Source organism: Carnobacterium inhibens subsp. inhibens DSM 13024 (genome assembly GCF_000746825.1).
In the GTDB taxonomy this organism is placed as follows: Bacteria; Bacillota; Bacilli; order Lactobacillales; family Carnobacteriaceae; genus Carnobacterium_B; species Carnobacterium_B inhibens.
Genome location: NZ_JQIV01000006.1, coordinates 1,614,799 through 1,671,153, shown reverse-complemented (window position 1 = coordinate 1,671,153; position 56,355 = coordinate 1,614,799). Strand labels below are relative to the sequence as shown.

Below are 56,355 nucleotides of genomic sequence, written 5' to 3'. Positions count from 1 at the left end.
TCACTAGAAAAAAAGGCTGTCCATAATCCAGCGACTAAAGAAGAGTTGATTAAAGTCTCTCAAGGTGGAGAAGAAGAAACACAGCATGCCATCCAAGCAGCTAAAGAAGCTTTTCCTAAATGGTCAGGTATGGAATTAGCTGAACGAGTCAAATTGATCCATGCTATTGCAGATAAAATTGAAGAAAAAACAGAACAATTGGCATTAATTATGACATTAGAACAAGGGAAACCATTAAAAGAATCAAGGGCAGAAATCCTTACTGATAGTCAAAACTTACATTGGAGTGCGGAAGAAGCAAGACGTATTTATGGAGAAACGATCCCTGCTCCTAATAATCATAAATACGAAGTGAAGAAACAACCCGTCGGAGTAGTTGGAGCAATCACTCCTTGGAACTTTCCTTCTAATATGATCGTTCGGAAAATTGCTCCGGCTATCGCAGCAGGCTGTACGGTGATTTTAAAACCTGCAAGCAGTACACCCTTGTCAGCAATTGCGATTTTTGAGATCTTCCATGAAGTGGGACTTCCGGCTGGAGTCGCCAATCTTATTGTGGGACCATCAAGTAAAATTGGGAAGACGTTAACAGACAGCAACGATGTTCGAAAATTAACATTTACAGGCTCTACTGAAGTTGGAAAAATGTTGTATGAACAATCTGCCCAAACAATGAAAAAGATTTCTTTTGAATTAGGTGGGCATGCTCCATTTATCGTATTTGAAGATGCAGATATTGAAGATGCGGTTGAAACGCTTGTGGCGATGAAATTTAGAAATAATGGACAAGCTTGTACTTCACCTAATCGTATTTTTGTCAGCAAAGCTATCAAACAAGAATTTGTTGAACAGTTGTCAGCGGCTGTTGAAAAAGTAACGGTTGGAAATGGCCTAGACGATGTAATGGCAGGACCGCTAATTAATGGCGAAGCCGTTGAAACGGTCCAAGCACAAGTAGATGATGCGAAAGCTAAAGGGGCTAAGGTGCTCGCTGGCGGAGGTCCTTTAACTGAAGGAGATTATGCTAACGGATATTTTTATGCACCCACTATTTTAGATGCCGTCACTACAGAGATGGATATCTTTTATGAAGAAACGTTTGGTCCAGTCATTCCATTAATTGATTTCGAAGAGGAAGACGAAGTCATTAAAATGGCAAATGATACACATTTCGGTTTAGCATCTTATTTCTTTACAAAAGATCTAAGACGCGCTGAAGTAGTTAGTGATGCATTAGAGTACGGCCTTGTAGGCATCAATAATACAGCTATTTCTACTTCTGAAGCACCATTTGGCGGCGTAAAACACTCAGGTGTTGGACGTGAGAACGGCAGTTACGGAATAGAAGAGTATCTAGAAATTAAATTTGTTCATACAAAATATCCTGAATAGTACAAGGAAATGAGGAGCTTGGAAACCAAGCTTCTCATTTTTTTAGGTAGTGTATGTAAGAAGTCACACGGTTATAATCTATTAAGAAAGAAATAACCACCAATCGGAAAGGATTTCTTGCAAGAAATAAGCAGAAAAGGTACCGAAAAAGATAAAAGGAGCAAATGGTATGTGATGCTTAGAAGTGATTTTCTTGCTGAGTACTAAAGGTAAATGAATCAGTAATGCCGAAAAACATGCGATCATAATTGCCGTCAAGGTTAAAGGATATCCAAGAAGCAAGCCGATAATACCTAATAACTTAACATCGCCACCGCCTATAGGATAGAATTGATAAAGTAGATAAAAGAAGATGAAAAATCCCAATCCGCATAGCAAATAGGTATAAAATTGCTGAGAATGAAGAAAGAATTGCCCTGCAATTACCCATAATAAGAAAAGATTCATTAAGTAATTAGGTAAAAGTTGGTAGTAAATGTCTGAAATAGTAAATACCAGACTAAAAGAAGCTAATCCTATAAGGAACAATCCTTCAATTGGATTTAAATAATAAGTATAAAAGATAAAAAGGAACATAAACCCCATTAATGATTCTGTTAATAGATGAAGGATAGAAATGGGTTGGTGACAATTGCGGCAGCGCCCTTTTTGAAAAAGATAAGAAACTACAGGCAGCAACTCAAAAAAATGAAGTGTTTGGTGACAATTTGGGCAGTAAGAACGTGGCAAAACAATGGATTGATGAATAGGAACTCTTAATCCAACCACCATCAAAAATGAACCTAGACAACAGCCTGTAAGCCAAATCAACAATATAAATACACTAGTTAGCAACTTCATTCACCTCATAAAAACGACTTACTAATAAATATCTGCTATTTAGTCCAGAATGCTTTAAAAAATTAAAGAGATGGAGTATACTAGTAAAAGTGCAAAAGTATAAAAGACTTTTAGCATTTTTTTCAACGCAACTTGTTGACAATAATATTAGACCATGTTATGATTCAAAAGGTGCTTTTGTACGCAGATTCCTGTCTATCAGTCGTGCTGACTGGTACATTGGCCTTAAAACTATACTGAACGGTTGGTTGCAATTTTGCAGCACTTATTTTTTTGCTGAAAAAAGAACCGCCTGGATGTGTGGACTAGAATAATAACATAGGGAAGGAGGAAACAATCGATGCCTACTATTAATCAATTAGTACGTAAACCTCGTAAATCAAAAATAGAAAAATCTGAATCTCCAGCTTTAAACAGAGGTTACAACAGTAAAAGAAAAAAACAAACAACAGTAAACTCACCTCAAAAACGTGGTGTTTGTACTCGTGTGGGAACTATGACTCCTAAAAAACCTAACTCAGCGTTACGTAAATATGCACGTGTTCGTTTGTCTAACTTAATTGAAGTAACTGCTTATATCCCAGGTGAAGGTCACAACTTGCAAGAACATAGTGTGGTTCTTTTACGTGGAGGACGAGTGAAGGATCTACCCGGAGTTCGTTACCACATCGTTCGTGGAGCGCTTGATACTGCCGGTGTTGCAGATCGTAAACAAAGCCGTTCTAAATACGGTACTAAAAAACCTAAATAAGCTTAGCGCTTAATTAAAACAAAAAAATTAGTCTAAAAGATAACTATTATCGAAAGGAGGAATTTGGATGCCTCGTAAAGGTCCTATTACTAAACGTGATGTTTTACCTGATCCACTTTATAATTCTAAACTTGTTACTCGTTTGATCAACCGTATTATGGTTGACGGAAAACGTGGGAAAGCTGCTACAATTCTTTATAATGCATTTGACATGATTAAAGAACAAACTGGCAACGAACCTATTGAAGTATTTGAACAAGCAATGAAAAATATCATGCCTGTTCTTGAAGTTAAAGCTCGCCGTGTTGGGGGTTCTAACTACCAAGTTCCGATCGAAGTTCGTCCAGAACGTCGCACGGCTCTTGCTCTTCGTTGGTTAGTAAGCTACTCTCGTTTACGCGGAGAAGATACTATGGAACAACGTCTTGCTAAAGAAATCATGGATGCTGCTAACAATACTGGAGCAGCAGTTAAAAAACGTGAAGACACTCATAAAATGGCTGAAGCGAATAAAGCTTTCGCTCATTACCGTTGGTAAGATTTTTTCTAGAGGAGGCTTTGGTGCACATGTGCAACTTAGCCTTTAAAGGAAGAATTGAAGTTTCTTAGTTCAAATTAAATTAAGAGAGGTGTTATTGCAAGATGGCAGAAAGAGAATTTTCTCTACACAATACCCGTAATATTGGAATCATGGCTCATATTGATGCTGGTAAAACAACAACAACTGAACGTGTTCTGTATTATACTGGTAAAATCCATAAAATTGGTGAAACCCATGAGGGTGCTTCACAAATGGACTGGATGGAACAAGAACAAGAACGTGGTATTACAATTACATCAGCTGCAACAACAGCTGCTTGGAATAATCACCGTGTAAACATTATCGATACTCCTGGTCACGTTGACTTCACTGTTGAAGTTGAACGTTCTCTACGTGTATTAGATGGTGCTGTTGCTTTACTTGATGCACAATCAGGTGTTGAGCCTCAAACTGAAACGGTTTGGCGTCAAGCAACAACTTACGGTGTGCCCCGTATTGTATTCGTAAACAAAATGGACAAAACTGGTGCAGATTTCTTATACTCTGTAGGTACTATTCATGATCGTTTACAAGCAAACGCTCATCCGATTCAATTGCCAATTGGTGCTGAAGATAACTTCACAGGTATCATTGACTTGATCAAGATGAAAGCTGAAATGTATACAAATGACTTAGGAACAGATATCCGTGAGGAAGACATTCCTGAAGAATACGTAGAATTAGCAGAAGAATGGCGTACAAAATTAGTTGAAGCAGTAGCAGATACAGATGAAGCTTTGATGGAGAAATATCTTGAAGGTGAAGAAATTTCTGAAGCTGAATTGAAAAAAGCTATCCGTACTGCAACAGTTAACGTTGAATTCTACCCAGTTCTATGTGGTTCAGCATTTAAAAACAAAGGTGTTCAATTAATGCTTGATGCAGTCGTTGACTACCTACCGTCACCACTTGATGTACCTGCAATCCAAGGAATCTTACCAGATTCTGAAGAAACTGTAGAACGTCATGCTGATGACAACGAACCATTCTCAGCATTGGCATTTAAAGTTATGACTGACCCGTATGTAGGTCGTTTAACTTTCTTCCGTGTTTATTCTGGTACGTTACAAGCTGGATCTTATGTCCAAAACTCTACTAAAGGTAAACGTGAACGTGTAGGACGTATCTTACAAATGCATGCGAACTCTCGTAGCGAAATTCCTGAAGTATTTGCTGGAGATATTGCAGCAGCTGTTGGATTGAAAAATACAACTACTGGTGATACTTTGTGTGATGAAAAAGTACAAGTGATCTTAGAATCAATGGACTTTCCAGAACCAGTTATCCAAGTAGCTATTGAACCAAAATCAAAAGCTGACCAAGATAAAATGGGTGTTGCGTTACAAAAACTTGCTGAAGAAGATCCAACTTTCCGTGCTGAAACTGACCACGAAACTGGCGAAACAATTATCGCTGGTATGGGTGAGTTGCACTTGGACATCATTGTTGATCGTATGAGACGTGAATTCAATGTTGAAGCTAGTGTTGGTGCTCCACAAGTTTCTTATCGTGAAACATTCCGTGGTTCTACTCAAGCCGAAGGTAAATTCGTTCGTCAATCAGGTGGTAAAGGTCAATACGGTCACGTATGGATCGAATTCTCTCCTAATGAAGAAGGAAAAGGTTTTGATTTTGAAGATGCAATCGTTGGTGGTACTGTTCCTCGTGAATATATCCCAGCAGTTAAAGCTGGTTTGGAAGCTTCATTAGACAACGGAGTTCTTGCTGGATATCCATTAGTTGATATTAAAGCAAAACTTTATGATGGTTCATACCATGATGTCGATTCAAATGAAACTGCCTTTAAAGTTGCTGCTTCAATGGCATTGAAAAATGCTGCTAAAAAAGCAAATCCAGTTATCTTAGAGCCTATGATGGGTGTTGAAATTACAATTCCTGAAGATTATTTAGGAGACGTAATGGGACACATCTCAGCTCGTCGTGGACGTATCGAAGGTTCTGAAGCTCGTGGAAATACTACTATCGTTAAAGGTATGATTCCATTGGCTGAAATGTTCGGTTATGCAACTGCATTACGTTCAGCAACACAAGGTCGCGGTACCTTCTCAATGACATTTGATCATTATGAAGATGTTCCAAAATCTATCTCTGAAGAAATTATCAAGAAAAATGGCGGATCAGCTGACTAATCTTAGTTTGTTGTCCGATCGTTAAGTATTGATTTTCTAACAGATAATCGTTATAATTTTTACAAATGATGAGGATGGAGCAAAATGCTCTATTCTTATCAATAAAAAAAGAACTCACTATGAGGAGGATATTAATAAAATGGCAAAAGAAAAATACGATCGCTCAAAAACGCACGTTAACATTGGTACTATTGGACACGTTGACCATGGTAAAACAACATTAACTGCTGCAATCACTACTGTATTAGCTAAAAGAGGTTTCAAAAGTACTGCAACTGACTACGCTTCAATCGATGGAGCTCCTGAAGAACGCGAACGTGGAATCACGATCAACACTTCTCACGTTGAATACGAAACTGAAACTCGTCACTACGCTCACGTAGACTGCCCAGGCCATGCTGACTATGTTAAAAACATGATCACTGGTGCTGCACAAATGGATGGAGCTATCTTAGTAGTATCTGCTGCTGATGGTCCAATGCCACAAACTCGTGAACACATTCTATTGTCTCGCCAAGTTGGTGTTCCATACATCGTTGTTTTCTTAAACAAAGTTGACCAAGTTGATGATGAAGAATTACTAGAATTAGTTGAAATGGAAGTTCGTGATTTATTATCTGAATATGACTTCCCAGGAGACGACACTCCAGTTATCGCTGGTTCTGCTCTTAAAGCTCTTGAAGGCGTTGAAGAATTCGAAGATAAAATCATGGAATTGATGGATGCTGTAGATTCTTACATTCCAACTCCAGAACGTGATACTGACAAACCATTCATGATGCCAGTTGAGGATGTATTCTCAATTACTGGACGTGGAACAGTTGCTACAGGACGTGTAGAAACTGGACAAATTAAAGTCGGTGAAGAAGTAGAAATCATCGGAATTCATGAAGCTACTACTAAATCAACTGTTACTGGTGTTGAAATGTTCCGTAAATTGTTAGACTTTGCTCAAGCAGGGGACAACATTGGTGCATTATTACGTGGGGTTGCTCGTGAAGACATCCAACGTGGACAAGTTTTAGCTAAACCAGGTTCAATTACTCCACATACAAAATTCTCAGGTGAAGTTTATATCTTATCTAAAGAAGAAGGTGGACGTCATACTCCATTCTTCGCTAACTACCGCCCACAATTTTACTTCCGTACTACTGACGTAACTGGTGTTGTTGAGTTACCAGAAGGTACTGAAATGGTTATGCCAGGAGACAACGTTACAATTAACGTTGAATTGATCGCACCTATCGCTATCGATGCAGGTACTAAATTCACTATCCGTGAAGGTGGACGTACTGTTGGAGCCGGCGTTGTTGCTTCAATCGAAGCTTAATCAACTCTTAAAATAAAACGTTAAAAATTGACTCTATCTGGTATAGAGCGTGATCATCCGAGAAAAAAACCCTGTCATTGCGACAGGGTTTTTTTATTTGGTCTTTTTGTTAAATAGCGTACTTTATAAATAATTGCCCCCACAAAGAAGGACTTAAAACAAAGGTTAACGTAAAAGTGAAATGATCTCTTTCGTGAATAAATCGAAAACACCTTAAGAAGAAATGTTTTGGCTATTTGATAAATAGTATGATGTGATGAATTAAAAGTTCTTTAAAAAAGGTTTTAAATTTCTATAGATATGTATCTATTAATAAAGAAAGATTGCTTCATATATATAGTATAATAGGTACGAATAGTAGAACAGTCAAAACGAACTAGGAGTTGTAAATATGGATTCAAAACTAATTATTTTACGAGGCAACTCTGGAAGTGGCAAAACAACAACTGCTTTAAAGCTGCAAGAAATGTTAGGAGAAGCTACTTTAGTTGTGTCTCAAGATGTGGTTAGGCGGGACATGCTTAAAGTCAACGACAGGGAAGGAAATCTATCTATAGCATTGATCAAACAAATTGCTGAGTTTGGGTTAGGGAAATGTCCTTTTATAATTGTAGAGGGAATTTTGATCAATAAAAGATATAAAAATATGTTGTTAGATTTAATCAATACTTTTGAACAAAACGTTTATACTTACTATTTTGACGTACCTTTTGAAGAAACGCTCAACAGACATAAAAAAAGAGGAAAAGTAAACGAATTCGGAGAAAGTGAAATGCGAAGTTGGTGGAATGAAAAAGATTATTTAGGAGTTCCAAATGAAAAAATTATTACGAAAGACACTTTGCAAGAAGAAGTTGTGAGGAATATATTGAATGATATAGGAGTAGAAAAAACTAGGCTACACTTTAATGAATAATCCTACTTTAGAAAATGTTACTCTGTGCTATATAAAAAAGAAAAGTTTGAATAGCAATAGCGATAGGAATTATAAAAGTAAACAGAAATTATTTACATAAAAGTAAGAAACTTCTCATAATTTTATCATTGTTGTGTTACACTAAATAGCACTAGTGATAAGGAGTGATGGAATGACAAAGACAGTAGATATAGAATGGAATAACTTAGGTTTTAGCTACATAAAAACCGATTACCGTTATATTTCTTATTGGAAAGATGGACAATGGGATGATGGAACTTTATCAGAAGATAATAAAGTTCATATCAGTGAAGGATCAACAGCCTTACACTATGGACAAACTGTTTTTGAAGGAATGAAAGCTTACCGAACAAAAGATGGGTCAATCAATCTTTTTCGGCCAGATCAAAACGCTGAACGGATGCAACGCAGCTGCAGACGTCTAATGATGCCTGCTGTACCGACAGATGTATTTATTGAAGCCGTTAAAAAAGTAGTAAAAGCAAATGAACACTATATTCCGCCATATGGTACAGGAGGATCTTTATATCTTCGTCCGTATATGATCGGTGTTGGAGATAATATTGGTGTAAAACCAGCTGAAGAGTATTTATTCTCTATTTTTTGTATGCCAGTAGGAGCTTACTTTAAAGGCGGATTGACCCCAACGAACTTTATTGTTTCGGATTATGATAGAGCTGCTGGTAATGGAACGGGAGCAGCGAAAGTTGGAGGAAATTATGGTGGTAGTTTACTTCCAGGAGTAGAAGCCCATAAACGTAATTTTAGTGATGCCATTTATTTAGATCCAACAACCCATACTAAAATAGAAGAAGTAGGATCAGCGAATTTCTTTGGCATCACGAAAGACAATAAATTTGTGACACCAGTTTCACCATCTATCTTACCAAGTATCACAAAATATTCTTTGCTTTACCTTGCAAAAGAACGTTTGGGACTTGAAGTGGTGGAAGGCGACGTCTTTATTGAACAGTTGGATGAATTTGAAGAAGCGGGAGCATGCGGAACGGCAGCCGTGATTTCGCCTATTGGAGGAATCCAATACAAAGATGATTTCCATGTCTTCTATAGTGAAACAGAAACGGGACCAGTAACTAAAAAGTTATATGAGGAATTGACGGGCATTCAGTATGGTGATGTAGAAGCGCCTGAAGGATGGATCGAAAAAGTTTAGGAGCAATATAGTTATAGAAGAATCAAGAAATAAAAGAAATAAAAATAGTCAAACAAATAAATAGACAAACAATATAAAATAAGCTAAGATGGGAAACGTTGATGTATTCCTAACTTAGCTTTTTTAAGTTATTAGATAAAAAATAAATCGAAAATAGTTTTAGCAGGAATAAATTAATTCAATAAACAATTAAAAAAAGCTTGATTAATAAAGTCATTTTTTATATAATTGAAAAGGTGCTGATTTCATAAGTGAAATCGTACTGGGGTATTCGAAAGAAACCCAACGGCTATGAAACGAGAGGTCGCGACACACCCGGCCGCTTTGTCACGGCGCGTGTGACGGAAATTTTCGTGGAGCAATGTCTAATTTATAAAAATAGGCGAAGGAGGGAAAATAATGGCAAAACAAAAGATTCGTATCCGCTTAAAAGCATATGAACATCGTATCTTAGATCAATCAGCGGAAAAAATTGTAGAAACAGCAAAAAGAACTGGTGCTAGTGTATCTGGTCCAATTCCATTGCCAACAGAAAGAACTCTTTACACTGTGATTCGTGCGACTCACAAATATAAAGATTCTCGTGAACAATTTGAAATGCTTACACACAAACGTGTGATTGATATTGTTAATCCAACATCTAAAACTGTTGATGCTTTAACAAAATTAGATCTACCATCTGGCGTAGATATCGAAATCAAGCTTTAATTTTTAATTAAAAAAAATAATATAATGGAGGTGTACTCATGACCAAAGGAATCTTAGGAAAAAAAGTAGGAATGACACAAGTCTTCACTGAATCTGGTGAATTAATTCCAGTAACTGTAATCGAAGCAACTCCAAACGTTGTTTTACAAGTTAAAACAGTCGAAACGGATGGTTACGAAGCAGTTCAATTGGGTTACCAAGAACAACGTGAAGTATTGTCAAATAAACCTGCAATGGGTCATGTAGCAAAAGCAAATGCTACTCCTAAGCGCTTCATCCGTGAATTTGACGATGTTGAGCTTGGAGAATACGAAGTAGGACAAGAAGTGAAAGTTGATACTTTCAAAGCTGGAGACATCGTTAATGTAACGGGGACTACCAAAGGTAAAGGATTCCAAGGTGTTATTAAACGCCACGGACAAAGTCGTGGACCAATGTCCCACGGATCCCGTCACCACCGTCGTCCAGGGTCAATGGGTCCTGTAGATCCTAACCGTGTATTCAAACGCAAATTATTACCAGGTCGTATGGGCGGAAATCGCGTAACTATCAAAAACCTTGAAGTTGTTCGCGTTGACGTTGAAAAAAATGTACTTCTTATCAAAGGGAATGTACCTGGGTCTAAAAAATCCTTAATCCAAATTAAATCAGCTTTTCAACAAGCTAAATAAAAATTAAGAGAGGAGGAACAAAGGAATGCCAAACGTAGCCTTATATAAACAAGATGGTACTCAAAATGGTGAAGTTACATTAAACGACGCTATTTTCGGTATCGAACCAAACGAAAATGTTGTATTTGATGCAATCATCATGCAACGTGCTTCATTAAGACAAGGAAATCACTCAGTAAAAAACCGCAGTGCAGTACGCGGTGGTGGACGTAAACCGTGGGCTCAAAAAGGAACTGGTCGTGCTCGTCAAGGGTCAATCAGATCTCCACAATGGCGCGGTGGTGGAATCGTCTTCGGACCAACTCCACGTTCATACAGCTACAAACTTCCTAAAAAAGTTCGTCGCTTAGCAATCAAATCTGTTCTTTCTACTAAAGTAATAAGCGGAGATTTAATTGTTGTTGACGCATTGAACTTTGATGCACCAAAAACTAAAGAATTTGCACAAGTGTTAAAAAATCTAAATGTTGATTCTAAAGCGTTTATCGTAGTAGAAAACGACAATGATTTCGCAACATTATCTGCTCGTAACCTTCCAGGAGTTAAAGTTGTAGCTTTTGATAATGTTACTGTGTTAGATGTTGTAGCGCATGAAAAATTGATTTTGACACAAACTGCTCTAACTAAGCTAGAGGAGGTTCTTCAATAATGGATGTACGTGACGTAATCTTGCGCCCGGTTATCACTGAAGCAGCAATGGCTGCTCAAGATAACAAAAAATACACTTTCGAAGTGGATGTACGCGCAAATAAAACTCAAGTAAAACAAGCGATTGAAGAAATTTTTGACGTAAAAGTTTCTAATGTTAACATCATGAACGTACGTGGAAAATTAAAACGTATGGGTAAACATGCTGGATACACTAAAAAACGTCGTAAAGCAATCGTAACTTTAACAACTGAATCAAAAGAAATTGAATTGTTCGAAGCTTAATTAAAGCTTTGAAAATAAACATCGGGAGGGAAAACACGTGGGTATTAAAAAGTACAAACCTACCACAAACGGCCGTCGTAATATGACTGGTTCTGATTTCGCAGAAATCACTTCAACAACGCCTGAAAAGACATTGTTAGAACCAAACAAAAGAAAAGCCGGTCGTAACAATGCTGGTAAAATCATGGTACGTCACCGTGGTGGCGGACATAAACGTAATTACCGCGTAATCGACTTTAAACGTAATAAAGACGGTATCGTTGGAATTATCAAAACTGTTGAATACGATCCAAATCGTTCAGCAAACATTGCATTAGTACAATACACTGATGGTGTTAAAACATACATCATCGCACCTAAAGGAATTCAAGTAGGACAACAAATCATTTCAGGAGAAACAGTTGATATCAAGACAGGTAATGCTCTTCTATTAGAAAACATTCCTGCTGGTACTGTAATCCACAACATCGAAATGAAACCAGGTAAAGGTGGACAATTAGTTCGTTCAGCTGGAACTAGCGCGCAAGTGTTAGGTAAAGAAGGCAAATACGTAATGATCCGCTTAAACTCAGGTGAAGTTCGTTTGATTTTAGGAACTTGTCGTGCAACAATCGGTTCAGTTGGTAATGAACAACATGAATTGATTAACATTGGTAAAGCCGGACGTTCTCGTTGGTTAGGCAAACGCCCAACTGTTCGTGGATCTGTAATGAACCCTAACGATCACCCACACGGTGGTGGTGAAGGTAAAGCTCCAATCGGACATGCTGGTCCAATGACTCCATGGGGTAAACCTGCTCTTGGATTGAAAACACGTAATAAAAAAGCTCAATCTAATAAATTTATCACACGTCGTCGTAAAACAAAATAAATCTAGGATAGTTGGTTTTTCCAACTTTCCTAAAGAATGGAAGGAGGTTCACCCATGGGTCGTAGTCTTAAAAAAGGACCTTTTGTCGATGAACACTTAATGAAAAAAATGAATGCAATGGCTGAAAGCGAAAAGAAATCTGTCGTTAAAACTTGGTCTCGTCGTTCAACAATTTTCCCGAGTTTCATTGGTTACACAATCGCAGTCTATGATGGACGCAAGCATGTACCAGTTTATATTCAAGAAGACATGGTCGGACACAAATTAGGTGAATTTGCACCAACAAGAACATACCGCGGTCACACTGCGGATGATAAAAAAACTAAACGTTAATTTTGAGAGGAGGATAACTCGATATGGCAGAACAAATTACAGAAGCTAAAGCAACTGCTAAAACTGTTCGTATTGCAGCTCGTAAAGTTCGTTTAGTTGTCGATCTTATTAGAGGGAAAAGCATCGGAGAAGCAATTTCAATTTTGAAATTCACTCCACGTGGTGCTTCACCAGCAATCGAAAAAGTTTTGATGTCAGCAATTGCTAATGCAGAACATAACTACGATTTAGACGTAGAAAACTTGGTAGTAAGCGAAGCTTATGTTAACGAAGGACCAACGATGAAACGTTTCCGTCCACGTGCAAAAGGATCAGCTGCACCAATCTTGAAACGCACAAGCCACATTACAATAGTGGTATCTGAAAAGAAGGAGGGATAATCTGTGGGTCAAAAAATTAATCCAACAGGCTTACGTGTAGGTATCATCCGCGATTGGGATTCTAAATGGTATGCAGAAAAAGATTTCGCAAACTATTTACACGAAGATATCGCTATCCGCGAATATATTGCTAAAAAATTAAGTGAAGCTTCTGTTTCTAAAGTAGAAATTGAACGCGCTGCTAACCGTGTTAACGTTTCAGTTCATACTGCTAAACCAGGAATGGTTATTGGTAAAGGTGGGTCTGAAGTTGACGCATTACGTAAAAAATTAAATGAATTAACAGGCAAAAGAGTTCACATCAACATCGTGGAAATCAAACGCCCTGATCTAGATGCTAAATTAGTCGGCGAAGGAATTGCTCGTCAACTAGAAAGCCGTGTTGCTTTCCGTCGTGCTCAAAAACAAGCTATCCAACGCACAATGCGTGCTGGAGCTAAAGGTATTAAAACAATGGTTTCTGGCCGTTTAAATGGTGCAGATATCGCTCGTAGCGAAACACATTCAGAAGGAACTGTTCCTCTTCATACATTGCGTGCCGATATCGACTACGCATGGGAAGAAGCAGCTACAACTTACGGTAAACTAGGCGTAAAAGTTTGGATCTATCGTGGAGAAGTTCTTCCTGCAAAAAAGAACATTGAGAAAGGAGGGAAATAATCATGTTAGTACCTAAACGTGTAAAATTCCGTCGTGAATTTAGAGGTAAAATGCGCGGTGAAGCTAAAGGTGGGAAAGAAGTAACTTTTGGTGAATGGGGTTTACAAGCCGTAGAATCAAAATGGATCACAAACCGTCAAATTGAAGCAGCTCGTATTGCAATGACACGTTACATGAAACGTGGTGGGAAAGTATGGATTAAAATCTTCCCTCATAAATCATATACGTCTAAAGCAATTGGAGTTCGTATGGGTTCTGGTAAAGGAGCACCCGAAGGTTGGGTTGCACCAGTAAAACGTGGCAAAATCATGTTTGAAGTTGATGGAGTTTCAGAAGAAGTAGCTCGTGAAGCACTTCGTTTAGCTTCTCATAAACTACCTGTTAAAACTAAGATTGTAAAACGTAAAGAAATTGGTGGTGAATCGAATGAAAGCTAATGAACTTAAAGAGTTAACCACTGCTGAAATGGTTGAAAAAGAAAAAGCATTTAAAGAAGAGTTATTCAATCTAAGATTCCAGTTAGCTACTGGCCAACTAGAAAATACTGCTCGCTTAAGTGAAGTTCGCAAATCGATTGCACGCATTAAAACTGCGTTACGTCAAGCTGAATTACAAAAATAGTTGATTGGCAAAGGAGGTCACCAAACAATGAGTGAAGAACGTAATCAACGTAAAGTCTACCAAGGCCGAGTTGTTTCAGACAAAATGGATAAAACGATTGTTGTCGTAATCGAAACACAAAAGAAACACAGCCGTTATGGTAAACGTATTAAATACTCTAAAAAATATAAAGCACATGATGAAAACAATGTTGCCAAAATTGGCGATATCGTAAAAATTATGGAAACTCGTCCATTATCATCTACAAAACATTTCCGTTTAGTAGAAGTTGTTGAAGAATCTGTTACTATTTAAGGTTTACAACAAATAACTTAGTTTCCAAATCTGGAAGGAGGATACCACAGTGATCCAAACAGAAAGTCGTTTGAGAGTTGCAGATAACTCAGGAGCTCGTGAAGTCTTAACTATTAAAGTATTAGGCGGATCTGGCCGTAAAACTGCTAACATTGGTGATGTAATTGTTTGTACTGTAAAACAAGCAACACCAGGTGGCGTTGTCAAAAAAGGTGAAGTCGTTCGTGCAGTTATCGTTCGTACTAAATCAGGAGCTCGCCGTTCAGATGGTTCATACATTAAATTTGATGAAAATGCATGTGTAATTATCCGTGACGATAAGAGTCCACGTGGAACTCGTATCTTTGGACCAGTTGCTCGCGAATTGCGTGACAACAACTTCATGAAGATCGTTTCACTTGCTCCAGAAGTTCTTTAATAATCAACCATCCACAAAGGAGGTGCGTGAAAGACATGTACATTAAAACAGGTGATAAAGTAAAAGTTATTACTGGCAAAGACAAAGGAACTGAAGCTGTTGTATTAAAAGCTTTTCCTAAAAAAGATCGTGTAATCGTAGAAGGCGTTAATGTTATGAAAAAACATCAAAAACCTAACTCAGCGAATCCACAAGGTGGAATCATTGAAATGGAAGCCCCTATACACGTTTCAAATGTTATGCTAATAGACGCTTCAACTGGCGAACCAACTCGTGTTGGCTTTAAAGTAGAAGATGGTAAGAAAGTACGTATTTCTAAAAAAACCGGTGAAGTTTTAGATAAATAATAGATAAGGAAGGAGGTATGAACTTCATGAACCGCCTTAAAGAAAAATATATCCAAGAAGTAACACCCTCAATGGTAGAAAAATTTGGTTACAAATCAATTATGCAAACTCCTAAAGTAGATAAAATCGTTATCAACATGGGTGTGGGTGATGCTGTATCAAATGCTAAAAATTTAGATAAAGCTGTTGACGAATTAACAGTGATTTCTGGTCAAAAACCATTAATTACTAAAGCTAAAAAATCAATTGCTGGCTTCCGTTTACGTGAAGGTATGCCAATTGGTACTAAAGTTACATTACGTGGAGACAGAATGTACGATTTCTTAGATAAATTGGTTTCTGTTTCACTTCCTCGTGTACGTGACTTCCATGGTATAAGCAACAAGTCATTTGACGGACGTGGAAACTACACTTTAGGAGTTAAAGAACAATTAATCTTCCCAGAAGTTGACTACGATAAAGTAGACAAAGTCCGCGGAATGGATATTGTTATTGTAACTACTGCAAACACAGATGAAGAATCTCGTGAACTTTTGACACAACTTGGAATGCCATTCCAAAAATAAGAATAGGAGGCGAACTACGTGGCTAAAAAATCACAAATTGCTAAAAACAAACGCCCTGCTAAATTCTCAACTCAAGCATACACTCGTTGTGAACGCTGTGGACGTCCACACTCAGTTTACCGCAAATTTAAACTTTGCCGTATTTGCGTCCGTGAACTTGCCTATAAAGGACAAATTCCTGGCATGAAAAAAGCAAGCTGGTAATACGATACTCGCATAAAGGAGGCTAAATTCAATGGTCATGACAGATCCAATTGCAGATTTTCTAACTCGTGTACGTAACGCTAACCAAGCACGTCACGAACAATTAGAAGCACCTGCATCAAAAATTAAAAAAGACATTGCTAACATTTTGAAACGTGAAGGTTTCATTAAAGATGTTGAATACATGGAAGATGACAAACAAGGCGTTATCCGCGTTTTCTTAAAATACGGAAAAAACAACGAACGTGTTATCACAGGATTGAAACGTATCTCTAAACCAGGTTTGCGTGTTTACGCTAAAGCTGGCGAAGTACCTAAAGTTCTTAACGGACTTGGTATTGCGATCGTATCAACTTCTGAAGGTGTCATCACAGATAAAGAAGCAAGAGCAAAAAATATCGGTGGCGAAATAATCGCTTACGTTTGGTAATAAGTAAGAATAATCAAGGAGGTGCATTGCTGTGAGCCGTATAGGTAATAAAACAATCACTATCCCTGAAGGCGTAACGGTTACTCGTAATGAGGACATCGTTACTGTTAAAGGGCCAAAAGGTGAATTGAGTCGTTCTTTCAGCCCAGTTATCACAATGAATGTAGAAGGCAACGAAATTAACTTTTCTCGTCCAAACGACTTGAAAACAAATCGTGCACTACATGGCACAATGCGTGCTAATTTAAACAACATGATTGTTGGTGTAACTGTTGGTTTTGAAAAAACATTAGAATTAGTTGGTGTTGGGTACCGTGCTCAATTACAAGGTGAAAAACTTGTATTGAACGTTGGATACTCTCATCCTGTAGAATTTGTTCCAGAAGATGGAATTAACGTTGAAGTTCCTGCAAACACTAAAGTAGTTGTTAAAGGAATGAACAAAGAGAAAGTTGGCGCTTTAGCTGCTAACATTCGTAGCGTACGTCCACCTGAACCTTATAAAGGTAAAGGAATTCGTTATTCTGACGAAGTTGTACGTCGTAAAGAAGGTAAAACAGGTAAATAATAGCCTGGCTGCCTAATTTTCAACCATAAAATTAAAGAGGTGACAATTGTGATTACAAAACCAGACAAAAACAAACTACGTCTGAAAAGACATGGTCGTGTACGTTCTAAAATTTCTGGTACTGCAGAGTGCCCACGCTTAAACGTGTTCCGTTCTAATAAAAACATCTACGCTCAAGTAATTGATGACGTAGCGGGTGTAACGCTAGCAAGTGCATCTTCATTAGACAAAGAAGTTTCAGGAGAAACAAAAGTAGCACAAGCTTCAGCTGTTGGTTCAGCTATCGCTAAAAGTGCTGTAGAAAAAGGTATCAAACAAGTAGTCTTTGACCGTGGTGGATACCTTTACCATGGCCGTGTGCAAGCTTTAGCTGAAGCTGCTCGCGAAAATGGACTAGAATTTTAAAAAAAGGAGGAATACCACACATGGTTTACATCGATCCAACACATTTGGAATTAGAAGATCGTGTCGTTTCAATCAATCGCGTAACTAAAGTTGTTAAAGGTGGACGTCGTCTACGTTTTGCTGCTATCGTTGTTGTCGGAGATAAAAACGGACACGTAGGTTTCGGTACTGGTAAAGCTCAAGAAGTACCAGAAGCTATCCGCAAAGCAATTGAAGATGCTAAGAAGAATCTTATTGAAGTACCTATGGTAGATACTACGATTCCTCACGAAGTTATTGGTCGCTACAGCGGCGGTAACATCTTAATCAAACCTGCTGTTGCCGGTTCTGGGGTTTCTGCTGGTGGTCCAGTACGTGCCATCTTGGAATTAGCTGGAGTTGCTGACGTAACAAGTAAATCTTTAGGTTCAAGTACACCAATCAATATGATTCGTGCTACTGTTGAAGGTTTATTACAGTTGAAACGCGTTGAAGATGTTGCAAAACTTCGCGGTAAAACTGTAGAAGAAATTATAGGATAAGGAGGACATTAAGAAATGGCTAATTTAGAAATTACTTTAAAACGTAGCGTTATCGGACGTCCTCAAAACCAAAAAGATACAGTTAAAGCTCTTGGATTAAGAAAAATCAACAGCACTGTAGTGAAGCCTGCTAATGAAGCAATCACTGGTATGGTTAACACAATCTCACATTTAGTGGACGTTAAAGAAGTATAGTAACAAGTAAGTAGACTTTTAATTGAAGGAGGTGCCTAATCTATATGAAACTTCATGAATTACAACCCGCAGAAGGATCTCGTAAAGTGCGTAACCGCGTTGGACGTGGGACTTCATCAGGTAACGGTAAAACATCAGGTCGAGGCCAAAAAGGACAAAACTCACGTTCAGGTGGTGGCGTACGTTTAGGATTTGAAGGTGGTCAAACACCATTATTCCGTCGTGTACCAAAACGTGGATTTACAAACATCAACCGCAAAGAATTCGCTATTGTAAATCTTGATACTTTAAACCGTTTCGAAGATGGTACAGTAGTAACACCAGCATTGTTGGTGGAAACAAAAGTCATCAAATCTGAAAAATCAGGGATTAAAGTTTTGGGTAATGGTCAAGTTGAACGTAAACTTACTGTTCAAGCAAGCAAATTCTCCCAAGCAGCTAAAGAAGCAATTGAAGCTGCTGGCGGTTCAGTTGAGGTGATCTAATGATCAAACTGCTTATAGAATCCTTTAAAGCAAAGGACATTCGAAGTAGAATTATCTTCACTTTAGGTATTTTAATCGTGTTTAGACTAGGAACTCATATAACGGTTCCTGGTGTTAATGCGGCAGCTTTACAAGAACTATCCTCAAATAGTTCTTTGTTTAGTTTATTGAATACTATCGGTGGGGGAGCATTAGACAGATTTTCTATTTTTGCACTCGGTGTTTCTCCTTATATCACTGCCTCAATTGTTGTTCAACTGTTGCAAATGGACATTATTCCTAAGTTTGCTGAATGGGCAAAACAAGGTGAAGTAGGCCGCAGAAAATTAAACCAAGTTACAAGATACTTAACAATTGGGTTGGCATTTGTTCAAGCAATTGGTATCTCTTATGGGTTTAATGCTGGCACGAACCAAGGATTGATTATCAATCCAGGAACGACTACTTATCTTATGATTGCCGTCATGTTTACTGCCGGAACTATGTTAGTTATGTGGCTAGGGGAACAAATTACAGTTAAGGGATTTGGAAACGGGACTTCAATGATTATCTTCTCAGGTATCATTGCTCGTGTACCTTCTGATTTAAGTGATTTTTACAATTCACAAATACGAAATGCTGGAGATGAAATGGCGCAAGCTCTTCTCTTCGCACTTCTAATTGCGATTGCTTTCGTAGCAATTGTTGTAACAGTCGTCTACGTCGAAAATGCAAAAAGAAAAATTCCTGTTCAATACTCAAAACGTTCAGCTGGCTCAAACCAGGACACTCACTTGCCTTTGAAAGTAAACTCAGCTGGTGTTATTCCAGTTATCTTCGCAAGTTCATTTATTATGACACCACAAACAGTCTTAGGATTCTTTAGTGCTACGAATGCAGATGCACAATGGTTTATCATTTTAAATAAGATCTTTAACTTGCAAGAACCGATTGGAGCAGTATTATATACTGTTTTAATTGTAGTCTTTACGTATTTCTACGCATTCATCCAAGTGAATCCGGAAAAAGTTGCTGAAAACTTACAAAAACAAGGCGGATATATTCCTAGTGTGCGTCCAGGAAAACCAACACAAGACTTTATCTCAGCAACGCTAACGCGTTTGAGTACAGTCGGAGCTGTTTATCTTGGAGTTATCGCAATACTTCCAATACTTGCGTCAAACGTTTGGAACTTACCTCAATCTGTTTCTCTAGGTGGAACCAGCCTACTTATCGTAGTTGGTGTAGCTCTAGAACTTATGAGACAACTTGAAGGCCAAATGTCTAAAAAAAGTTACCAAGGCTTTATACAATAAGAAGAAAGTGTTGAGGATTATCCTCGGCACTCATTCTTACATTTAAGGAGGAAAATATTTTGAATCTCATTTTAATGGGTCTTCCTGGTGCAGGAAAAGGAACGCAAGCTGAACAAATTGTTGACACATATCATGTGCCGCATATTTCTACAGGGGATATGTTCCGAGCTGCTATCAAAAATGAAACTGCCTTAGGATTAGAAGCTAAGTCTTATATGGATAAAGGCGATTTAGTACCTGACGAAGTAACCAACGGGATTGTAAAAGAACGTTTAGCTGAAGCAGATACTGAAGATGGGTTCTTATTAGATGGTTTTCCTAGAACGCTTAACCAAGCGCATGCTTTGGAAGAAATCTTAAAAGACCTAAACAAAAAATTAGATGCTGTTGTTTACATCAGTGTTAACAAAGATATCTTAATGCAACGTTTAACTGGACGGATTATCTGTCGTTCATGTGGTGCAACGTATCATAAAATCAATAAACCACCAGTGGTTGAAGGTACTTGTGATCGATGTGGCGGACATGAATTCTATCAAAGAGAAGACGATAAACCAGAAACTGTTGAAAATCGTATTAGTGTTAACCTAGAGTTAACCGAACCTCTATTAGACTTTTATAAAGAACGTAATGTGTTACACACCGTAAATGGTGAAGATGATGTTAAAGACGTTTTCAAAAATGTCCAAAACATACTTGTAAACACTAAGTAAATGAACAGAGCAACAATGACTTCATTATATTCTTGATATAAGTCACTGCCAGCAAGATCACTGTTGAAATTGATTAAACAGTATTCGAGCAAGGCTACTTGTCACTATATTTAATTTGTGGTACAATATTCGAGGTGTTGTCTTTTCAATGCTGAACTATTGTGTTATTATAAGAAGATTAAAAAAATAGAAGGTGAGGGCTAAGTGCGCTCACTGTTTATCGCGTGCAAATGCGAAACAATTTTAAGGAGGTACTAGGCGTGGCGAAAGACGATGTCATTGAAATTGAAGGAACAGTCGTTGAAACTTTGCCGAATGCAATGTTTAAAGTCGAACTTGAAAATGGCCATGTTGTATTGGCTCACGTTTCAGGTAAAATCCGAATGCACTACATTAGAATCCTACCAGGAGACAAAGTAACAGTTGAGTTGTCACCGTATGATTTATCACGTGGTCGCATAACTTATCGCTTTAAATAATTGTACTCCGTCAATAAAATAGGAGGTATAGTTCATGAAAGTAAGACCATCAGTAAAGAAAATTTGTGACAAATGCAAAGTTATCCGTCGTAAAGGACGTGTTATGGTGATTTGCGAAAACCCTAAACACAAACAACGCCAAGGATAATCATTTAAAAAAACAGGAGGTGTAATTGTTAATGGCTCGTATTGCAGGTGTAGATATTCCGCGTGACAAACGCGTAGTAATTTCTCTAACTTATATATATGGAATCGGTAAAAACACAGCTCAAAAAGTCTTAAACGAAGCTGGCGTATCTGAAGAAATTCGTGTACGTGACTTGTCAAATGATCAATTAGACGCTATTCGTTCTACAATTGATAAATTAAAAGTTGAAGGTGACCTTCGTCGTGAAGTAAGCCAAGACATCAAACGATTGATTGAAATCGGATCATACCGAGGCATACGTCATCGCCGTGGTTTACCAGTTCGTGGACAAAACACGAAAAACAACGCGCGTACTCGTAAAGGCCCAGCTAAATCAATTGCCGGCAGAAAAAAATAAAACATTAGTAAGGAGGTAACCTCATGGCAAAAAAAGTTACACGTAAACGTCGTGTTAAAAAGAATGTAGAAAGCGGAGTTGCACATATTCGTTCTACTTTTAACAACACAATCGTAATGATTACAGATGTACATGGAAATGCGATTTCATGGTCTTCAGCAGGATCTTTAGGATTCCGCGGATCAAAAAAATCTACTCCATTTGCAGCTCAAATGGCAGCTGAAGCAGCCGCTAAAGTAAGTATGGAAAACGGAATGAAAACTGTAGAAGTTGCAGTTAAAGGTCCAGGTTCTGGTCGTGAAGCAGCAATTCGTTCTTTACAAGCTACTGGATTAGAAGTTACAGCAATTCGTGACGTAACTCCAATTCCTCATAATGGATGCCGCCCTCCAAAACGCCGTCGTGTTTAATTGAGAGCCGCTTCACTATGTAGGTAGCACTCAATAACATGAACTTAACGTTTTGAAAGGGGTATAGATAGAATGATCGAAATTGAGAAACCAAGAATTGAAACGATTGAGATCAGCGATGATGCCAAGTTTGGTAAATTCGTTGTAGAACCACTTGAACGCGGTTATGGTACAACGTTAGGTAATTCACTACGTCGTATTTTGTTGTCTTCTCTTCCAGGAGCAGCAGTAACTACTATTCAAATTGATGGTGTATTACATGAATTTTCAACTGTCGATGGTGTTGTTGAGGATGTAACATCAATCATTTTAAATATTAAAAAACTTGCTCTCAAGTTATATTCTGGTGAAGACAAAACGATTGAAATTGACGTAAAAGGTCCAGCAGTCGTAACAGCAGCTGATATCATTTATGATAGCGATGTTGAAATCTTAAATCCTGACTTGTACATTTGTACAGTTGCAGAAGGCGCACGCTTCCACGTACGCATGACAGCAAAATCAGGACGCGGATATGTACGTGCTGAACATAATAAACAAGACGATATGCCAATTGGTGTATTGCCAGTCGATTCAATTTACACCCCGGTTAGTCGTGTGAACTATCAAGTTGAAAATACTCGAGTGGGTCAAAAAAATATTTCTGACAAATTAACACTTGATGTTTGGGCAGATGGTTCGATTAGTCCAGAAGAGGCTGTGAGTTTAGCAGCTAAAATTCTTACAGAACATTTAAACGTCTTTGTAAATCTAACTGATGAAGCTCGTAAAGCTGAAATCATGGTAGAAAAAGAAGAAACTCATAAAGAGAAAATGCTCGAAATGACAATTGAAGAGCTTGATTTGTCTGTCCGTTCATACAACTGTTTGAAACGTGCTGGAATCAATTCTGTTCAAGAGTTAACAGATAAAACTGAAGCTGAAATGATTAAAGTACGTAATCTAGGACGTAAATCACTTGAAGAAGTGAAATTTAAGTTAGCTGAATTAGACTTAAACTTACGCCAAGATGACTAGTACTGTAACAAGGGAGGAAATGTACAATGGGTTACCGTAAATTAGGACGTACAAGTTCACAACGTAAAGCAATGCTACGCGACTTAACTTCTGATTTGATCATCAACGAACGCATCGTAACGACTGAAGCTCGCGCTAAAGAAGTCCGTAAAACGACTGAAAAAATGATTACTTTAGGCAAAAAAGGCGATTTACACGCACGCCGTCAAGCTGCTGAATTCGTACGTAATGAAGTCGCTTCTGTTAAAGAAGAAGGCGAAGATATCGTTGTTCAATCAGTTTTACAAAAATTGTTTAGTGATGTTGCTCCACGTTACGCTGAGCGTCAAGGTGGATACACACGTATCATGAAAACTCAACCACGTCGCGGCGATGCTGCACCAATGGTTATTATTGAATTAGTTTAATTTTCATTCACTACTAGAATGACGAGTTGCCGCGTTTATTCTAGAACAGGTTCAAAATTAAATTTGTTTCACTTTTTAGATGTATGCAAAGAGTGTTATGATGATGGGATCAATGAAAATTGGTTTCCAAGTCTAGCTCGAAACTTCTCCTGACTTGAGATTGCTCATTCAGGAGAGGTAAATTCATCAAAAGAAAGTGATTTTTTTTGTCTTAAGAAAGGAAACAAGTAGGTGGGGGTGTCCATATATTTGTTTCCTTTTTTAATATAAAAAATTGGTTGGATTGTAAAAACTAGAGGTTATTACTTGTAAAACGTTGAAAACATCTGAAAGATTAGCATAGAATGAAGTATTAAATACTAAAGTAATGTCTATTTCACAAAATTGAGCAATAAAATGGATGTTGACGTAAAAGTAGAACAACAAAAGTGTTTCACTCTTTCATGGAAACAAGAAATTAGCGATGCGAATAGGTTTTTAATGTACTTAAGTTTATTAAAATGAAAAAGAATGTAAAGTTCTTTTAAAATATGTCAAGACACCTCCGAAAATAGGTCAAGAAATGCTATACTATGAAGTAGTTTATTAAGAACGAATAAAAATAAGTTGGAAATCATCGAATTGCAATGAAACTTCTTTTTTGATAGTCTTAACTAAATTTGGTTTAAAAAAAGCTGGAAAAGAAACCACTCTTTTTCAGGATATAGAACGTGAGGAATGTTCAATGGATAAAATCATAACATTAAAAGAAATTTCTTATCAATATCATGAAACTGATGAAAGACAGGCATTAAATAATGTTTCTCTCTCAATTGAAGAGGGTGAATGGATCGCAATTATTGGCCATAACGGTTCAGGTAAATCAACTCTAGCTAAAACCATTAATGGATTGATAGCTCCCAGCCAAGGAGAAGTGACAGTTGGTGGTCTTGTATTAAGTGAGGAAAATATTTGGGACATCCGTGAAATGGTTGGAATGGTGTTTCAAAATCCAGACAATCAATTTGTAGGATCAACCGTTCAAGATGATGTGGCTTTTGGTCTAGAAAATCAAGGGATTCCTAGAGATGATATGATCGAACGTGTTAAGAGTGCAATCACGCGCGTTAAAATGGAAGACTTTATGGAAAAAGAACCGGCTCGGTTATCTGGAGGTCAAAAACAAAGGGTAGCTATTGCAGGAGTTGTAGCTTTACGTCCGCAGATCATTATTCTAGATGAAGCGACCAGTATGCTGGATCCGCAAGGTCGACAAGAAGTGCTGGCGACCGTTAAAGAAATCAAAGAAAAAGCGAATCTAACGGTTATTTCGATTACGCATGATATTGATGAAGCAGCAAATGCTAATCGCATCCTAGTGATGAAAAATGGCGAACTGGTACAAGAAGGATCACCGGAAGAGATATTCTCGTATGGAGACCAATTAATTGAAATGGGACTTGATCTGCCTTTTGCTGAAAAGCTGAAAAGCGACTTACGCGATCGCGGCATTGATGTTCCAGCTGAGTACTTGACTGAAGAAGGGATGGTGGACTGGTTATGGACATTACTTTCGAAAAAGTAGGCTATACCTATCAAAAAGGCACACCTTTCCAAAACCGGGCACTCTATGACATTGACTTACATATTAAAGAAGGTAGCTTTACTGCTTTAGTAGGTCACACAGGCAGCGGGAAATCGACTGTGCTGCAACATTTAAATGCATTAATGAAACCTAGTGAAGGTACAGTAACCATTGGAGACCGGATCATTACCGCACAAACAGATAATAAAAACTTGAAAAGTATTCGTAAAAAAGTAGGAATCGTCTTTCAATTTCCTGAATCCCAGTTATTTGAAGAAACAGTCGCAAAAGATATTGCTTTTGGACCTAAAAATTTCGGAGCTACTGAAGAAGAAGGACTTGAACTAGCTAAGCGTATGCTTCCAATCGTGGGCTTAGACGAGTCGTATTTAGAACGCTCACCGTTTGACCTATCTGGTGGTCAAATGCGACGTGTGGCTATTGCTGGCGTTCTAGCGATGGAACCTGAAGTATTGGTCTTAGATGAACCAACTGCAGGTCTGGATCCTCAAGGGAGAAAAGAAATGATGGACATGTTTTACCGCTTGTACCGCACACAAGGGATCACGATCATCTTGGTAACTCACCAAATGGACGATGTAGCGAATTATGCCGATCATATGGTGGTACTTGAAAAAGGAACTGTCATCAAAGAAGGCGCGCCTCAAGCAGTATTTAAAGACGCTGAGTGGCTTGAATCGAAGCAGTTAGGTGTTCCTTCTGCTGTTTCATTTGGAAGCCTCTTGAGCCAAAAAACAGGCCTTTTCTTAAATGAACTGCCACTAACAACAGGGGACTTAGCTGATGAGATTGCGAAAGCATTGAAACTGCAGTTAGTTGCAACAGAAGAAGGTGATGCCCAATGATGGATAAATTGATTTTTGGTCGTTACATTCCTGGAACCTCGTGGATTCACAAATTAGATCCGCGTGCGAAACTGTTAGGAACCATTATTTTTATCGGAATTATTTTCTTAGCGAACAATTGGCAAACGTATCTGCTCTTATTGGTCTTTGCTTTAGGTGCTATTCACTTGTCCAATATTAAACTCAGCTTTTTCATTAATGGAGTTAAACCGTTGATTTGGCTGATTCTGTTTACAGTTGTCTTGCAAGTCCTCTTTACGGGAGGCAGTACGATCTACTTTGATTGGGGCCCGATTATCGTCTCACAAGAAGGTTTGATTAACGGAGTCTTCATTTTTTGTCGATTTGTGTTGATCATTTTTATGTCGACCTTACTGACTTTGACAACGATGCCTTTATCGCTGACTGATGCCATCGAGTATTTATTGCGTCCGTTGAAAGTCATTAAAGTCCCTGTTTATGAAATTGCCTTGATGCTGTCGATCGCGTTGCGTTTTGTGCCAACGTTGATGGATGAAACGGAAAAAATCATGAATGCTCAACGAGCTCGTGGAGTTGACTTTGGCGAAGGAAATATCTTCCAACAGATGAAAGCCATCGTACCGATCTTGATCCCCTTATTTGTCAGCTCATTTAACCGCGCTGAGGAATTGGCTACGGCTATGGAAGCCAGAGGGTACAAAGGCGGCGAAGGAAGAACAAAATACCGCAAACTGGATTGGGTATCACGGGATACAGTAGCTATGCTGGTGTATGCTCTATTGACAGTCGGATTAGTTGTATTTAGAAATTGATGCACCAGGAAAAGAACCTTTCTGCTTGGTTGTGAAAGGTTCTTTTGCTTTTAACGAAATGAGAACAGGTTATTTTTAAAGGAGTCGAACAAATGGAACCACTACGCTATAAATTGATTGTTCAATACGACGGTACGCATTTTGCTGGATTTCAGATTCAGCCTCATGATCGTACCGTACAAGGCGAAATCCAACGAGCGTTAAAAATTATGACTAAAGGAAAAGAAGTGATCATCCATGGATCTGGACGAACAGATTCTGGCGTCCATGCAAAAGGACAGGTCATTCACTTTGACTACCCAATCGAAATCCCAGTCAAAAATATGCAGCGAGCATTGAACAGCTTGACCACTGATGAGATTTTTGTTCAGGAAGTCTCGCTTGTCGATGCTGATTTTCATGCCCGGTACAATACTAGTGGAAAGAAGTACCAATACCGAGTCGATTTAAACGCGATTCCGGATCCATTCAAACGGTTGTATACGTTGCACCATCCTTACCCAATTGATATGAAAAAATTAAAAGATGCGTTGAAAGACTTAGAAGGTGAACACGACTTTTCCAGTTTCTGTGCCAGCAACAGTGGCAGAGAAGACAAAGTGCGCACAGTATATGAAGCCAGTGTCTATGAAGACACATTTAATAATGAATTGGTTTTTACTTTTAGAGGAAACGGCTTTTTGTATAATATGGTTCGTATATTTGTAGGTACTTTGCTGCAAATTGCTAATGGCTTACGACCGGCAGATGAAATCCAACGACTGCTGGAAGTTAAAGATCGCAATCAGGCTGGTCCTACGGCTAAACCACAAGGATTGTATTTGATGGAAGTCTATTACGACTCTTCGAAAGCTAAAAAAGGCACAGATTATCAAGAAGACAGCGTACTAGGAGAGCAGGTGCAAGATGAGTTGGATCATTCGATTAAGTAAATTAAGTGATTACCCCGAACTAATGGCGATTGAAAATCAAATCTGGCATTCAGGCAATACGCCTAGTGTAACGACTTATGAAACAGTGGAAGACTATCAAAAGCATTTTGCTGTGGGATCACACTTAGTAGCCGAAGACAAAGAAACGCAAGAAATAGCAGGGCTCTTAGGCTTTCAAAAGCCTTCTCAGCTACCGGCTCACCAGAAGATCTGGAGCATTGATGTAGGTGTTCACCCATCTGCCCAAGGCAAAGGCGTTGGAACAGCTTTACTAGCAGCTATCAAGCCTTTAGCAGCTGAAAGAGGTATTCATAAACTCAGCTTGCGCGTATTAGCTACTAATCCGAATGCCCTTAAGCTCTATCAAAAGAGTGGATTTGAAATAGAAGGTCACTTAAAGGATGAATTTTGGATCGACGGTCACTTTGTCGATGATTTATTTATGGCTTATTTTATTCAGGAAAATAAGTAAAATAAAAAAGAATTCTTTCTTAGAAAAAATTTGACAAAAGTCAAAATTAAAGGTAGAATATTAAATGGTATTGTTTGCCACCACGATGAGCCCCGGAAACTTATTGTGCATTCAAACAAACAGATAAGAATATGGAGGAATAAAACGTGCGTACAACTTATATGGCAAAACCAAATGAAGTAGAACGTAAATGGTATGTGGTAGACGCAACTGATATCCCTATGGGACGTATGTCAAGTGTAGTCGCAGCTATTTTACGTGGTAAAAATAAACCAACTTACACACCAAATGTTGATACAGGTGACTTCGTTATCGTAATCAACGCTGACAAAGTGAAATTAACTGGTAAAAAAGCAACTGACAAAATCTATTCTCGTAACATCGATGGTAACCCAGGTGGATTGAAACAAATCTCTGCTGGTGACTTACGTGCTAAAGATTCTCGTAAATTAATCGAATTATCTGTCAAAGGTATGCTTCCTAAAAACACTTTAGGTCGCGCTCAAGGCATGAAATTACATGTTTACGGTGGAGCAGAACACAATCACCAAGCGCAACAACCTGAAGTATTAGACATCACAAACTTAATTTAAGGAGGGAATATCTATGGCACAAACACAATATATCGCAACAGGAAGACGTAAAAATTCAACTGCTCGCGTACGCTTAGTACCAGGTACTGGTAAAATCATCATGAACAAAAAAGATATCACTGAATACATTCCATTCCCGTATTTACACGAAGTTGTTAAACAACCTTTAGCTCTTACAGAAACTTTAGGTAGCTACGACGTACATGTAAACGTAAATGGTGGAGGATTCACTGGTCAATCAGGAGCAGCCCGTCATGGTATCGCTCGTGCATTGCTAGAAGTTGATCCAGACTTCCGTGGCCCATTAAAAGCTGCAGGTCTATTAACTCGTGACCCACGTATGGTTGAACGTAAGAAACCAGGTTTGAAAAAAGCGCGTAAAGCTTCTCAATTCTCAAAACGTTAATTTACTTTATATATATATCAAAAAGGAACTGCTTATATGGCAGTTCCTTTTTTATGCATAAAAATCTGATAATTTAATAACTCTCTGAGAACATGATAATTTCAATGTCGTTTGCCTTTCGCCCATTGGGGTTTAGAGTGATATAATAACCTTAGATAGATGTTCTACTAAAGTAATGACTTGTGCTGTGTCTACCTTAATTTTGTTTTGGATAAACTCAAACGTAAAACCTGAAATTTATTCGCTTTATCGATAAAGGGGTATAAAACAATGTTTTCCCTGAGTTTTAGTCTTTTACCACTTGACTGTTTTCGTAACTGACCCAGTCACTGTAGCCTCCTAGGTACAACCTTGGCTCCAATCCAGCTTCTTCCATAAACAACATATTTACTGTCCCGGTTATCCCAGATCCGCAGTGAACGATAATATCCTCATATTCTTCCAGAGATTTAAACTTTTCGTTTATATTGTTGTTGTCTATTATAGTACCTTCATCAACTAAATCCATCCAAGGATAGTTTAAAGCACTGGGGATGTGTCCAGGCAATTTATCTAATGGTTCCACTTGACCAGAATACCGTTCATAAGCTCTGGAATCGATTATTACTGTTTGTTCTAAGTCAACAGCAGCCTTTACTTCAGAGTGTTCTGCGATCATAGATTCATTTAAATTCAAATTTAAATCCCCAGAAGCTTGCGGCTCTGGAAAAACTATAGTAAGTTCTAACCCATTATCGACCCAATGTTTTATACCGCCTTCTAATAAAAACACCTTATCTTTACCAGCGTATCTTAACAACCACCATAATCTGCCTGCCATCGCCAGATCCCCGTTATCATAAATGATTACTGTAGAAGAGTCAGAAATACCCAGCTGCTTCATTTCCGTAATAAATACTTCCATATCTGGTAAAGGATGCCGACCGCCATGCTTGCTGACTTTTCCAGTCATTGTATCTTCTAAAGAGACGAACTGAGCTCTTTTTAGATGTCCTTTTTTATATTGATTATATCCGGCTTTTGGATCATTTAATTCTGCGCGAGCATCAAGTAAGATTAAGTTATCATTTGAATAATTTTCTAACAACCATGTTTGTGTAACGAAATTTTTCATAAAATCCTCCTGAATGAACAAATTTATTTAGAAAAATAAGAATAATAGATATGCTAAGATATTTTAATGATTAAGACCATAGAGAAAAGATGTTTAGAGAGTGTAAAATATTTTGTTACTTCATGTTTTATTATGTATGATTCAATGAAGATTGTAAAATTACATATTAGATCCTGAATAATTCATAGTTTTACTAATATTGTTTCTAAACATTGATTTAATAGTATTTAAAGCAACTTACTTCATCACCTATTAGGTGATGAAAAAAGAACCACTTTCTGATATGGTTAATTCACCACAAACAACCATAGAAAGGGGTTCTCTCAGTGGTTACCTTACAAGAAAATGCAGTGAAATTCAACAATAACTTAATCGTTTCTCATGATGGTGCTCGTTTATCAAGTGATTCTGGTTTGATTTTAATTGATGAACTAATGGATGCTTTCCAATTTACCCAGCTCTCTAAAAAGATTGTTCGATTTAACGACAGCCGTAAATATTGGACGCATACGAATCACAAGCTTTTAAAACAGTTAGTGCTGCAAATTGTAGCCGGTTATAGCACCGACTCTGCTGCAAATATTCTACAGCATGATCCGGTATTACAGACGTTATCAACTGATGAGCCGTTGGCTTCTCAATCATCCATTTCTCGATTCTATGATCGTGTAGTGGTCGAAACAATTCTGACGCTTCAAGTACTCAACCAGGATTTAATTGACAAAGCCCGTTTGGTTCGTAACCATACAAACATGATTATCGATTTAGACTCTACCCATTCGGATACCTTCGGTCATCAAGAAGAAACTGCTTACAACGCACATTATGGAACGAATGGCTACCATCCTTTAGTGGCATTTGACGGCTTGACTGGCGACTTTTTAAAAGCCAAGCTTCGATCAGGAAATCAATACACTACCAACGGGGTCAAAGAATTTCTTGAACCGTTATTGGCACATTATAACCAAACGATTCCAACCACTGATATTCTCGTTCGTGGAGACAGTGGTTTCGCGACACCGGATGTTTATGATTTATGCGACTTATACGAAAATCAGTATGTCATTCGGCTAAAGGCCAATAGGAATTTATATCGTTTAGCGGAAGAGTTTGTGTTCTATGATAATCATCATCCTTGGGATGAAAAAGAAGTCTATTATCATTCGGTTTCCTACCAAGCAGCTTATTGGTTCAAACCGCGTCGAGTGTGTATTCGTTCAACTCGAGAAGTAGGCGAACTCCTTTTTAAGCATTCCTTTATTGTCACGAATTTCTCAGAAAACATCTCAGCTAAAAGAGTGTTTGAAACCTACAATAAACGCGGTACCATGGAAAACTACATTAAAGAAGCCAAGAACAGCTTCTTCTTTGATAATACAGATAGTCCCAGATTCATTGAAAACGAGGCCCGCATGATGATTAGCCTGTTGGCGTACAATCTGGTTAACTTTTTACGCACCTTGTGTTTTGAGCCAAAATCGAAAGGACTCCAAGTGGACACAATCCGTTTCCGTCTATTCAAAGTGGCTGGAAAACTAGTCAGCACTGCAAGACAAATGTATTTAAAACTATCGATTTCTCATGTTTATCAGCGAGAGTTTTATGCCGTATTCAGGAAAATCCAAAGGATTCGGCAGTACATTTAAAGAACCTGATTTTTAAAAAGTTTAAATGGCCCAGGAAGAAGTGCGCCTAAAATTTGAGTTCAAAAAGTGAAAAGTCTCAAAATAATTAAGTAGACCGAAAAAAATAAATAATTAGGATAGAAAATGGAAAACGATAAAGAAAATATAACAGTATTGATAAAACAGCCTCTGAAATTAGAGGTATGAATTATTCAGGTATATTAAATATATCCTAAACTTTTAGGTTATATTTGAATCTTTAAGGAAATTAGGCAACAGATTCTTACAGAACTGCAACGCCACTTTTTTTTATTGAAAAAATTTGACTGAAATATTGACCTTTACGCTGCGTTATGCTGTACAATAAAAAGTGAATTTAATTGATACAAAGGAGCTGTTTAGAATGGTTGATAACAATACGATCATGAAAAACGGAAGATGCATTGAATGTGGTGCAAGAGAAACAGATGGCTTTTCCTGCTATGAAATGTTTCAATTTCCATTGATTTGGGAACACAATGACCCTGAATTGTATGACTTACACTTTTGGCTTGTCGCTAGTTATATGATTCAACACCCCTCTAACTATACAAAGAATGCATATAAACTTATGGTGGAATTATTTATTGATGCATATGATAATCAGTGGTCAACCGACTATATCCTTCGTAAAAATCGGCAGTTGGTTTCAAAAATAGATAAAATAACCAACCCTTTACCGAATATCGAAAGGAAACGCCAATATAGAAATTGGCCGATGACAATCGAAGGTATATACTTAGGCGGAGAAGAAAATGCAATAAATAATATCAAGGAATGGAGAAAGCACGTTCGAATCGATTTACAAAATAATGGTGTTTTTAAACCCTGAATAATTCATAATTTTTCTAAAAACGTTAATTAACGTTGTGATTATAGTACTTGTAATAAATTGCTTCATCACCCGTTAGGTGATGAAAAAAGAACCCCTTTCTGATATGGTTAATTCACGACAAACAACCAATAGAAAGGGGTCCTCTCAATGGTTACTTTACAAGAAACTACAGTAAAATTCAATAATAATTTATATGTCTCTCATACAGGTGGTCGTTTATCGAGTGATTCTGGTTTGGCACTGGTCGACGAATTCATGGATGCTTTTCATTTTACAGAGCATTCTAAAGACTTCGTTTCGTTTAAAGAAGACCGCCGCTACTGGCAACATGATAATCATAAAATCCTGAAACAATTACTTTTTCAGCTTATCGCTGGCTATAAAGCTGATATATCAGCAAATATCTTACAGCATGATCCAGTATTACAGACTCTTTCGACTGATGGTGTATGGGCTTCCCAGCCCTCTATCTCTCGATTTTTCGATCGATTTACTGAACAAACAATTGAAGATTTACAAACACTTAACCAAGTATTGATTGATCAAGCACGACTTATTCGTAATGATACCGATATGATAATCGATTTGGATTCTACACATTCAGATACCTTCGGTAGCCAAGAACAGACAGATTATAATGCCCATTATAGAACGAACGGTTATCATCCATTAGTCGCTTTTGATGGATTAACTGGTGACTTTTTAAAAGCTAAACTTCGTTCAGGAAACCAATATACTTCCAATGGAGTAAATACATTTCTTAAGCCACTCTTAGATCATTATCACCAAGCAATTCCTACGACAGATATCTTAGTCCGTGGAGATAGTGGTTTCGCAACACCTGAAATCTATGAATTATGTGAAGCCTCCGGTTGTGACTATGTGATTCGTTTAAAGAGCAATCGAAATTTAACTCGTCTAGCTGAAGAACTTGTCTACTACGATGATAATCATCCTTGGGATGAGAAAGAAACTTATTATCATTCTGTTTCATATCAAGCCGGCTCTTGGACTATACCTCGTCGAGTATGTATTCGTTCAACTCGAGAAGCTGGAGAGTTACTCTTTAACCATACTTTTATTATTACCAGTTTCTCGGAAAACATCATACCAAAGAGAGTTTTTGAAACGTATAATAAGCGAGGCACTATGGAAAATTACATCAAAGAAGCCAAAAACAGCTTCTATTTTGACAAGACGGATAGTCCACGGTTCATCGAAAATCACGCGCGTATGATAATCAGTGTAATAGCTTATAATATTATCAATTTTATGCGTACAATCTGTTTTGAAAAGAATTGGAAAAATCTTCAAGTAAATACCATTCGTCTTCGTTTATTCAAAGTAGCCGGAAAGCTAGTCAGCACTGCGAGACGGATCTATTTAAGACTTTCTAGTTCGCATGTTTATCAAGCAGAATTTTACGCCGTCTTGAGGCGAATCCAACGGATTCGATGTTATATTTAATAGATTTCATTTTTTAAAAAATATCCAGTGCCCAGGGATTCGTATGCCCAAAAATAAGTGTATAGCCCCTAAAAATCGAATCTCGATAAAAATGTTTTGTAAAATCCCAAAAAACATATAATTTTTAGAACCAATTCAAAATTACGACAAAAAATGTATTTTTAATCAAAAAATTTAGAAGTATGAATTATTCAGGTTAGATATTAAAAAAATAATTTAACAAATCAAGTAAACTAAAGTAACCTTTGTAATGACGCTTAAATATTTAAAGAATCCATCGTTTTTATTCCTTTCTTTGGTATAATAATTAAGATGATTTTTTATGGGAAGAGATGAGGTACATAGAGTCAACTCGTAAAAGAAAAAGTATGTCGAAAAGAATATACAGGCTTACAGCAGAAAAGCCTGTGTATTTCTTTTTGTGCATTGCAGTAAACAGTTACACGGGGTGGTAAGTTGTAAGAGAGTAAAGAAAAATATTCGTTATTAAGACAATCATTTAGTTGAAAAAGAAAAGAGGACATAGAATTGAACGAAAAAGAATACGATAAGAACAGCATCAAAAAAATCAAAGGATTAATCATTGGTATTCTAGTAATTATCTTATTGGTAGGCGGATTTTTAGTGTTTTTTGAAAAAATAGAAAATGGTTATGTAGGTGTTCGTTATTCAATGAATGGCGGAGTGAAAGATCAAACTTTAAGTCAAGGGGTTAAATTTGTAGGTCTGGATAAAGTAACCCAGTATCCTATTCGATTACAAACGGTTAAAGCAGAAAAATTAAATTTAGCAACAGAAGATGGAAAAGCTACACATGTATCTATTACATATGCCTATAAAGTAGATTCAAAAAAAGTTTCTGATGTATTTAAAGAATTTGGTAGTATTAATGTAGAAGACATTGAAGCCAATTGGTTAAAAGCACAATTGCTTAAATCTTCTCGTGCTGTAGTAGCCAGATATAGTTTATTGGATGTAACGGGATCGAAATCAACAGAAGTTCAGCAATCCATTTTAGAAGATTTCACTAAAGCAGTTGAACCAAAAGGATTTCTGGTAGAAGATGTTGCTTTTGGGGTACCAGATGTAGATGCTGAAACACAAAAATCAATTGATGAGATCATCAAAGCTGGTCAAGAAAAAGAAAAAGCTCTCTTAGAAGCTGATACAGCAAAAACAAAAGCGGATAGCTTAGCCTATCAAAAAGTAAAAGCAGCAGAAGCAGAGGCTGAAGCAAATAAAAAATTATCAGAATCCATTTCAGAAGAATTGATCAAGTTAAAAGAAGTAGAAGCACGTTTAGAACATGGTTGGGTTGAAGTACAAACAGGTGAAGCAATTGTTGATACTAATAAGTAGGTGATAAAATGATTTTCTTCTTAGGTAAACTTATTTTTATAACGATATTAGTAACTTTAGTAGTTTGTTTAGCACGTTGGCTGTTTAAAGCAGAGAATAAAAATGAAGATGATGATTTCAATTTTTAAGCATCTTCTTTAAACTATATTATTGAACATTTTAAGAAAGAGATTCTTGTGGTTACAAGAGTCTCTTTTCTGTTGCTTATCTTAAATTCCATTCTAATATAAATTACTGACATTTATTGGACAAATTATCTGCTCAATAAACAAAAATTTGTTTGTTACTTCACGATTTATCCTGTATTATTTAATGATGAATGTAAAACCAGATATTGTGATAGTGGGCAAAGGATATAGAAAAAATAATGGATTTAAGAAATAGTGTTGTCTTGAGAATGGATTAATCATTCTAAGAACTCACTAAGATAGAGAAAGAATCATCCCATTAAAGTAGTTATTATTCCTCTTATCTCACTGGAAGTATTTAGTGTTACACTAACAAGGTGGTGTGATAAGTGAATTCAAAAGAGAAAATGTTAGAGATCATTAAAAAGAAACAAGCAGGTGGCGGAAAGTCGAAACAAACCAACACACCAAAAAATGATCTTAAAAACATGCGAAAAGGTCCAAAGATATTTAATAAGTAAACCATGGTATATCAAAAAAGAGCAGCAGCTGAAATCAGCTGCTGCTTTTTTTGATACATCGAATTCTAAATTAAAATAGTTAAAAGATCAATTCAATACTTATACGATGACCTTCATTCCCAACATCACTCCTGTCCAGCTTCTAAATATCGATACAGGGTTACATCAATTGGTTCTAAAAACTTCAAAAACATCTCTACAACTTTTTTCTTTTTACCATTTTGAAGTGGTTTTTCTAACTCTATAATAGATTCTTTTACTGGTTTTACTTCTCCTAAATAATAAAATTCTGTTCCTTCGTTATCCGATTTCTTAGCAAAGACGCGTATATGCCATTTCTCAGCCTCCATTAATTTCTGCACTTCAGGAGAGGACATTGTTCTTGGAGATTTCGTGAACCACTTCATTGTGGAATAATCGATCAACTCATCTTCATAAGCCATTTGTGCTCCTGTGAAGTTTTCGCCTTTTTTCAGCGTTACGAAAATAACAAATTCGTCTTTGCTTGATGTATAGCCACCAACGTTCTGGTCTACCATTTGTTTGTCCCAATTTAACAAACGCAAAACTTCTTTTCGTTTGTATTTTTGGTAACGCGTTAAAAGTTCTGACGTAGAATAAGCTTTAGATTTAAGCAGCCCTGTTGCAAGAATATCCGACATCATATACGCAAAGTATTCATTTATTAATGCTTCTTTATACAAAGGAGACAAAAATACATTATTTTCTGCTCGTTCGATAAAAGCTTGTTTCTTATAAGTAGCTGCCATAGAACCAGTATAAAAGGACAAATCTAATGTATTCAGTACAGAATTTATCGTTTCTTCGTCTGCTAAAATCCCGTTCTCTATAAATAGCTGTTGGATTCCTTTTAAAGATAGACTATTTTCAGGTTCACTCATCATTTTTTCTAGCAATACTAATTCTTGTTTTCTTTTTCCTGGTAACCATTCTCTTGAAGCAATCATTAAGAATCGGTTTTCTAATTCAGAAAGTGTTCCTTCGCTTTGTTTTATACTGACTAGGAAATCGTAATAGCTTAATTTTTTATTGGCAACTAGCAAAGGATCAATCGTGTGTTGTTCTTCAAAATCTTTTAAGTAGGGCACCCGGCCAAGGCGATTATAAAGCAATTGGAATGATTTTCTTAATTCACTCATGCTATCCATAGAAGCTTGATTAATTGAAGAGAAAATTTGCTGTTTTGCAATTTTTTCAAAATTAATAGAAGAAATGCCTGAAATAAAGTTCGTGTCAAAAGTATCTTTGCGTAAATTATTTTTATCCCTAGAGACATCGCCGGATAAAGCCATTGGAATCATATAATTGTTTTTATAATTTCCGATAAAATCAATTACGGTAACGAATTCTTTTGAAGGATCTTTTCTTAATCCACGGCCTAATTGTTGCACAAAAATGATATTCGATTGGGTATTTCGAAGCATGACCACTTGATTAATTTTGGGAATATCAATTCCTTCATTAAAGATATCTACTGTAAAGATGTATTCAATATCGCCATTTTCTAACCGTTCAACTTGTTTTTCTCGCTCCTCAAGTGAATGCTCTCCTGTTAGATAAGTACTAGGATGTCCTTTTTGTTGGAATAGGGTAGACAATGTTTTAGCTTCCTCTTTACGACTACAAAAAACTAACCCTTTAGGAATGTTACCAGAACAACCATAATACTGGAGCTTTTCTAGTAAATACGTGACACGTTCTTCTTCAACCAAAATCTTCAAATTTGTTGATTCAGAAATCAATTCTCCGTCTTTTACATAATCGGTCACTCCAAAATAATGAAAGGGGGAAAGCATATTTTCTTCTAGAGCTTCTTGAAGGCGGATCTCATAAGCAATATTGTAATCAAATAACTCGAAAATATTAAATCCATCAGTTCGTTCAGGAGTAGCTGTCATACCTAGTAAAAAATCGGGCTTAAAATAATCGATTACGCGATGATAGGAAGAAGCACCAGCTTTATGCACTTCATCAATTAAAACGTAATCGAAGTGATCTTTAGCAAATTGATGCATAACCGCATCTTTTGAAATCGTTTGAATCGTAGCAAATAAATAAGTTGCTGTTATTTCTTTCTTATTTCCCGATAGAATTCCATAATCATCCTTTTGTTCTCCAAGAATTTCTTGAAAAACACTTTTGGCTTTGTTAAGAATTTGTTCTCTATGAACGATAAATAAAACGCGTTTAGGTTTAGCTTGTAAAACATCAAAAGCTGATAAATACGTTTTTCCAGTTCCTGTAGCAGAAATGACCAATCCTTTTTGGGCTCCAGTTTTCCGTAATTCTTTTAGATTGAATAGAGCTGCTTTTTGCATATTATTAGGATCAGGCTTAGTCACGATGTAAGGAGCGGGCTCATCAATAAGAGCTGGATCTTGGATTGTGCTGACTTCTTTGTAGTACGTCATTGGTTGATAAGTCTTTTTATAATCATGAACCCATTCTGAAGTTAATACTTGGGCCGCTTGCCATTCTTGCTCCATATGTAATTGGATGTCTTGAATCATCTGCCCATGGTCATAGGAAGTTAAACGGACATTCCACTCGTAGTTCGTCTTTAAAGCACTCATGGTTAAGTTGGAACTTCCGATGATAAAAGAATGATACCCTGATTGTTTAAATAGATATCCTTTGGAATGAAACCCTTGTTTTTCTGAAATGCGCACTTCTACATTAGGAAACTTTATTAAGTCTTCAAAGACAGCGGGCTGATTAAAGGCTAAATAAGTTGAAGTTAAAATTTTTCCTTTAATTCCTCGAGTATGTAAGTCAGCTAATTGTGTTTTTAGCGCTGCTAGTCCACCTTGAGTTAAAAAAGCCACTGAAAAAAAGAATTCTTTACAAGTATCCAATTCATTTTGCAACACATTTAGCATATACCGCTTTTTTTCCGTATCATTGATGATCATTTGAGGGTCATATAAAGAACCTTCAATTTTTTGGTCTATAAAAGCTTTTTTTAAAGAACGCTCTAACATATCTGTCATCGTATTGTTTCCATATCCATTAATTTCTCAACGGCTGGTATATCCGCTGGTGCCCATTCTAGTGTAGTCAATTCTTTAGGTGCTAGCCATTCTATAGCGATATGCTCCGTTAATTGTGGTGTGCCTTTTTTTAAAAAACAAATGAAGGTAGTTAAAGTTACCAAGCCAAAGTCATATTGATAACTCGTTTCTTCAAATTTTTCAGATTGCACTTCCACCTCAATCATCAACTCTTCTTGTAGCTCACGAATTAGAGCTTCTTGCGGTGTTTCTCCAGTTTCTATTTTCCCACCAGGAAATTCCCATAAGTAAGCTAACGATTTACCTTTGCCTCGTTGCGCACATAAAATTTTTCCGTTTTCTATTAAAATGGCGCCAACGACATTAATTTTCTTCAATAGATTCACTTCTTTCTTTACTGGTAGTAGTTTTACTTTATCATAGCACTCCTAGTCGTAAGTATGAAGTTAATTAGCAATCATAAATCTTCTCTACCTCGTTAAAGTCTAACTCGTGATGAAGAAAACTTTATATTTCCGTTAAATCAAAAAAATTGAAAGGCTACTAAAAATATCTACGCTTTGAATATGACTTTCATACAGTTAACCATTTTATAATTTGGAATTAAACTTGTAAATTAACACTAGAATAAATAACGCATACAATTTGTGCAAGAATTATCACAAATTGTATGCGTCACATTAAAAAAGGATACGTATAAAGAACTTAAATTAATAAACTTCAGAAAGCACTTAACCAATAGGGTGAACCCAAAATCGACACGTACAAGATATTAATTTTATTACATTTATGGTATGGATTATAAGTGTCGATTTAATAACTCAAGAATGAGGGATAAAATGAAAGTTGGTTATGCACGCATGTCCACAATGGATCAAAATTTAGGCCAACAACTAGAAGTATTAGAAAATGTAGTGGCGGATGAAAGTCATTTTTAAAAAATATCTGGGAAAAACAAAACAAATTGTGAAGAATTTTAAAAAGCTCTCTTATTTCTGCGTGAAAGAGATATACTAGTAGTAGAGTTATTAGATCGCTTGTGAAGAAACTATGATCATATCATTCAAATTGTTCAACAACTGGATTAAAAAAAGATTGGCTTAATGATTTTAAACTTACCCATCTTAAATCAAGAACTGAGTAATCCAAGTTTACAAAAATTAATTCGCAATATGAGTGTCCAATTGCTACCTTGGACGGTTGATAATGAACGAAAAGAAAGTAAACGAAAACAGCGGCAAGGAATCGAAATTGCAAAGAAAAAAGGATATTATAAAGGCCGTCCTTTATAATACTCTGCAGACGCAAAGAATCCTAAAGATCAAATGACCTATCAGATTATTGTAAGTAAGTTGCAGCATGAAGAACCTGTGAAGAAGGTTACTGATGATACAGGCTTGACAAGAGATACAGTATACCGTATTCGGAAAGAGATTGAGCCTTTATGATAGAGCTCGCTGTATGAAAATTATTATGCTTAGCTATTTCAATTTAAAAAATTATAATAAATAAACTTATAAAAGGAGACTACATAATGAAAGCTTCAGAAATTAATTTTTTGAAATTTTTACAAGGGACTAAGCAATTTATTATCCCTATATATCAACGTAAGTATAGTTGGAATCTTCAGCAATGTCAGCAGCTGTGGGATGATCTGGAAAGCGCAGCAAGTAATTCAAAAATAAAAGGACACTTTATGGGATCGATTGTATACATAGAGAAAGGCCTATATCAGATTTCAGCAGTGCCCAAGTTGCTTGTAATTGACGGTCAGCAACGGCTAACGACTCTCACATTGCTATTGCTTGCCTTCCGTCAAATGATCGATGAGCGTAAAGAAAGTGTAGATATTACTAGTAAAAAAATCCGTAATTATTATCTTGTAAATAATGAAGAAGAGGGCGATCTTTACCATAAACTGGTTCTATCCCAGAGCGATAGAGAATCTTTAGTTAATCTAGTAGATCATATTGACATTCAAAAAGATAGTTCACCTAAGGTTTTAAATAATTATGAGTTTTTCTTAAATAAAATTCGCAACAGCGACCTTAGTTTGAATGAACTCTATCAAGGTCTACAAAAATTTATTATTGTAGATATATCCTTAGATCGTGACAATGATAATCCCCAATTGATATTTGAAAGTTTGAACTCAACTGGATTGGATCTTTCTCAAGCAGATTTAATTCGAAACTATATTCTTATGCGGTTAGAGCCTCAGGAACAGACTCGGTTATATCAAAAATATTGGCATCCAATGGAGAAGAGCTTTGGAAATCTGAATGAGTCTACCTTATTCGACCGATTTATGCGGGATTATCTGACACTCAAAACAGGGTATATACCGCGGATAAAGGAAGTATACAAGGACTTTAAAAGATATTTAGATGATTATTCACAAATGGGTATTGAGCATGTCCTGGAAGATATAGTTCAATACTCCAAATATTTTGTATATTTAACCTTTAACCAGGAACCTGACCAAAAAATTAATGAGGCATTGAAAGATATTAATGAATTAAATGTGGAGGTCTCTTACCCTTTCTTAATGGGTGTTTATGATGACTTTTCTCGAAACAAACTTTCCAGAGAGGATTTTGTTTCAGTCTTACGCATCGTGGAATCCTATATTTTCCGCAGAACGGTAGTAGGTATACCTACTAATTCTTTGAATAAAACATTTGCTTCTTTAAAAAATGAAATTATAGCAGAAAATTATTTAGAGAGTTTAGAAATCGCTTTTGTGATGAAAGGGACTTACCAACGTATGCCAAACAATGAAGAATTTAAAATGTCCCTTATGATTAAGGATGTCTATAATTATCGAAACCGCAATTACCTATTAAGAAAACTAGAAAACTTTAAGCGGAAAGAAGTAGTGAATATAGAAACTTTCACAATTGAACATATTATGCCTCAGAACGAGAATCTTTCAATAGAGTGGCAGCAGAATATTGGGTCTGATTGGAAAGAAGTTCAGGAAAAATACTTACACACAGTAGGGAATCTTACCTTAACTGCTTACAATTCTGAATTGAGTGACCGTCCCTTTAAGGAAAAGCGAGATTTGGAAGGAGGATTTGCGGATAGTCCACTCCGATTAAATAGGGAGTTAGGCAAGTTGGACACTTGGAATGAAAGTTTCATTCAGGAACGAGCTAGAAATTTGACTGAAAAATCCTTGCTTGTTTGGGGTTTTCCTGATTTACCTCCAGAAATATTAGAAAAATACAAAGAACAGAAACCAAATAAGATAAAAAAAGAGTACTCAATCACTGATTTTCCTAACTTATCTGAGGGAACTATCCTTGAGCTGTTCCAAAAACTCAGAAAATGGATCTTAAATTTAGATAGCTCCGTTACAGAGAAATTTTTTAAAAAACATATTGCTTATACAACAACTACAAATTTTGTTGATATTGTACCTCAGAAAAGAAGGCTTAGAATTAATTTAAATATACAATTTGAAAAAATTAGTGACCCTAGAGGAATGTGTAAGGATGTAACAAATATGAGACGTTGGGGACATGGGTACGTAGAAGTGGGTCTTTCAGATCGAAAAGATTTAGACTATATTATGATTTTAATAAAGCAGTCCTTTGAGATGCATAGAGAAGACGACGAATACTAAACTGTGTTTTTGGTAGATTATCAGTAATGGCTAGGGCACAACCCAGAGGGCTAAAGATATATCTTTTGGAGTCGTTCATAACTTCAAGTACAACATAGTTAAATGAAGAATAAGTACAGTCTATTCGCAAAATTTACATGCTCTATAATGATTAACTATAAAGGAGGGATTGTCATGAAAAAGTTGTTCAAAAAAAGAAAGATCACTGGTAAAACGGTACGTCCGAAAAAAGAAGAAATAGAAGATCAGGTTGAAAGAGAAATTTCAGATATTGATTTGAAGCAAAGCGAAAATGAATTTGAATCATTCTTCTCAGAGGTATTAAAAGGATTACCTAAAAAAACTTCAACCATCGTACTTAATGCTTATGATAAATCAAGAGAGCAAGCGGAAAAAACTCTAGCTAAAAGTAAAAATCAATTTGATAGTATTTTTGAGGAATTTTTGGAAGGCGTAGATGAAGAAACGCGTAAAAAATGTCATACGACCATTCATGCTGCGTCTTTAACAGCAGCCATTATCGGCTGTTCACCTATTCCTTTTTCAGATGCTTTCTTGCTGGTGCCAGTTCAATTAACAATGATGGCTCGGTTGCATAAGATATTTGGGCAATCATGGTCTGAAAGTTTAGGTAAGAGCCTATCTAAGGAATTAGTAATTGTTGGCTTAGGTAGAAGTGCAGTTGGCAATATACTGAAATTTATTCCGGCTGTTGGGACTGTTGCGGGTGCTACAATTAATGCGACTGTTGCTAGTGCAATCACAGAATCTTTAGGTTGGGTAACCGTAAAAATGTTAAATGAAGGGGAAGATATTTTCGAACAAGCTATGTCATTTAAAGGACAGTTTCAAGGACTGTTTAAATCACTTCAAAATTCTAATAAATCAGTGAATAAAAAATAGATTTCATAGTAGATAATTTCTCCAAGAGACAAAGTTACGTCCACTTTGTCTCTTATTTTTTGGTTTTTAAACGCATTATGATATCCCTGGAAATAGACCATATAATATAACCTGTCTTCCCGTCTGCCTACCATTCAAATTTTTCATAGAGTCAGATAATCTTATAATTTCAGATAGCATTTTGGAAATTTCAACAAGAACGGAAAAAATCACGGAATCTCTTCTTATATAAAACTTTGATCCGAAAGGTGTATCTTTAATAGTCAGCTCACAATTGTTTTAATAAAACGCAGTCAAAACTTAACAGTTATGAGTCATCATCTACTGAAGACTTTTGGTCTACCATCATTGGTGCTCTTTCTACGTTTATTACTTTAGGTATTTCATATACTTTTTTTGGATTGGTTAAGAAATCCAACTATGCGTATTGAACCATTTAAACAAGCTTTTCAAATATTCACAAAAAAATACTTTTTAGGTACATTTTTTATCTATATTATTACCGGTTTTTTTGTCTCATTATGGACACTTCTTCTTATCGTACCAGGAATTATAAAAACAATATTTTATTCTCAAGCCTATTTTATTTATAAAGATCATAAAACATTAACTGAAAATGGAAAAGTATCTTCTCTCGATTGCATAACAGAAAGTAGAAAAATGATGAATGGGCATAAGTGGGATTACTTTGTATTACAATTAAGTTTTATTGGCTGGGGGATTTTAAGTGTTTTATCTCTAGGAATCGGATTCCTATGGTTAAATCCATATGTAAATGTTACATACGCAGCTTTTTATAACAATCTGACTGAAAATAGTCGTTTTGACGAGTCATTAGATGACTTTTAATCTAATTAAGTTATGTATAAATAGCTAGACTGAAAAAAGGAGTAGTTCTAAATCGTTCATTATCAATAAATGAGTTTATTGAAGGGACAATCAATGCAGAACTATATTAGAGTATGATTACCACTTAAGGTGTTGACAATTGCGCTATATTAGCAAAAATAGTTTAACTTTAATAGACTATAAAGAAAGTACCACAGCAACTAAACTCACGTGTGACTATAATTAAGGAGTGATATTTTATGGGCAAATCAAAATGGTATTCCGGAGGAAATGAACGAGCAAAACAAGCAGCAAATATTATTACTGATTTATTAGATGATTTAAAAACAAACTTAGCTAACGAGTCGCTACAAAATGTATTAGAGAATTATTTTGAAGAGTTAGAACAAAAGGGCGCTTCTATTCCTATGATTTTAAGTCGTATGAACTTAGATATTTCTAAAGCAATCAGAAATGATGGAGTTACTTTATCAGACTATCAATCTAAAAAACTAAAAGAATTGACTTCCATATCCAATATTAGATATGGCTATTAACAATGTACAAAAATAGATAACTTCAATTATCCCTAATTAAATTAATGTATAAGGTCACAGTAGTTATAGTGACCTTATTTTATTTAGTCAATATAGAAATATCAATTAAATTATATAGCCAGTCGTTCCTTTAATTTAACTAATGCTTTTTATAAATATTAACTACATGAAATTAGATAGAATGATGTATTGATAATTAAAAGAGGTTGAATGTAAATGATTAGTTGCTATATGTAAACCAATGAGTTCGTTACTTTCTAATTTTTAAATGAGATAATAAGTCTAATGCATTGAGATAATAAAAAGGAGATTTTTTATGAGATATTTTACTGAAAACAAAAATGATTTTGAAGGATACAGGAAAAATATAGAAACGTTAGAAGTTAGATTGAATCACGAAACGTATAGCTTTATGTTGGATAATTCTTTTCATGATAGCCTTCTCAATAAATTGACAGTCTTGAATCATTACAACAATGAAGAACCTTATGATTCCAAAATAAGTCCAGTTTTTGTAAGTGCTCAGTTAACTTATTGGAATGATGAAAAATATGAATTGTTCTGGGAAGATGTAAGTGTGCATTCTGTTGATTTCGATATTACTAGAAATAAAATGGTTGAAACAGGACTAATTTTATATGGACATGGTCTTGATCAGTGGTCTCATGATGAATTATTGTTAATAGAAAATGGTGATTTAAGACATGAAATTTTTTTGTTTTCGCAAACAACTATTATAATTGAATGTAAAAAATTTTCTATTAAACAGATTGATTAATTATTTACTAGTACAATACATGAAATTACATAAAGTAAGGTAGACTAAAAAGTAGCTTATGATTATTATCGTTATAACAAAAAACAAACAAAAAATGAAAAATAAGATTGGAATTAATAAAATCCACATATAAATACATTAAAATAGGCTGCAAGTATCCTTGTAGCCTGAAATACATTAATTTAGATAGAGTAGAGTATTTATTATAGAGTTTGTTAAGGAGTCTACTTAATGAGTAATAAATTAAATAAACTAAAGATAAGAATCAAAACTAATTATACAAATAGAAAATGGACTATCTGGCCACTAATTATTATTGCCATATTTAGACTAATATGGAGCTATTTTTAAAATACTCTCATAATGATTTTTTTTCTTCAAGGACAGACTAAGTAATTCAATAACAAATACACTATTTGATATAAATTCATGTATTGATAGCTATTTTTTGTTAAAGTAAATTAATCTACGTAAAATGAAAAAACATGTTTTTGGGAACTACTTAATTCCCAAAATAACATTTAAGAGGTGTATATGATGAATCAAGAAGAAGCCAAGGAGATTACAGCAAAAGGTAGTTTATCTTTTGCTCAGTATATGAAATTTATTCTATATCGTCAGAGAAAAACTTTTTCCATTGTAAGTATAGTTAGTTTACCAATGTTTATAGTTCTTTATAATGGCTTAGATATTATAAATGTCCATTATTTATCAATTTTTGATTATATACTAGTCCTATTGAGCTCATTAATTTATGTTCTTTTGATACTGTTAGGCATGTTCTTTAAATTTTTTAGAGAGTATAAAAATGATCCATTAATAAGACAAGAAATTACTTATATCTTAACTAGTAATAGTATTCGCCAAGTAACTCAAAAAGTAACGGCAACTTACTACTGGAACGATTTCATAACGATTAAAGAACAGAAGGATCTCTTTTTATTGTATCTTTCTAAAACTAGAGCAATGGTAATACCTAAAACTTTCTTTAAAAACACTGAAGATATTAGACAATTTAAACAATTTGTAAAAGATAATAAAAAATAATCTTTAATAATACACCTGAATTATTCATACTTTTTATAAAGTCCTAAATTTTATCATTCTCTGCTTCGTTTTATGCTCAATGACTCTTTCTCTCAAAAATATTCTTCTAAAGGGTTTAATTTATTTTTGCTAACTGATTAAATTCAAGGAAGACCTCATTTTGGGCGCACTCATCCTATCGGATGGTTAACGAATTTTTTAAATGGCGCAATAAACGCAACTAACACTGCAGTACTTGAATGTTTTGTAGAATCCGATAAAATAGCTTTTGGTAAACATGGTAACTACTTAATTTCAAGTAGTGTCTTCTTCCGGAATGAACCATCTTTCCAGCAATTTTAAAGAGAAATAAGCGAATAGTAGAAACCTGATACCCTTTCGTTTCATTGGTAAAACACAATGTCCGCATGAAATTTACGATATTGTAAGCCAATAGGCTTACGATCATACGAGCATGATTTTCTATAAAACGTGGGCTATCTGTTTTGTCAAAGTAAAAGCCGTTTTTTGCTTCCTTAATGTAATTTTCCATCGTTCCTCTTTTTGAATACGTTTGGAAAACCATTTCTGGAGAGATGTCTTTTGAGAAATTGGTAATGATGAATTCATGTCTAAAAAGCAATTCACTAGCTTCTCTGGTTGATTTTATGCAAATCCTTCTGGATTTGACCCACGACTTTGCTTGATAAGTGGCGTTATAGTAATGAACTTCTTTCTTACCCCAATCGTGATGCTCCTTAATGGTAACGAATTGCTCAGCGATTCTGTACAGATTACGATTGGATTTTAAACGGATAGTATACAAACTATCGTACTCTTCACAAAGTTCATACAAATCGGGCATTGCGAAACCACTATCTGCACGTACCATAATAGTGCTTACTGGTGTCACAGAGTGATAATGCTCAAATAAAGGACGAGTAAATGCTGCGACGCCTTTTGAAGTGTAGACATTTCCAGAACGAAGTTCTGCTTTAAGAAAGTCACCAGTAAGACCATCAAAGGCAACTAGCGGATGATAACCGGTTGTCTGGTAATGCGCATTATAATCGGTCATTTCTTGATTTCCAAAGGTATCACTGTGGGTAGAATCTAAATCGAAAATCATTTCATTCGAATTTCGAATCGTACATGCTTTATCAATCAAAATCTGGTTAACCTTTTGAAGCTGAACGATATTTTCTGTGGACATCCGATCCCAGAAGCGAGAAATAGAAGCCTGTGAAGCCAACCGCTTTTTGTTTAAAACAGCTTGAAATATAGGATCAGTTGCTAATATATTGGCTGAAGAATCTGTAGGATAGCCCGCAATCAACTGCAAGATAATTTGTTCCAGAATAGATTCATTTTCATGAACATGATACAGTCGGTCATCTTGAATCTGGATGTTTTTACGTAAGATTTGGCTAAACTCAAATTTGTCCATGAATTCTTTTGCTAATATTAAGCCGGAATCTGAGGACAGATTTCCACCAGAATGAGATACTGTAACATTTGAATTGAAAAATAGACGATTTTCGTGTAAAGTTGCCATTGAAAGAACCCCTTTCTTTGGTTAGGTTTAGTCGCTTTAACCATATCAGATTGGGGTTCTTTTTGTACACCCAAAGGGTGCGAATGAACGAAATAAAATAGACTATTATAACAAGATTTTTGAAGCGTTTTTGAAAAACTATGAATTATTCAGGATACACTATTTTCTATAGAATCGTGTATCTAGAAATTTGTATTAACACGGTTCTTTAATTTTTTTATATTTAATCAAAGTAGAACAACTCTTCAAATTTTTTATCTAAAGCGATACATAATATCAATGCTAATTTTGCTGTAGGAACAAACACACATCTCTCTATTGAACCAATCGTATTTCTAGAAACACCGATCATATCTGCGAGTTGTTGTTGAGAAATCCCTAATTCTCTACGGGTGTCCTTTAAATGATTTTTCAGTACTAAATCTGTCTCTTCTGAATAATTGTTATCTTGTTTACTCATATTGTTTCGATCACATACCAAACTAAGAACGCAATTCCAATAAAACCAGCAACAATACCATATACCAAGGTATCTTTTTCTTTCGTTTGCTTATAACGATTAAAGCTATGAAAAGATAAAAAAGATAATGGGATTGCACCAGTATCTCCAAACGGCAAATCCATATATATTTTATAGATAGTTATAAGCATGATTAACATAGCCATAGCAAAGAAACCTATCTCATCACTCATATTATTTATATGGTCGTTACCTTCATCGCTCTTTTCATTTCGGTAACTGTTTAATATCTTTTCTTTTTTCATAATTATCCTCCTTTCATAATGACAAGTTTGTTTGTCTTAATAAAGAATAGCGCAGACAAACAAACTTGTCAATTCTGTTCTTTATTTGAACAATCCTTTTATACGTGAAATTAGATAGATTCATATATCGAGAATAGTAAAAAACACCAAACGAGTGTAAAGATATCTTTACACTCGTTTGGTGTTTTGTTATTATATATGTAAAGATATCTTTACTTAAATTAGGAGGTTCAATTAATGAATGTGATTAACCATATACGAGATATCCGTCAAAAGAAAGGAATAACTCAAATGAAAATGGCTGAGGATCTACAAGTCACACGTCAAACTATAAATGCAATTGAAAAGAATAAGTATAATCCTAGTTTAGAGTTAGCACTAAAATTAATAGCATATTTTGATATGCCAATCGATGAAATATTTATTTTAGAGGAGGATAATAAATGAGCGTAAACGACAGAGAAGTAAATGTGCAAAAATTAACAAAATGGGTGCCATATTTTATTATTAGTTGTACATTCGTAGGTGCAGTTTTCGGTTCATTTCTTGTTTACTATTTTCAAGGTGAGTTCCCATATGAAGTTCTTGTTGCTGGTCTAATAGCAGCTCTCTTTTTGACACTAATTCAAGTAATTAAACAAAAACATAAGAAAGATACTGTTCCTGAGACAGACGAGCGTATTGTTAAAAATATTTTCCGGTTTTTTGCATACATGTCACATGGTTTTTTAAGTATTTTGTTTATTGCTCTAGGAGTTTTTACACTTTTAGGTAATGAGTCCATTTCAATTTTTTATTTATGGATTCTTTTCTTCTCTTATATCTGGATCGTAGGAATAGGAGCTCTTATTATTAAAAGAAAATAATATGGTTTAAACGAATAGTTAATTCTTATTGATACATGAAATTACATAAAATAATGTATCGAGAATCTTGGTTTACTGATGTTTTCCTTTTATTAAATAATAGTGATTTTTTAACTACTATTAGAAAATTTACCCAATCGAACAAAGTAGAACTATAAATTTAGTCTTCTACTTTGTTTTCAATGGAGTCTGCTTGATCCGTTAGATGATCGACATATAAGTTTAATAAACGTGTACCTTCAACCTTATTTACAGTTAAACGATAATCGCCATACTCAATGGTAGCTTGCTCATTTGGACGTGGAATATTTCCATGTTGTGTAATAAAATACCCAGCAATTGAATCCACATCATTTGCTTGAATCGTTGTTTTAAAATATTCGTTGAATTTTGATAATTGAGTCGATCCGGATACTAAATAGCGGTTATCCGTTAACTTTTCGATTAAGTTATAGGTTTCATCGTATTCATCGTCTATATCTCCAACGATTTCTTCAAGTAAGTCTTCCAAGGTAACAATGCCTACAACACCACCATATTCATCACTCAAAATGGCCATTTGATTATGTGTTCGCTTCAAATTGTACAACAAATCATCCATGAAGATCGTTTCAGGAACATAGAGTGCTTCATTTAAGATGGTTTTTAAATCAATTTCATCTAAACTTGTTTCTCTAGAAGCTTTTAATAAACTTTTTACGTGTAAAATACCGATAATAGCATCTTTTTCAGCCTCATAGACTGGGACACGTGAATGGTTACAATTTAATAATAAAGGAATATTTAGTTCATTCCCGTCTTCATAATCGATCATAAAAACATCCGTACGAGGAACCATGATCTCTCTAGCCATTTTAGTATCCATTGATAAAACTCCGCGTAGCATTGAAAACTCCGTCAGGTCAATTGCACCTTCCTTTTGGCTATTCACTAAATAGGCACGAAATTCATCACGAGTCATTTTTTCTTCACTTTCAGTGAAATCAATGGGTGTTATCTTTTTAAGTAAACTAGTGGAAAAAGATAACAAGGCTACAAAGGGTTTTGTCACTTTTTGAACAATAAGAATTGTTCCAGCTGTGAAACCAGCTACGGATTCTGCTCGTTGCAAAGCCACTTGTTTCGGGTAAAGTTCACCAAAGACCAGTGTAAAATACGATAAAATAAGCGTAACTAGAATTGTAGCAATCTGTTGTCCACCCGGAACGTTACTAAGAAGTGGTTCCAAACGTGTAGCAAAACTGGTAGCGGCAGAGGCACTAGCAAAAAATCCTGCTAAAGTTATAGCAACTTGAATAGTGGCTAAAAAATTATCTGAGTGAGCTAATAACTTGAGAATATTTAATGCTTTTTTATCACCAGTGGCAGCTTTCTCTTTTACTTTGTTTTGATCTAAAGATACAAATGCGATTATGACCGAAAGAAGACAAAGGCGTACCTATACCAAAGAATTTAAAAACAAAGTGATAGATGAAGCTCTGAGAACGTTTGGTATTTTTCGATTTTTAAGTATGAAGGGCTGTCCCTATGACAATGCTGTAGCGGAAGCTACCTTTAAAGTAATTAAAACAGAATTCATTTATCAAAAACAGTTTGCGAGTCTTGATCATTTGACAGTAGAACTAAGTGATTATATCCATTGGTTCAATAAATTTAGGATTCACGGAACCCTCGGATACAAAAGTCCGTTGGACTTCCGATTGCAGACCATATAAATTTTGTACAGTTTAGTGTAGACAATCCATCAGTTGAAAGAAAAAAGTAAATATTATGCACGCAATCAGTACTAATTAACTTGTTTTTAAATATCACCGACTGTAAAATTAAGCTAGACAACTTAAAATCCATTCGACAAGCAAAAGTTGTCTAGTCTACTTAGATAACATAAAAACATAAGGTGGTAATTATTATCAAACTATTAATAGTAGATGATGAAAAAGATATTAGAAATTTAATTAAGTTATATTTATCGAATGAAAATTATGAGTTTGTAGAAGCAGAAAATGGGTTAGATGCTTTATCATTAATCAGTAGCGATATTGATTTAGTCTTACTTGATGTTATGATGCCAAAAATGGATGGGATTCAAACTTGTTTAAACATTAGAGATAACTTCAATATGCCAATATTATTTTTAACAGCTAAAATTGAAGATACGGATAAATTGACAGGTTTTTTATCTGGTGCTGATGACTATATATCGAAACCGTTTAACCCTATTGATCTAGTTGCTAGAGTTAAAGCAAATATAAGAAGGTACAAAAATTATTCAATTAGTCAATCAGAAACAACAAGTAAAATTTTACTAAATGAAATTACAGTAGATTTATCTTCACATGTTGTTTGCAAAAATAATGATGTAATCAATCTCACTAAAACAGAGTTTTATATTTTAAAGTTACTTATTGAGAATAGAGGTAAAGTCTATAGTTTAGAACAAATATACAATACTGTTTGGAAATCTGAATCTGTTTTAAACTCAGAGAGTACAGTGTCTGTACATATCAGAAATCTTAGAGAAAAGTTAGAAGACGATCTCTCTCATCCAAAATATATTAAGACAGTCTGGGGAGTTGGATATCGTGTGGACTAAAAAAATACGGAAAACTATTTATTTTTCAGTATTAACTAGGATGTTAATGGCTGCTATCATTAGTATATTATTTTTTCAGGCATGCTTAATTTTTTCTGATTTTTTAGTATTAAGACAAAAAACAATGATGTTGGAAAAACAAAAAATACAAGTAGAACAATTTGTTATGACTATTCAGAAAAAGGTTAAAAAGGAAGGATTAACACTAGCACAAGCAGTTGAAAAAAATTGGACTATTGAAAATAATGACTTTTATGTTTATATCACGAATGAATCCTCAATGTTTTTAACTGGATACCAAGATGATAAAAACATTCTAAACGACTCTTTTATACAGGAACTAGAGTTTTCTGATGTAAATGGGTCACTGGTAATAACTCCTCTGAAAGGCGATATGGAAGCAAGTGTTTATTATTTCATTTCTGGAATTCTATCAATTTTTTTATTTTTTTTTCTCTTACTCATTCTGCTGACAAAAGTTTTTTCATACATTAAAACTATTACTGATGGAGTGGAGATAATTTCGAAAGAAAGTTTAAGATACAAAATACCGGTCAAAGGAGAAAATGAGCTTTCAAAATTAGCCTTTTCTATAAATGAAATGGGTGAAAGTCTTTATCTGAAAAATAAATTAGAAAAATCCATTGAAATACAACAACGTACACTTATCACTAACTTATCTCATGATTTAAGAACGCCGTTGACATCAATGATTGGTTATATTGGACTAATCAAACAAAATACAGATGAGAAGGATAAAAATTACGAATATGCTAAAATTGTGCAAAAAAGTAGCTTGAGATTGGAAAATTTAATAGATAATTTGTTCATGTATTCAAAGTTAATTAGCAATGATATTAATATGAAGTTGGTAACAGTGGATATTAATATTTTTCTTACCCAGATTATAGAGCTTCAAAGAATAAATATCTCTTTTAAACCGGCAAAGAATAAAATCTTTTTAAAAATAGATATTGATAAATTTCAAAGAATTATGGATAATCTTTTTGAAAATATTCGAAAATACGGAATATCTGATGATATAGCTTTAATTCAGGTTATCGAAAATAGTGAAGATGTTGACATTATAGTAAGTAACAAAACGAAAGAAGAGTTAACTGATAAGATAGAATTACTAACAAATAGACTTTATGTTGGTAACGTAGAGAGAAAAAATGGATCATCAGGACTTGGATTATCTATTGTATCAGAGCTGACAAAGCATATGAACGGCCGTATAAGTATTGAATTCAAAAACCACTATTTCATACTGAAACTCACTTTCCCACAAAATTATAAATAAAGAAAGATACCCAATATGATTTTTAAATCGTATCGGGTATCTTTCTTTCAACTTTCTTTTATCTTTCTTCTATAATTCTTTTCTTAAAACTAAATTAACCTTTTATTTTGATTGATATAATTAATTTAATCTAAGAATTGAGGAAGGGGCTAGAAAAAAGAAATGGTAAAAAAATTAAATTTTATTCTTTTAGCTGTGCTTATATTTATTTCAATATATCTTATCTTTAATGGATATATGATAGGCGCATTTGCAAGTAAGGAAAATTTTGAAGTATATATTAAACAATATGGATTATTAGCTCCTCTTATCTTTATACTTTTCCAAATAGTTCAGGTTTTGGTACCACTAATACCTAGTTTTATTGGTTATGCAGGTGGTGTTGCATTGTTTGGTATGTGGGAAGGCTTTTTCTATAATTATATTGGCATTACTTTGGGATCAATTTTAGCTTTCCTTTTAGCAAGAAGGTTGGGTCGTAATTTCGTTACGTCTGTGGTTGATGAAACTTCTTATAGCAAATATTTGAATTGGATTAATAAAAAAAAATCATTTCCCATTGCGTTATTTATAGTCATACTTCTCCCTTTTGCACCGGATGACATTTTGTGTTATTTATCTGGACTTACAAAGATTTCTTTTCGTAAATTCACATGGATTATTATCTTTGCAAAGCCATGGTGCATTTTAGGCTATTGTCTTATTTTTAGTGGAATTATTTAGGAGGTTTTATTTATGATAGGATTTTATAATTATACAGTTGTCTTAACTTATTTTAGTTTGTATATCTCTATTATTGGAATTATTTTTTCTATCACTGGTAATATAGGTTTAGGCTTGATTTGTTTAATCATTTCTGGGGTATGCGATATGTTTGATGGTAAAATTGCTTCTACCAGAGAAAGAACCCATGAGGAAAAAAGGTTTGGCATACAAATTGATTCCTTATCTGATTTAGTCTGCTTTGCTGTCCTTCCCGCAATTATATGCTATGAATTGGGTACAAAAGGAATAACTACTTATTTTGCAGTGACAATTTATATTTTAGCAGGTCTCATTCGTCTTGCGTACTTCAATGTTATTGAGGAATTAAGCCAAAGTGAAGAATATGATAATAAGACGTATATAGGACTTCCTATTACGACTATTGCGGGTATTTTACCCCTTATTTATTGTTTAAATGTAGACAACTTTAAATTTGTTTACCCTTTTCTACTGTCTTTAATGTCTATTGCTTTTTTACTCCCATTTAAATTAAAAAAACCTAAGTCAAAAATAATGTATACAATGGCCTCAATTCTTTGTTTTGAATTTTTATTTTTGTTAAAACAGGTGATTTTATGACAGAATTAGTAAACAATAAACGTAGTCTTAGCCAAGTTACTTTATTTTTATACCAGACGCCACTAGGTAGACTGTTATTAAAAGGTTTAATTTCTGTTCCAGTTAGTAATTATGCTGGAATATTTTTGAACAGTCCCTATTCAAAGTGGTTAATTAAAGGATTTATAAATAATAATAAAATTAATATGAAAGAATTTATTAAAAAAGATTATACTTCGTTCAATGATTTTTTTACAAGAGAGATAAACCTAAAATTTCGAACCATTGATAGGAGTCCTTTTCATTTAATCAGTCCTTGTGACGGAAGGTTAAGCATATACAAGATTGATAAGAATAGTACATTAAATATTAAATCATCTACCTATACATTAGATGAATTAGTACAAAATGAAAGTATTGCAGAGGAATACAATAATGGATATTGCCTTGTTTTTCGATTAGAAGCATCTGATTATCACCGTTATCACTTTATAGATGATGGAAATCAAGAAGAAAATATAGTTATAAATGGTGTTCTTCATAGCGTACAACCAATAGCTATACATAAATATCCTGTTTTTAAACAAAATAGTCGTTCCTATACAATAATGCAAACGAGTCATTTTGGTAAAGTCATACAGATGGAAGTTGGAGCGTTACTAGTAGGTAAAATTAGAAATTATTATCAAAAAAAAAGATTTTTGCGTGGCAGTGAAAAAGGTCACTTTGAATTTGGAGGTTCTACAATTATTCTTTTATTCAAGGATCAGTGTATTCAGTTAAATGATGACATAATACTTAATTCCTGTAATGATTTAGAAACTGTTGTTAAAATGGGAGAACATATTGG

The 56,355-nt window shown here is 35.3% G+C and carries 70 protein-coding genes and 1 pseudogene (2 of these 71 cut by a window edge); 63 read left to right on the top strand and 8 right to left on the bottom strand.

Annotated elements, in window-relative coordinates; genetic code table 11:
* Positions 1–1,392: the 3' portion of an NAD-dependent succinate-semialdehyde dehydrogenase gene (locus BR65_RS09240; protein WP_081901374.1), read on the top strand. Its footprint begins 81 nt before the window's first position; only the last 1,392 of its 1,473 coding nucleotides appear in the window; the start codon falls outside the window, past its left edge; its stop codon occupies positions 1,390–1,392.
* 81 nt (positions 1,393–1,473) lie between these two features.
* Here the strand turns inward: BR65_RS09240 and BR65_RS09235 are convergent, their stop codons facing one another.
* A complete protein-coding gene (locus BR65_RS09235) occupies positions 1,474–2,226 on the bottom strand; it encodes a prepilin peptidase (protein ID WP_051932737.1) in 753 nt (250 codons plus the stop codon).
* A 346-nt stretch (positions 2,227–2,572) separates the two neighbouring features.
* On the opposite strand from BR65_RS09235, the gene rpsL reads away from it, so the two are divergent.
* From rpsL to rpsI, 42 genes are all read left to right on the top strand, one after another.
* Entirely contained in the window at positions 2,573–2,983 is a 411-nt protein-coding gene (gene rpsL / locus BR65_RS09225) for a 30S ribosomal protein S12 (protein WP_023179576.1), read from the top strand.
* A 67-nt stretch (positions 2,984–3,050) separates the two neighbouring features.
* On the top strand, positions 3,051–3,521 hold the full coding sequence (rpsG, locus tag BR65_RS09220) for a 30S ribosomal protein S7 (RefSeq protein ID WP_013712039.1): 471 nt from the start codon (positions 3,051–3,053) through the stop codon (positions 3,519–3,521).
* A 104-nt stretch (positions 3,522–3,625) separates the two neighbouring features.
* Positions 3,626–5,713 (top strand): elongation factor G, encoded by a 2,088-nt coding sequence (fusA, locus tag BR65_RS09215; protein WP_023179574.1) that lies wholly within the window; start codon positions 3,626–3,628, stop codon positions 5,711–5,713.
* A 139-nt stretch (positions 5,714–5,852) separates the two neighbouring features.
* On the top strand, positions 5,853–7,043 hold the full coding sequence (tuf, locus tag BR65_RS09210) for an elongation factor Tu (protein ID WP_023179572.1): 1,191 nt from the start codon (positions 5,853–5,855) through the stop codon (positions 7,041–7,043).
* A gap of 391 nt (positions 7,044–7,434) precedes the next feature.
* Positions 7,435–7,959: a kinase gene (locus BR65_RS09205; protein ID WP_034537978.1), complete on the top strand. Its 525-nt coding sequence runs from the start codon at positions 7,435–7,437 to the stop codon at positions 7,957–7,959.
* A 172-nt stretch (positions 7,960–8,131) separates the two neighbouring features.
* A complete protein-coding gene (locus BR65_RS09200) occupies positions 8,132–9,154 on the top strand; it encodes a branched-chain amino acid aminotransferase (RefSeq protein ID WP_023179568.1) in 1,023 nt (340 codons plus the stop codon).
* A 399-nt stretch (positions 9,155–9,553) separates the two neighbouring features.
* Complete coding sequence (gene rpsJ / locus BR65_RS09195; protein WP_013712034.1) at positions 9,554–9,862, top strand: 30S ribosomal protein S10; 309 nt, start codon at positions 9,554–9,556, stop codon at positions 9,860–9,862.
* A gap of 38 nt (positions 9,863–9,900) precedes the next feature.
* Positions 9,901–10,533, top strand: a complete 633-nt coding sequence (gene rplC, locus BR65_RS09190; RefSeq protein ID WP_023179567.1) for a 50S ribosomal protein L3 — start codon at positions 9,901–9,903, stop codon at positions 10,531–10,533.
* A 25-nt stretch (positions 10,534–10,558) separates the two neighbouring features.
* Complete coding sequence (rplD, locus tag BR65_RS09185; RefSeq protein ID WP_007725670.1) at positions 10,559–11,182, top strand: 50S ribosomal protein L4; 624 nt, start codon at positions 10,559–10,561, stop codon at positions 11,180–11,182.
* Complete coding sequence (rplW, locus tag BR65_RS09180) at positions 11,182–11,466, top strand: 50S ribosomal protein L23 (RefSeq protein WP_023179565.1); 285 nt, start codon at positions 11,182–11,184, stop codon at positions 11,464–11,466. Before rplD ends, rplW begins: the two co-directional genes overlap by 1 nt.
* 37 nt (positions 11,467–11,503) lie before the next feature.
* Positions 11,504–12,337, top strand: coding sequence for a 50S ribosomal protein L2 (gene rplB, locus BR65_RS09175; RefSeq protein ID WP_023179563.1), 834 nt, complete (start codon positions 11,504–11,506; stop codon positions 12,335–12,337).
* Between the two features lie 54 nt (positions 12,338–12,391).
* The gene (rpsS, locus tag BR65_RS09170) at positions 12,392–12,670 is read left to right on the top strand and encodes a 30S ribosomal protein S19 (RefSeq protein WP_023179561.1); all 279 of its coding nucleotides are present in this window, start codon (positions 12,392–12,394) and stop codon (positions 12,668–12,670) included.
* A 23-nt stretch (positions 12,671–12,693) separates the two neighbouring features.
* The gene (rplV, locus tag BR65_RS09165) at positions 12,694–13,050 is read left to right on the top strand and encodes a 50S ribosomal protein L22 (RefSeq protein WP_023179559.1); all 357 of its coding nucleotides are present in this window, start codon (positions 12,694–12,696) and stop codon (positions 13,048–13,050) included.
* A gap of 3 nt (positions 13,051–13,053) precedes the next feature.
* Positions 13,054–13,710, top strand: coding sequence for a 30S ribosomal protein S3 (gene rpsC / locus BR65_RS09160; RefSeq protein WP_034537977.1), 657 nt, complete (start codon positions 13,054–13,056; stop codon positions 13,708–13,710).
* A 2-nt stretch (positions 13,711–13,712) separates the two neighbouring features.
* The gene (rplP, locus tag BR65_RS09155; protein ID WP_007725689.1) at positions 13,713–14,147 is read left to right on the top strand and encodes a 50S ribosomal protein L16; all 435 of its coding nucleotides are present in this window, start codon (positions 13,713–13,715) and stop codon (positions 14,145–14,147) included.
* On the top strand, positions 14,137–14,331 hold the full coding sequence (rpmC, locus tag BR65_RS09150; protein WP_013712026.1) for a 50S ribosomal protein L29: 195 nt from the start codon (positions 14,137–14,139) through the stop codon (positions 14,329–14,331). The genes rplP and rpmC overlap by 11 nt, the downstream gene beginning before the upstream one ends.
* A gap of 27 nt (positions 14,332–14,358) precedes the next feature.
* Positions 14,359–14,625 (top strand): 30S ribosomal protein S17, encoded by a 267-nt coding sequence (gene rpsQ / locus BR65_RS09145; RefSeq protein ID WP_034537976.1) that lies wholly within the window; start codon positions 14,359–14,361, stop codon positions 14,623–14,625.
* 49 nt (positions 14,626–14,674) lie between these two features.
* Entirely contained in the window at positions 14,675–15,043 is a 369-nt protein-coding gene (gene rplN / locus BR65_RS09140; RefSeq protein WP_023179554.1) for a 50S ribosomal protein L14, read from the top strand.
* A gap of 35 nt (positions 15,044–15,078) precedes the next feature.
* The gene (rplX, locus tag BR65_RS09135) at positions 15,079–15,390 is read left to right on the top strand and encodes a 50S ribosomal protein L24 (protein WP_007725693.1); all 312 of its coding nucleotides are present in this window, start codon (positions 15,079–15,081) and stop codon (positions 15,388–15,390) included.
* Positions 15,391–15,416: 26 nt separating this feature from the next.
* Positions 15,417–15,956 (top strand): 50S ribosomal protein L5, encoded by a 540-nt coding sequence (gene rplE, locus BR65_RS09130; RefSeq protein WP_023179552.1) that lies wholly within the window; start codon positions 15,417–15,419, stop codon positions 15,954–15,956.
* 18 nt (positions 15,957–15,974) lie between these two features.
* Positions 15,975–16,160, top strand: a complete 186-nt coding sequence (locus tag BR65_RS09125) for a type Z 30S ribosomal protein S14 (protein WP_013712021.1) — start codon at positions 15,975–15,977, stop codon at positions 16,158–16,160.
* 31 nt (positions 16,161–16,191) lie between these two features.
* Positions 16,192–16,590 (top strand): 30S ribosomal protein S8, encoded by a 399-nt coding sequence (gene rpsH, locus BR65_RS09120; RefSeq protein WP_023179551.1) that lies wholly within the window; start codon positions 16,192–16,194, stop codon positions 16,588–16,590.
* A 31-nt stretch (positions 16,591–16,621) separates the two neighbouring features.
* A complete protein-coding gene (gene rplF, locus BR65_RS09115) occupies positions 16,622–17,158 on the top strand; it encodes a 50S ribosomal protein L6 (RefSeq protein WP_023179549.1) in 537 nt (178 codons plus the stop codon).
* 48 nt (positions 17,159–17,206) lie between these two features.
* Positions 17,207–17,563, top strand: coding sequence for a 50S ribosomal protein L18 (gene rplR / locus BR65_RS09110; RefSeq protein WP_023179548.1), 357 nt, complete (start codon positions 17,207–17,209; stop codon positions 17,561–17,563).
* Between the two features lie 20 nt (positions 17,564–17,583).
* The gene (gene rpsE / locus BR65_RS09105) at positions 17,584–18,084 is read left to right on the top strand and encodes a 30S ribosomal protein S5 (RefSeq protein ID WP_023179546.1); all 501 of its coding nucleotides are present in this window, start codon (positions 17,584–17,586) and stop codon (positions 18,082–18,084) included.
* Positions 18,085–18,099: 15 nt separating this feature from the next.
* A complete protein-coding gene (rpmD, locus tag BR65_RS09100) occupies positions 18,100–18,279 on the top strand; it encodes a 50S ribosomal protein L30 (protein WP_023179545.1) in 180 nt (59 codons plus the stop codon).
* A gap of 44 nt (positions 18,280–18,323) precedes the next feature.
* A complete protein-coding gene (gene rplO / locus BR65_RS09095) occupies positions 18,324–18,764 on the top strand; it encodes a 50S ribosomal protein L15 (RefSeq protein ID WP_023179543.1) in 441 nt (146 codons plus the stop codon).
* Positions 18,764–20,059: a preprotein translocase subunit SecY gene (gene secY / locus BR65_RS09090; protein ID WP_023179541.1), complete on the top strand. Its 1,296-nt coding sequence runs from the start codon at positions 18,764–18,766 to the stop codon at positions 20,057–20,059. The genes rplO and secY overlap by 1 nt, the downstream gene beginning before the upstream one ends.
* A 59-nt stretch (positions 20,060–20,118) precedes the next feature.
* Positions 20,119–20,772, top strand: a complete 654-nt coding sequence (locus tag BR65_RS09085; protein WP_023179540.1) for an adenylate kinase — start codon at positions 20,119–20,121, stop codon at positions 20,770–20,772.
* 260 nt (positions 20,773–21,032) lie between these two features.
* A complete protein-coding gene (gene infA, locus BR65_RS09080) occupies positions 21,033–21,251 on the top strand; it encodes a translation initiation factor IF-1 (RefSeq protein ID WP_013712012.1) in 219 nt (72 codons plus the stop codon).
* A 34-nt stretch (positions 21,252–21,285) separates the two neighbouring features.
* Positions 21,286–21,399: a 50S ribosomal protein L36 gene (gene rpmJ, locus BR65_RS09075; protein ID WP_007722194.1), complete on the top strand. Its 114-nt coding sequence runs from the start codon at positions 21,286–21,288 to the stop codon at positions 21,397–21,399.
* Positions 21,400–21,430: 31 nt separating this feature from the next.
* Positions 21,431–21,796, top strand: a complete 366-nt coding sequence (gene rpsM / locus BR65_RS09070; protein WP_023179538.1) for a 30S ribosomal protein S13 — start codon at positions 21,431–21,433, stop codon at positions 21,794–21,796.
* A 23-nt stretch (positions 21,797–21,819) separates the two neighbouring features.
* On the top strand, positions 21,820–22,206 hold the full coding sequence (gene rpsK, locus BR65_RS09065; RefSeq protein ID WP_023179536.1) for a 30S ribosomal protein S11: 387 nt from the start codon (positions 21,820–21,822) through the stop codon (positions 22,204–22,206).
* 72 nt (positions 22,207–22,278) lie between these two features.
* The gene (locus BR65_RS09060; RefSeq protein WP_023179534.1) at positions 22,279–23,223 is read left to right on the top strand and encodes a DNA-directed RNA polymerase subunit alpha; all 945 of its coding nucleotides are present in this window, start codon (positions 22,279–22,281) and stop codon (positions 23,221–23,223) included.
* A 26-nt stretch (positions 23,224–23,249) separates the two neighbouring features.
* A complete protein-coding gene (rplQ, locus tag BR65_RS09055; protein ID WP_007722182.1) occupies positions 23,250–23,630 on the top strand; it encodes a 50S ribosomal protein L17 in 381 nt (126 codons plus the stop codon).
* A 724-nt stretch (positions 23,631–24,354) separates the two neighbouring features.
* Positions 24,355–25,194, top strand: a complete 840-nt coding sequence (locus BR65_RS09050; RefSeq protein ID WP_034538745.1) for an energy-coupling factor ABC transporter ATP-binding protein — start codon at positions 24,355–24,357, stop codon at positions 25,192–25,194.
* Positions 25,170–26,060, top strand: coding sequence for an energy-coupling factor ABC transporter ATP-binding protein (locus BR65_RS09045; RefSeq protein ID WP_023179532.1), 891 nt, complete (start codon positions 25,170–25,172; stop codon positions 26,058–26,060). The genes BR65_RS09050 and BR65_RS09045 overlap by 25 nt, the downstream gene beginning before the upstream one ends.
* Entirely contained in the window at positions 26,057–26,854 is a 798-nt protein-coding gene (locus BR65_RS09040; RefSeq protein WP_034537974.1) for an energy-coupling factor transporter transmembrane component T family protein, read from the top strand. The genes BR65_RS09045 and BR65_RS09040 overlap by 4 nt, the downstream gene beginning before the upstream one ends.
* Before the next feature lie 92 nt (positions 26,855–26,946).
* A complete protein-coding gene (gene truA, locus BR65_RS09035; RefSeq protein ID WP_023179530.1) occupies positions 26,947–27,786 on the top strand; it encodes a tRNA pseudouridine(38-40) synthase TruA in 840 nt (279 codons plus the stop codon).
* Positions 27,761–28,258: a GNAT family N-acetyltransferase gene (locus BR65_RS09030; RefSeq protein ID WP_034537973.1), complete on the top strand. Its 498-nt coding sequence runs from the start codon at positions 27,761–27,763 to the stop codon at positions 28,256–28,258. Before truA ends, BR65_RS09030 begins: the two co-directional genes overlap by 26 nt.
* Before the next feature lie 146 nt (positions 28,259–28,404).
* On the top strand, positions 28,405–28,851 hold the full coding sequence (gene rplM / locus BR65_RS09025) for a 50S ribosomal protein L13 (protein WP_023179528.1): 447 nt from the start codon (positions 28,405–28,407) through the stop codon (positions 28,849–28,851).
* Between the two features lie 13 nt (positions 28,852–28,864).
* Complete coding sequence (rpsI, locus tag BR65_RS09020) at positions 28,865–29,257, top strand: 30S ribosomal protein S9 (RefSeq protein ID WP_023179527.1); 393 nt, start codon at positions 28,865–28,867, stop codon at positions 29,255–29,257.
* A 286-nt stretch (positions 29,258–29,543) separates the two neighbouring features.
* Here the strand turns inward: rpsI and BR65_RS09015 are convergent, their stop codons facing one another.
* Positions 29,544–30,371: a sulfurtransferase gene (locus tag BR65_RS09015; protein WP_034537972.1), complete on the bottom strand. Its 828-nt coding sequence runs from the start codon at positions 30,369–30,371 to the stop codon at positions 29,544–29,546.
* A 326-nt stretch (positions 30,372–30,697) separates the two neighbouring features.
* Here BR65_RS09015 and BR65_RS09010 point away from each other — a divergent pair, with 326 nt between their 5' ends.
* The 5 genes from BR65_RS09010 to BR65_RS14160 all read left to right on the top strand — a co-directional run bounded on the left by BR65_RS09010 (position 30,698) and on the right by BR65_RS14160 (position 36,345).
* The gene (locus BR65_RS09010) at positions 30,698–32,017 is read left to right on the top strand and encodes an IS1380 family transposase (protein WP_024635242.1); all 1,320 of its coding nucleotides are present in this window, start codon (positions 30,698–30,700) and stop codon (positions 32,015–32,017) included.
* A gap of 382 nt (positions 32,018–32,399) precedes the next feature.
* Positions 32,400–32,867: a DUF5946 family protein gene (locus BR65_RS09005; RefSeq protein ID WP_024635241.1), complete on the top strand. Its 468-nt coding sequence runs from the start codon at positions 32,400–32,402 to the stop codon at positions 32,865–32,867.
* Between the two features lie 150 nt (positions 32,868–33,017).
* Positions 33,018–34,337, top strand: a complete 1,320-nt coding sequence (locus tag BR65_RS09000; protein ID WP_024635240.1) for an IS1380 family transposase — start codon at positions 33,018–33,020, stop codon at positions 34,335–34,337.
* A gap of 528 nt (positions 34,338–34,865) precedes the next feature.
* On the top strand, positions 34,866–35,696 hold the full coding sequence (locus tag BR65_RS08995) for an SPFH domain-containing protein (RefSeq protein WP_226776535.1): 831 nt from the start codon (positions 34,866–34,868) through the stop codon (positions 35,694–35,696).
* A 517-nt stretch (positions 35,697–36,213) separates the two neighbouring features.
* The gene (locus BR65_RS14160; protein WP_034537971.1) at positions 36,214–36,345 is read left to right on the top strand and encodes a hypothetical protein; all 132 of its coding nucleotides are present in this window, start codon (positions 36,214–36,216) and stop codon (positions 36,343–36,345) included.
* 125 nt (positions 36,346–36,470) lie between these two features.
* Here BR65_RS14160 and BR65_RS08985 read toward each other — a convergent pair whose 3' ends face one another.
* A complete protein-coding gene (locus tag BR65_RS08985) occupies positions 36,471–39,356 on the bottom strand; it encodes a DEAD/DEAH box helicase (RefSeq protein WP_034537970.1) in 2,886 nt (961 codons plus the stop codon).
* Positions 39,353–39,754 carry a (deoxy)nucleoside triphosphate pyrophosphohydrolase gene (locus BR65_RS08980; RefSeq protein ID WP_034537969.1) on the bottom strand — a complete coding sequence of 134 codons (402 nt, stop codon included), beginning with the start codon at positions 39,752–39,754 and terminating at the stop codon, positions 39,353–39,355. The genes BR65_RS08985 and BR65_RS08980 overlap by 4 nt, the downstream gene beginning before the upstream one ends.
* Positions 39,755–40,480: 726 nt before the next feature.
* Between BR65_RS08980 and BR65_RS13840 the strand changes: the two genes are divergently transcribed.
* The 7 genes from BR65_RS13840 (at position 40,481) to BR65_RS08945 (ending at position 47,121) form a co-directional block, all read left to right on the top strand.
* On the top strand, positions 40,481–40,669 hold the full coding sequence (locus tag BR65_RS13840) for a hypothetical protein (protein ID WP_051932736.1): 189 nt from the start codon (positions 40,481–40,483) through the stop codon (positions 40,667–40,669).
* Positions 40,670–40,911: 242 nt separating this feature from the next.
* Positions 40,912–43,008, top strand: a complete 2,097-nt coding sequence (locus tag BR65_RS08970; RefSeq protein WP_034537968.1) for a DUF262 and DUF1524 domain-containing protein — start codon at positions 40,912–40,914, stop codon at positions 43,006–43,008.
* 174 nt (positions 43,009–43,182) lie between these two features.
* Positions 43,183–43,911, top strand: coding sequence for a YcjF family protein (locus tag BR65_RS08965; RefSeq protein ID WP_034537967.1), 729 nt, complete (start codon positions 43,183–43,185; stop codon positions 43,909–43,911).
* Between the two features lie 420 nt (positions 43,912–44,331).
* The gene (locus BR65_RS08960) at positions 44,332–44,760 is read left to right on the top strand and encodes a DUF975 family protein (RefSeq protein WP_051932734.1); all 429 of its coding nucleotides are present in this window, start codon (positions 44,332–44,334) and stop codon (positions 44,758–44,760) included.
* Between the two features lie 239 nt (positions 44,761–44,999).
* On the top strand, positions 45,000–45,296 hold the full coding sequence (locus BR65_RS08955) for a bacteriocin immunity protein (protein ID WP_034537966.1): 297 nt from the start codon (positions 45,000–45,002) through the stop codon (positions 45,294–45,296).
* Between the two features lie 316 nt (positions 45,297–45,612).
* Positions 45,613–46,074 carry a hypothetical protein gene (locus BR65_RS08950; protein ID WP_034537965.1) on the top strand — a complete coding sequence of 154 codons (462 nt, stop codon included), beginning with the start codon at positions 45,613–45,615 and terminating at the stop codon, positions 46,072–46,074.
* Positions 46,075–46,611: 537 nt separating this feature from the next.
* Positions 46,612–47,121 carry a YcxB family protein gene (locus BR65_RS08945; RefSeq protein WP_034537964.1) on the top strand — a complete coding sequence of 170 codons (510 nt, stop codon included), beginning with the start codon at positions 46,612–46,614 and terminating at the stop codon, positions 47,119–47,121.
* 220 nt (positions 47,122–47,341) lie between these two features.
* Here the strand turns inward: BR65_RS08945 and BR65_RS08940 are convergent, their stop codons facing one another.
* From BR65_RS08940 to BR65_RS08930, 3 genes are all read right to left on the bottom strand, one after another.
* Positions 47,342–48,655, bottom strand: coding sequence for an IS1380 family transposase (locus BR65_RS08940; protein WP_034537963.1), 1,314 nt, complete (start codon positions 48,653–48,655; stop codon positions 47,342–47,344).
* A gap of 223 nt (positions 48,656–48,878) precedes the next feature.
* On the bottom strand, positions 48,879–49,115 hold the full coding sequence (locus BR65_RS08935) for a helix-turn-helix transcriptional regulator (RefSeq protein ID WP_051932733.1): 237 nt from the start codon (positions 49,113–49,115) through the stop codon (positions 48,879–48,881).
* Positions 49,112–49,420, bottom strand: a complete 309-nt coding sequence (locus BR65_RS08930; protein WP_244877166.1) for a DUF6442 family protein — start codon at positions 49,418–49,420, stop codon at positions 49,112–49,114. Before BR65_RS08930 ends, BR65_RS08935 begins: the two co-directional genes overlap by 4 nt.
* 237 nt (positions 49,421–49,657) lie before the next feature.
* On the opposite strand from BR65_RS08930, the gene BR65_RS08925 reads away from it, so the two are divergent.
* Positions 49,658–49,867 carry a helix-turn-helix transcriptional regulator gene (locus BR65_RS08925; RefSeq protein ID WP_034536275.1) on the top strand — a complete coding sequence of 70 codons (210 nt, stop codon included), beginning with the start codon at positions 49,658–49,660 and terminating at the stop codon, positions 49,865–49,867.
* Entirely contained in the window at positions 49,864–50,286 is a 423-nt protein-coding gene (locus tag BR65_RS08920) for a hypothetical protein (protein ID WP_051932732.1), read from the top strand. The genes BR65_RS08925 and BR65_RS08920 overlap by 4 nt, the downstream gene beginning before the upstream one ends.
* A 160-nt stretch (positions 50,287–50,446) precedes the next feature.
* Here the strand turns inward: BR65_RS08920 and BR65_RS08915 are convergent, their stop codons facing one another.
* The gene (locus BR65_RS08915) at positions 50,447–51,697 is read right to left on the bottom strand and encodes a hemolysin family protein (protein WP_244877189.1); all 1,251 of its coding nucleotides are present in this window, start codon (positions 51,695–51,697) and stop codon (positions 50,447–50,449) included.
* Positions 51,698–51,734: 37 nt separating this feature from the next.
* Here BR65_RS08915 and BR65_RS08910 point away from each other — a divergent pair.
* From BR65_RS08910 to BR65_RS08885, 6 genes and pseudogenes are all read left to right on the top strand, one after another.
* Positions 51,735–52,001: pseudogene (locus BR65_RS08910) on the top strand (IS3 family transposase); the annotation flags it as partial.
* Positions 52,002–52,183: 182 nt separating this feature from the next.
* On the top strand, positions 52,184–52,879 hold the full coding sequence (locus tag BR65_RS08905) for a response regulator transcription factor (protein WP_051932729.1): 696 nt from the start codon (positions 52,184–52,186) through the stop codon (positions 52,877–52,879).
* A gap of 46 nt (positions 52,880–52,925) precedes the next feature.
* On the top strand, positions 52,926–54,182 hold the full coding sequence (locus BR65_RS08900) for a HAMP domain-containing sensor histidine kinase (protein ID WP_169741900.1): 1,257 nt from the start codon (positions 52,926–52,928) through the stop codon (positions 54,180–54,182).
* 162 nt (positions 54,183–54,344) lie between these two features.
* The gene (locus tag BR65_RS08895) at positions 54,345–54,905 is read left to right on the top strand and encodes a TVP38/TMEM64 family protein (protein WP_034537961.1); all 561 of its coding nucleotides are present in this window, start codon (positions 54,345–54,347) and stop codon (positions 54,903–54,905) included.
* Between the two features lie 12 nt (positions 54,906–54,917).
* Positions 54,918–55,526: a CDP-alcohol phosphatidyltransferase family protein gene (locus tag BR65_RS08890; protein ID WP_034537960.1), complete on the top strand. Its 609-nt coding sequence runs from the start codon at positions 54,918–54,920 to the stop codon at positions 55,524–55,526.
* Positions 55,523–56,355 carry the 5' portion of a phosphatidylserine decarboxylase gene (locus BR65_RS08885; RefSeq protein WP_034537959.1) on the top strand. The gene runs 19 nt beyond the window's last position, so 833 of the gene's 852 nt are visible here — the first part of the coding sequence; the start codon lies at positions 55,523–55,525; its stop codon lies beyond the right edge, outside the window. The genes BR65_RS08890 and BR65_RS08885 overlap by 4 nt, the downstream gene beginning before the upstream one ends.

What these genes read in the sequence shown, in the direction of transcription:
- rplE (WP_023179552.1), top strand. Translation starts at nt 15,417, where the DNA reads ATGAACCGCCTTAAAGAAAAATATATCCAAGAAGTAACACCCTCAATG.
- rplD (WP_007725670.1), top strand. Translation starts at nt 10,559, where the DNA reads ATGCCAAACGTAGCCTTATATAAACAAGATGGTACTCAAAATGGTGAA.
- rpsS (WP_023179561.1), top strand. Translation starts at nt 12,392, where the DNA reads ATGGGTCGTAGTCTTAAAAAAGGACCTTTTGTCGATGAACACTTAATG.
- BR65_RS08985 (WP_034537970.1), bottom strand. Translation starts at nt 39,356, where the DNA reads ATGACAGATATGTTAGAGCGTTCTTTAAAAAAAGCTTTTATAGACCAA.
- BR65_RS09040 (WP_034537974.1), top strand. Translation starts at nt 26,057, where the DNA reads ATGATGGATAAATTGATTTTTGGTCGTTACATTCCTGGAACCTCGTGG.
- rplW (WP_023179565.1), top strand. Translation starts at nt 11,182, where the DNA reads ATGGATGTACGTGACGTAATCTTGCGCCCGGTTATCACTGAAGCAGCA.
- rplO (WP_023179543.1), top strand. Translation starts at nt 18,324, where the DNA reads ATGAAACTTCATGAATTACAACCCGCAGAAGGATCTCGTAAAGTGCGT.
- rpmJ (WP_007722194.1), top strand. Translation starts at nt 21,286, where the DNA reads ATGAAAGTAAGACCATCAGTAAAGAAAATTTGTGACAAATGCAAAGTT.
- BR65_RS08970 (WP_034537968.1), top strand. Translation starts at nt 40,912, where the DNA reads ATGAAAGCTTCAGAAATTAATTTTTTGAAATTTTTACAAGGGACTAAG.
- BR65_RS09060 (WP_023179534.1), top strand. Translation starts at nt 22,279, where the DNA reads ATGATCGAAATTGAGAAACCAAGAATTGAAACGATTGAGATCAGCGAT.
- rpsJ (WP_013712034.1), top strand. Translation starts at nt 9,554, where the DNA reads ATGGCAAAACAAAAGATTCGTATCCGCTTAAAAGCATATGAACATCGT.
- BR65_RS09205 (WP_034537978.1), top strand. Translation starts at nt 7,435, where the DNA reads ATGGATTCAAAACTAATTATTTTACGAGGCAACTCTGGAAGTGGCAAA.
- BR65_RS08960 (WP_051932734.1), top strand. Translation starts at nt 44,332, where the DNA reads ATGCGTATTGAACCATTTAAACAAGCTTTTCAAATATTCACAAAAAAA.
- BR65_RS08940 (WP_034537963.1), bottom strand. Translation starts at nt 48,655, where the DNA reads ATGGCAACTTTACACGAAAATCGTCTATTTTTCAATTCAAATGTTACA.
- truA (WP_023179530.1), top strand. Translation starts at nt 26,947, where the DNA reads ATGGAACCACTACGCTATAAATTGATTGTTCAATACGACGGTACGCAT.
- BR65_RS08890 (WP_034537960.1), top strand. Translation starts at nt 54,918, where the DNA reads ATGATAGGATTTTATAATTATACAGTTGTCTTAACTTATTTTAGTTTG.
- rpsH (WP_023179551.1), top strand. Translation starts at nt 16,192, where the DNA reads ATGGTCATGACAGATCCAATTGCAGATTTTCTAACTCGTGTACGTAAC.
- rplV (WP_023179559.1), top strand. Translation starts at nt 12,694, where the DNA reads ATGGCAGAACAAATTACAGAAGCTAAAGCAACTGCTAAAACTGTTCGT.
- rpsK (WP_023179536.1), top strand. Translation starts at nt 21,820, where the DNA reads ATGGCAAAAAAAGTTACACGTAAACGTCGTGTTAAAAAGAATGTAGAA.
- BR65_RS09015 (WP_034537972.1), bottom strand. Translation starts at nt 30,371, where the DNA reads ATGAAAAATTTCGTTACACAAACATGGTTGTTAGAAAATTATTCAAAT.
- BR65_RS13840 (WP_051932736.1), top strand. Translation starts at nt 40,481, where the DNA reads ATGATTTTAAACTTACCCATCTTAAATCAAGAACTGAGTAATCCAAGT.
- BR65_RS09030 (WP_034537973.1), top strand. Translation starts at nt 27,761, where the DNA reads ATGAGTTGGATCATTCGATTAAGTAAATTAAGTGATTACCCCGAACTA.
- BR65_RS09045 (WP_023179532.1), top strand. Translation starts at nt 25,170, where the DNA reads ATGGACATTACTTTCGAAAAAGTAGGCTATACCTATCAAAAAGGCACA.
- BR65_RS08930 (WP_244877166.1), bottom strand. Translation starts at nt 49,420, where the DNA reads ATGAAAAAAGAAAAGATATTAAACAGTTACCGAAATGAAAAGAGCGAT.
- rpsI (WP_023179527.1), top strand. Translation starts at nt 28,865, where the DNA reads ATGGCACAAACACAATATATCGCAACAGGAAGACGTAAAAATTCAACT.
- BR65_RS08920 (WP_051932732.1), top strand. Translation starts at nt 49,864, where the DNA reads ATGAGCGTAAACGACAGAGAAGTAAATGTGCAAAAATTAACAAAATGG.
- BR65_RS08955 (WP_034537966.1), top strand. Translation starts at nt 45,000, where the DNA reads ATGGGCAAATCAAAATGGTATTCCGGAGGAAATGAACGAGCAAAACAA.
- BR65_RS08950 (WP_034537965.1), top strand. Translation starts at nt 45,613, where the DNA reads ATGAGATATTTTACTGAAAACAAAAATGATTTTGAAGGATACAGGAAA.
- BR65_RS08900 (WP_169741900.1), top strand. Translation starts at nt 52,926, where the DNA reads ATGGCTGCTATCATTAGTATATTATTTTTTCAGGCATGCTTAATTTTT.
- BR65_RS08895 (WP_034537961.1), top strand. Translation starts at nt 54,345, where the DNA reads ATGGTAAAAAAATTAAATTTTATTCTTTTAGCTGTGCTTATATTTATT.
- rpsQ (WP_034537976.1), top strand. Translation starts at nt 14,359, where the DNA reads ATGAGTGAAGAACGTAATCAACGTAAAGTCTACCAAGGCCGAGTTGTT.
- rplX (WP_007725693.1), top strand. Translation starts at nt 15,079, where the DNA reads ATGTACATTAAAACAGGTGATAAAGTAAAAGTTATTACTGGCAAAGAC.
- rpmD (WP_023179545.1), top strand. Translation starts at nt 18,100, where the DNA reads ATGGCTAATTTAGAAATTACTTTAAAACGTAGCGTTATCGGACGTCCT.
- BR65_RS08945 (WP_034537964.1), top strand. Translation starts at nt 46,612, where the DNA reads ATGAATCAAGAAGAAGCCAAGGAGATTACAGCAAAAGGTAGTTTATCT.
- rpsG (WP_013712039.1), top strand. Translation starts at nt 3,051, where the DNA reads ATGCCTCGTAAAGGTCCTATTACTAAACGTGATGTTTTACCTGATCCA.
- secY (WP_023179541.1), top strand. Translation starts at nt 18,764, where the DNA reads ATGATCAAACTGCTTATAGAATCCTTTAAAGCAAAGGACATTCGAAGT.
- rplP (WP_007725689.1), top strand. Translation starts at nt 13,713, where the DNA reads ATGTTAGTACCTAAACGTGTAAAATTCCGTCGTGAATTTAGAGGTAAA.
- BR65_RS08935 (WP_051932733.1), bottom strand. Translation starts at nt 49,115, where the DNA reads ATGAGTAAACAAGATAACAATTATTCAGAAGAGACAGATTTAGTACTG.
- tuf (WP_023179572.1), top strand. Translation starts at nt 5,853, where the DNA reads ATGGCAAAAGAAAAATACGATCGCTCAAAAACGCACGTTAACATTGGT.
- rpsM (WP_023179538.1), top strand. Translation starts at nt 21,431, where the DNA reads ATGGCTCGTATTGCAGGTGTAGATATTCCGCGTGACAAACGCGTAGTA.
- BR65_RS09050 (WP_034538745.1), top strand. Translation starts at nt 24,355, where the DNA reads ATGGATAAAATCATAACATTAAAAGAAATTTCTTATCAATATCATGAA.
- BR65_RS09000 (WP_024635240.1), top strand. Translation starts at nt 33,018, where the DNA reads ATGGTTACTTTACAAGAAACTACAGTAAAATTCAATAATAATTTATAT.
- BR65_RS09005 (WP_024635241.1), top strand. Translation starts at nt 32,400, where the DNA reads ATGGTTGATAACAATACGATCATGAAAAACGGAAGATGCATTGAATGT.
- BR65_RS08965 (WP_034537967.1), top strand. Translation starts at nt 43,183, where the DNA reads ATGAAAAAGTTGTTCAAAAAAAGAAAGATCACTGGTAAAACGGTACGT.
- rplQ (WP_007722182.1), top strand. Translation starts at nt 23,250, where the DNA reads ATGGGTTACCGTAAATTAGGACGTACAAGTTCACAACGTAAAGCAATG.
- rpsE (WP_023179546.1), top strand. Translation starts at nt 17,584, where the DNA reads ATGGTTTACATCGATCCAACACATTTGGAATTAGAAGATCGTGTCGTT.
- rplC (WP_023179567.1), top strand. Translation starts at nt 9,901, where the DNA reads ATGACCAAAGGAATCTTAGGAAAAAAAGTAGGAATGACACAAGTCTTC.
- BR65_RS08925 (WP_034536275.1), top strand. Translation starts at nt 49,658, where the DNA reads ATGAATGTGATTAACCATATACGAGATATCCGTCAAAAGAAAGGAATA.
- rpmC (WP_013712026.1), top strand. Translation starts at nt 14,137, where the DNA reads ATGAAAGCTAATGAACTTAAAGAGTTAACCACTGCTGAAATGGTTGAA.
- rpsL (WP_023179576.1), top strand. Translation starts at nt 2,573, where the DNA reads ATGCCTACTATTAATCAATTAGTACGTAAACCTCGTAAATCAAAAATA.
- BR65_RS09200 (WP_023179568.1), top strand. Translation starts at nt 8,132, where the DNA reads ATGACAAAGACAGTAGATATAGAATGGAATAACTTAGGTTTTAGCTAC.
- fusA (WP_023179574.1), top strand. Translation starts at nt 3,626, where the DNA reads ATGGCAGAAAGAGAATTTTCTCTACACAATACCCGTAATATTGGAATC.